The sequence below is a fragment of the Kitasatospora sp. NPDC017646 genome, assembly GCF_044329365.1.
Taxonomy (GTDB): Bacteria; Actinomycetota; Actinomycetes; order Streptomycetales; family Streptomycetaceae; genus Kitasatospora.
Genome location: NZ_JBIRJC010000022.1, coordinates 1 through 56,580 on the forward strand (window position 1 = coordinate 1; position 56,580 = coordinate 56,580).

Here is a 56,580-nt window from a genome sequence, read left to right on the forward strand (position 1 = left end):
ACAGGCACGTCACCATCAACGCTCCACGACCCGCTCCGGACACCGCCTCCGTGCCGAATCACCTCAACGAAGCACCTGCGAAAGACAGGACTAGGCTTGGGCCGTGGACAACTCGCCGTCGCAGGACGACCCGGGGCAGCCGCCGGTGCCGGCGCCCGTGCCCCTGACCAAGCCCGAACTCACGCCGCAGTCCCAGCCGGTGGCCGCGCCGCGGCCGTCGACCGCCCCGGTGGCGGACGCCGAGATGCGGGTCTCGGACGCCGACCGCGAGCGGATCGCGGAGCTGCTGCGGGACGCCTACGCGGAGGGGCGCCTGGACGCGGAGGAGCACGCGGAGCGGATCGGGGCCGCGTACGCCGCCAAGACCTTCGGCGACCTGGTCCCGCTGACCCGGGACCTTCCCGCCCACCGTTCGGTGTCCTTCGACAAGCCGCCGCTGGGCGCCGGGGAGCCCGCCACCGCGCCGGCCAGGCCGCTGCCGCCCGCGCGGCAGGAGGCCCCGTCCGTGGTGGCGATCTTCGGTGGCGCGGCCCGCAAGGGCCGCTGGCGGGTCGGCTCGCACCTGACGGCCTTCACGGCGTTCGGTGGGGTGGACATCGACCTCACGGACGCCGTGTTCGAGTCCCCGGAGGTGGAGATCACGGTGACCGCGATCTTCGGCGGGGTGGAGATCCGGGTGCCGGAGAACGTGAGCCTGCTCGGCTCGGGGGTCGGCATCTTCGGCGGCTTCGACGTCCGGGAGCAGACCGCGGCGGACCCGTACGCTCCGGTCGTGCGGGTCAAGGGCGTTGCCCTGTTCGGCGGTTGCAACGCCAAGCCGCGCCGGGGCAAGAAGCTCAAGGAGTGGGTGCGCAAGCAACTCGGCGCGGAATAGCCCTGATTGACCTGTCGAGTGCCCGGCCGGGGATCAACTCCCGGCCGGGCACTCGGCGTTGTGTCCGGTGCACTCCGTAGTCGATTGCGTGCAGTGTGCATGAATCGCGGCCGGGTGGGGTAGTTCCTTCCGCACATCGCTTCCCGTACGGCTGTGCACCGGAGGCGGCCCCGTGGCCGTCCCGGGCGTTGGACAGCGGGGGCTCGCAGCCGGGCGGGGGAGCGGGGTTCCCCCGTGTCCGAGAGCCTCGTCAGGAGTACGGCCGTGCTGCATCCGATCGAGTCCCGCACCACCTCGCCCGTCGCCGCCGCCCAGTTGCTGGAGCGTCGTCCGGCCGTCCGCCCCCAGCCGCAGCCCCCGGGCGGCACGGCGGGCACGGCCGCGGGTGAGGACAATCCGTGGCACACCGGTGCGGCCTGTCGGCGGGACGAGGCGGGGCTGTTCTTCGCGCCCTCGAAGGAGCCGACGGCGGCCCGGCTCTCCCGCGAGGAGCAGGCCAAGCAGGTGTGCGCCCGCTGCCCGGTGCTGCTGGAGTGCCGCGAGCACGCGCTGGCCCAGCCGGAGCCGTACGGGGTCTGGGGCGGGCTGACGGCCGCCGAGCGGCGGGTGGTGCTGGCCCGGCGGCGCCGCCGGGACGCGGAGCTGCGTGAGGCGGCCCGGGTGGCCACGGCCGGTCGTCGGATAGCCGGTTGACGGCGGGTCGAAGACCGGGCCGGGGGCGGGGCCGAAGGGCGACCCGGAGAACAGGCCGGCACGGCCCCGGCGGTCGGCCGGATACGCCTCGCGGCCTCGGCGGAGGGGGATTCCGCCGAGGCCGCGAGGTGAGCCGGTCGGGGCCGGGTCAGTTGGCGCGGTCGAAGTCGATCGCGCTGTAGGCCCGCAGCTTCGACAGCTTGTGGACGGAGTTGATCTCGCGGATCGTGCCGCTCTTGGAGCGCATCACCAGCGAGCTGGTGGTGGCGGTCTCCGAGCGGTAGTGCACGCCGCGCAGCAGCTCGCCGTCGGTGATGCCGGTGGCGACGAAGAACACGTTCTCGCCGCTGACCAGGTCGTCGGTGGTGAGCACCCGGTCCAGGTCGTGCCCGGCGTCGAGGGCCTTCTGCCGCTCGGCGTCGTCCTTGGGCCACAGTCGGCCCTGGATCACGCCGCCCATGCACTTCATCGCGCAGGCCGCGATGATGCCCTCCGGGGTGCCGCCGACGCCCATGAGCAGGTCGACACCGGTGCCCTCGCGGGCGGCCATGATGGCGCCGGCCACGTCGCCGTCGGAGATGAACTTGATCCGGGCGCCCGCCTCGCGGATCTCCCGGACCAGGCCGTCGTGGCGCGGGCGGTCGAGCACGACCACGGTGACGTCCTCGACGGCGCTGCCCTTGGCCTTGGCGACCCGGCGGATGTTGACGGCCGCAGGGGCGGTGATGTCGACGAACTCGGCGGCCTCCGGGCCCGCCACCAGCTTGTCCATGTAGAACACGGCGCTGGGGTCGAACATGGTGCCGCGGTCGGCCACGGCCAGCACGGCCACCGCGTTGTTCATGCCCTTGGCGGTCAGCGTGGTGCCGTCCACCGGGTCGACCGCGACGTCGCACTCGGCGCCGGTGCCGTCGCCGACCCGCTCGCCGTTGTAGAGCATCGGGGCTTCGTCCTTCTCGCCCTCGCCGATGACGACCACGCCGTTCATCGAGACGGTCGAGACGAGGGTGCGCATCGCCTTGACGGCGGCACCGTCGGCGCCGTTCTTGTCGCCCCGGCCGACCCACCGGCCGGCGGCCATCGCTGCCGCCTCGGTGACCCGGACGAGCTCGAGCGCGAGGTTCCGGTCCGGAGCCTCGGGCGCGACCTCCAGGGCACTGGGAAGGTGGTGCGGGTACTGCGTGGTCATCGTCGTTACCTCTCTGTACGCGACGGCCAGTGAGCGCCCGACTACTGCCTGGTCGAACGCCGTGGTGAGGGTGATGCGATCGTATCTGCCCACGAGATGACTGTCTGTGGCGCGGGTCGCCACCCTGTCGCGGAAACCACCGTTTCGTCCGGCTTCACCCGTACGTGCACACCCCGGGTGGTCCTGCCGGAACGTGGATGAGTCACCATGAGGGGGTGGCTGCAGAGAGCAAGGGCATGAGGGGTCGGCAGACCGTACGGGACATGGTCCTGTCGATGCTGGCGGTCGGTTTCGTGGTGTGGGTCGGTTACCTGTTCCTCCCGCACGACGCGAACAGCGACCCGGTGCACGTGGTCGAGTACAAGGTGGCGGCGGTCTCGGCGAAGCGCGCCGCGCCCTACCCGCTGCTGTCCCCGGACGGGCTGTCCGACAAGTGGCGGGCGACCTCGGTCAACTACACGCCGGCCGACCTCAACAACGGCAGGGGCAACGCCTGGCACCTGGGCTTCGTGACGCCCTCCGGCCAGTACGCGGCGGTCGAGCAGGCCGACGTCCCGCGCGACAAGCTGCTCGCCGACAAGGTCGCGGGCGCCCAGCCGGACGGCACCTCGGACGCCGCCGGGCACGCCTGGGAGCGGGTGCAGGGCGACAAGGCCCGCGCGCTGACCACCCAGAGCGGCTCGGCGACCACCCTGGTCACCGGCACCGCCTCCTACGAGGAGCTGGCCGAGCTGGCCCAGGCGCTCAAGTAGTCGCCCGTACGCGTGGAAGGGCCCGCACCGGACGAACCGGTGCGGGCCCTTCGTCGTCGCGGGGAGCGATCAGACCGTGGTGACGACCTGGTCGTACTCCAGGCGCGGGGAGCGCGGGAACCAGGCGTCGTCGCCAGGCTTGCCGATGTTGACCACGGCCAGCACCGAGTGGTCGCCGTCGCCGAAGAACTCCTTGTCGATGCCCTCGGCGTCGAAGCCGGTCATCGGGCCGGCGGCCAGGCCGGCGGCGCGCACGCCGATGATGAAGTAGGCGGCCTGGAGGGCGCCGTTCAGCTTGGCGGACTGCTCGCGGACGGCGCGCTCCGAGAAGAACACGTCCTTGGCCTGCGGGAAGTGCGGGAACTGGGTCGGCAGCTCCTCGTGGAACTCGTTGTCCGCGGCCAGGATGGCGACCAGCGGGGCGGCGGCGGTCTTGGCCTTGTTGCCGTCCGCCAGGTGCTGGACGAGGCGCTCGCGGCCCTCGGCGGAGCGGACCAGGACGACGCGCAGGGGCTGCTGGTTGAAGGCGGTCGGGCCGTACTTGACCAGGTCGTAGATGGCCTGGACCTGCTCCTCGGTGACCGGCTCGTCGGTGAAGGTGTTCGCGGTGCGGGCCTCGCGGAACAGCAGGTCCTGCGCGGCGGCGTCGAGTACCAGGGCGTCGGTGGTCATGCTTCTGCACCTCATGCGGGAGGGGGTTCGTCGGTGTGACCGGCGCGGCCGATCAGTCCCTCCAACATAGGTGAAGATTCAACGATTCCCCAAGGGAGTGTGACCCGCCTCACTCCCCGGCCGGGGGCGCGCCCTCCTCGGCGGCCAGCGCCGCGTCCAGCCGGGCCCGGGCGCCGTCCAGCCACCGCTGGCACACCTTCGCCAGCTGCTCGCCGCGCTCCCACAGCGCCAGCGACTCCTCGAGGGAGATCCCGCCGTTCTCCAGCTGCCGGACCACGTCCAGCAGCGCGTCCCGGGCGTGCTCGTAGCCCAGCGCGTCGTCCGGGGTCGGCGCCGTCGCGTCCTGCTGCTCCTGCTGTTCCTGCTGCTCTGCCATGCGAGCCAGCGTAGGGGCTGGTGCCGACAGGACGGCCCCCGCGCGACCCGTCATGCGGGTGCGCCCGGCGGACCGGCGGCGCTAGCCTCCGCCGCATGACCGAGGTCCGACCCGCCGTCCCCGCCGACGCCCCCGAACTCGTCCGGCTGCGCAACCTGATGTTCGAGGCGATGCCGAGCACGGCCGCCGTGGACGGCCCCGGACCCTGGCAGGACGCCGCCGAGCGGATGCTGCGCGAGCGCCTGGCCGTCCCGGCCGAGGAGCTGACCATGCCCTCCTTCGTCGTCGACGACCCGCGGCGGCCGGGCCGGCTCGCCGCCTGCGCCGTCGGCACCCTGGAGGAACGGCTGCCCTCGCCCGGCAACCCGGATGGCCTATTCGGCTTCGTCTTCAACATCTGCACCGACCCCGACCACCGGCTGCGCGGCTACGCCCGGGCCTGCACCGAGGCGCTGCTGCACTGGTTCGACGACCGCCGGGCGGGCCGGATCGACCTGCACGCCAGCAGCGGCGGCGAGGCGCTCTACCGCAGCCTCGGCTTCGGGGAGCACTCGATCGCGCTCTCCCGGCAGCGGTCCCACTGACTCGGGTCAGCCGCCCGCCACGGCCACGTCGAAGCCACCGCCCGCCACCCGGGCGTGCAACTCCTCCCCGGCCGCGACCTGCGCCGGGTCCGTCACCACCGTGCCGTCGCCCCGCTGAAGCACCGCGTAGCCGCGCTCCAGGGTGGCCGCCGGGGACAGCGCGACCACCCGGGCCAGGGTGTGTCCGAGGTCGCTCTGGGCGTGGTCCAGCCGGTGCCGCAGGGTGCGCCGGGCCCGCTCCAGCAGGCCCTCCACCTCCTGGCCGCGCCCGTCCAGCATCCGGTGCGGGGCGGCCAGCGCCGGGCGGCTGCGCAGCCCGTCCAGCCCGTGCTGCTCGCGCTCGACCCGGGCCTGCACGTGCCGGCGGGCGCGGTCGCGCAGTTGGCGTACCTTGGCCAGCTCCTCGCCGACGTCCGGAACCACCCGTTTGGCGGCATCGGTCGGGGTGGAGGCACGCAGGTCGGCGACGAAGTCCAGCAGCGGCTGGTCCGGCTCGTGTCCGATCGCGCTGACCACCGGCGTACGGGCGGCCGCGACCAGCCGCACCAGCCCCTCGTCCGAGAACGGCAGCAGGTCCTCCACGCTGCCGCCTCCCCGGGCCACGATGATCACGTCCACCTCGGGGTGCTCGTCCAGCTCACGGACGGCCGTGCTCACCCGCTCGACCGCGCTGACCCCCTGCACCGGGACGTTGCGCACCTCGAAGCGCACGGCCGGCCAGCGCCGCCGGGCGTTCTCCAGCACGTCGCGCTCGGCCGCCGAGCCGCGCCCGGTGACCAGCCCGACGCACTGCGGCAGGAAGGGCAGCCGCCGCTTGCGCTCGACCGCGAACAGGCCCTCCCCGGCGAGCCGCCGCTTCAGCTGCTCCAGCCGGGCCAGCAGCTCGCCCAGGCCCACCGGCCGGATCTCCGAGGCCCGCATCGACAGCTGCCCGCGGGCCGCGTACCACTCGGGCTTGGCGTGCACGACGACCCGCGCGCCCTCCTGCACCACGTCCGCGACGTCGTCGAACACCTTGCGGAAACAGGTCACCGTGAGCGACACGTCGGCCTGCGGGTCACGCAGGGTCAGGAACACCACGCCCGCCCCGGGGCGGCGGCTGAGCTGGGTGATCTGCCCCTCGACCCACACCGCGCCGAGCCGGTCGATCCAGCCGCCGATCAGCGCGGAGACCTTGCCGACCGGGAGCGGGGCTTCGGGGGAGCTGGTGTTGGCCATGCGTACGAGGCTAGCGGCGCCCGCCGACACCGTTCGCCGCGCCGCCCTGGACGCCGAGCACCACCAGGCCGACGGCCAGCCAGACCAGCCCGACCAGCTGCGCCGTCGTCGAGGCCTCGTAGACCACCGCACCGATCACCGCGATGCCCAGCACCGGGACGACCAGGTGGCGCAGCCGGTCCCGCGAGCCGTGCCGGACGGTGTACCAGCCGATCACCGAGGCGTGCAGCAGCGCGAAGGCGGTCAGCGCGCCCATGTTCACCACCGAGGTCAGTTGGTCCAGCCCGTCGTCCCGGTCGGCCGCCCACACGGCCGCCGCCATGGTGATCACCGCGGCGGTCAGCAGCGCCCGGCGCGGCACCGCGCTGCCCGGGTCGACCGCGCCGAGCACGCGCGGCAGCCGCCCGTCCCGGCCCATCGCGAAGACCAGCCGCCCGGCCGCCGCCTGCCCGGCCAGCGCCGCGAAGGCCGCGCCGATCGCCTTGCCGGCCGCCACCAGCACGTGCAGCCAGTGGCCGATGCCGCTCTCCACCGTGTCGTAGAAGGCCGAGCCCTGGGCGGCCGGATCGGCGGCCAGCTGCTGCGGGGCGGTCGGCTCCAGCACCGCCGCCAGGTAGGTCTGGGCGATGAACAGCGCCCCGGCCAGCGCCAGGCACCACAGCACCGCCCGGGCCACCGCGGCGGAGGCGCCGACCGCCTCCTCGACGAAGGTCGCGATCGCGTCGAAGCCCAGGTAGGAGAGCACCGCGACGGAGACCGCGGAGAGCACCGCGCTGAGCGAGAAGTCCCCGACGGCGGTGAACGGGGTCTCCCAGCCGCGCCGGGCGCCGTCCTGCGCCAGCACCACCACCGCCGCGGCCACGAACACCACCAGTACGGCGATCTCCAGCGCGAGCACCGCGAAGCCCACCGCGGCCGCCGTCCGCACCCCGATCAGGTTGAGCGCCGTGGTCACCACCACCGCGATCGCCGTCCACAGCCAGCGCGAGACCCCCGGCACCAGCGAGTGCAGCGCGATGCCGGAGAACAGGTAGGCCACCGCGGGGATCAGCAGGTAGTCCAGCATCGCCATCCACCCGGCGACGAACCCGGGCGCCTCGCCCAGCCCGGCCCGGGCGTAGGCGAACACCGAACCGGTCTGCGGCACCGCGCGCACCATCTGGGCGTACGAGAAGGCGGTGAAGCCCATCGCCACCGTCGCCATCAGGTAGACGGTGGCGACGGCGCCCTGGCTCTTGGCGTCCAGCACGCCGAACACGCCGACCGGGGCCATCGGGGCGATGAACAGCAGTCCGTAGACCATCAGATCGCGGACGCCCAGGGTGCGGCGAAGACCGCTCGGTGTCGGCTGATCGATCACAGCGCTCATAGAGACCACATTTGAGCATCGCGGTTCCATTGCGACCGGAAAGTGCCCACCATCGGCGCGGCTTCCTGCCGGGGGAGTCGGGGCTCCCGGTCGCCCGTACGATGGAGCCATGTCCAACACCGCGCAGCGCCGTGTCCTGCTCGCCGCCCCCCGGGGCTACTGCGCGGGTGTCGACCGCGCCGTGATCGCCGTGGAGAAGGCCCTGGAGCAGTACGGGGCGCCCATCTACGTCCGCAAGCAGATCGTCCACAACAAGTACGTGGTGCAGACCCTGGAGAAGAAGGGCGCGATCTTCGTCGACGAGACGGAGGAGGTGCCCGAGGGTTCGATCGTCGTGTTCTCCGCGCACGGTGTCGCCCCGGCCGTCCACGACGAGGCCCGGGCCGGCAAGCTCGCCACCGTCGACGCCACCTGCCCGCTGGTCACCAAGGTGCACAAGGAGGCCGTGCGCTTCGCCGACGAGGGCTACGACATCCTGCTGGTGGGCCACGAGGGCCACGAGGAGGTCATCGGCACCATGGGCGAGGCCCCGGACCGGATCCACCTGGTGGACGGGGCCGAGGACGTCGCCAACGTGCAGGTGCGGGACGAGTCCAAGATCGTCTGGCTGTCCCAGACCACGTTGTCGGTGGACGAGACCATGGCCACCGTCGGCGAGCTGAAGAAGCGCTTCCCGGCGCTGGTCAGCCCGCCCAGCGACGACATCTGCTACGCGACCCAGAACCGCCAGGTCGCGGTCAAGCAGCTGGCCCCGGAGACCGACCTGCTGATCGTGGTCGGCTCCAAGAACTCCTCCAACTCGGTCCGCCTGGTCGAGGTCGGCCTGGAGTACGGCGCCAAGGCGGCCCACCTGGTCGACTTCGCCGAGGAGATCCAGGAGTCCTGGCTGGAGGGCGTCACCACGGTCGGCCTGACCAGCGGCGCCTCGGTGCCGGAGGTCCTGGTCGACGGTGTGCTGGAGTTCCTGGCCGCCCGCGGCTACGACACGGTGGAGACGGTCAAGACCGCCGAGGAGCACCTGACCTTCTCGCTGCCCAAGGAACTGCGCCGCGACCTGCGCGCCGAGGCCGCGGGCAAGCTGTAGGCCGTCCGTGGAGGACCCGGCGCCCGGTGCGGGCGCCGGGTCCTCCTGCTGTGCGCCCCCGCCCGGGCTCTCGTAGCTTTGTGCCTTCAGGCTGCGTTTCATGCACAGGCTGTGGATGAACCGGTCCGCGGCCGGACGGCGGAGGGTGGAGCGATGACGGCGGTATTCGGCGTGGACATCGGCGGCTCGGGCATCAAGGGCGCCCCGGTCGACCTCGCCCGGGGCGTGCTGGCCCAGGAGCGGCACAAGGTGCTCACCCCGCAGCCGTCCGAACCCGAGGCCGTGGTCGCGGCCGTCCGCGAGGTGGTCCGGCACTTCGACCACCAGGGCCCGGTCGGGCTGACCTTCCCCGGCGTGGTGGTCGGCGGCCACACCAGGACCGCGGCCAACGTGGACAAGGGCTGGATCGGGCTGGACGCCGCGCGCCTGTTCCGCGAGGCGCTGGACCTGCCCGCGACCGTCCTCAACGACGCGGACGCGGCCGGCCTCGCCGAGACCGCGCACGGCGCGGGGCGGGGCGAGCCGGGCGTGGTGCTGGTGCTCACCTTCGGTACCGGCATCGGCAGCGCGCTCTTCGTCGACGGCACGCTGGTGCCCAACACCGAGCTGGGCCACCTGGAACTGCGCGGCAAGGACGCGGAGCGCCGGGCCTCCTCGGCGGCCAAGGAGCGGCACGACCTGAGCTGGGAGCAGTGGGCCGGGCGGGTCGACGAGTACCTGGACCTGGTGGAGATGCTGTTCTCGCCGCAGCTGGTGGTGATCGGCGGCGGGGTGAGCCGCAAGCACCAGAATTTCCTGCCGCTGCTGAAGGACCGCGAGGCGAGGGTGGTGCCGGCGGAGCTGCGCAACGACGCGGGGATCGTCGGGGCCGCCATGGCGGCGGCCCGGGCGGCGCGCTGACCGCTCGCGGTGCCCACGGCCCCGTGCCGGCGGCCCCGCGCCCGGACGGTCAGCGGGAGCGGTGGATCCGGCGCTGGGCGACGAAGCGGGCGAGCACGATCAGCGCGGCCAGCCCGGTTCCGGAGAACAGCCAGCCGGCCCGTAGCGCCAGCCCGGTGGCCAGCGCCACCACCTGGGCGGTGATGCCCGAGGAGCTGACCGGCGCGAGCAGCAGCAGGGCCAGCGCGAAGGCGATCGGCCCGCTGATCGGGGCGGCCAGCAGGTCGGCGTAGCGGACCCGGACGGCCAGCTGGAAGCAGACGGCCAGGTAGCCGAGGCCGAACAGCCAGCCGAGGTCGTCGGAGAGCAGCCGGTCCAGACCCGCCACCGCGAGCGTGGCCAGCACCGCGGCCACGCCGGTGCCGATCGCGGTCAGCCGGGTCGGCCGGCCGGTCCGGCGCCGCCCGTACACCCGCAGCCGCCGCTGTGCGGACGGGCGTGCCGCCGTGGGCCGGTCGGCCGTCGGGCGCAGCCGGATGGGGGGAGTGGCGGGGGCCCGGGTGCTCTCGGGAGCCCGGCCGGGACCGGGGACGGCGGCCGGGGCCGCGCCGGTCGGCGGACGGCGTCTGGGCCCTGGCGGCTGGGTACGGGTGCTCTGCTCCACCCGCCCAACGTACGGTCCGATCATCGCCACACTGTGTAATGGACCGTTCAGGCCTTGTCCCGTGTCTTCGGATGGCGTACTCCTGTGATCGTCACTCAAGACGCTGACCTGCGGCTGAGTGCGTGATCATCCGATGACCGCCCAGGGGGACTGGCATGACCGCCGACTTCACCTTCGAACGCCTCGACCACTTCCAGCTCGACATCCCGGCCGGCGCCGAGGACGAGTGCCGGGCCTTCTGGTCCGGCGTGCTCGGCATGACCGAACTCCAGAAGCCGCCGGTGCTGGCGGCCCGCGGTGGCTGCTGGTTCCGCGGCGGGGGCGTCGAGGTGCACCTCGGCGTCACCCCGGACTTCCGCCCGGCCCGCAAGGGGCACCCGGGCATCCTGGTCCGCTCGCTGGACGCCCTGGCCGAGCGGCTCACCGCGCACGGCCACGAGGTGACCTGGGACGACAACCACCCCGGCCACCGCCGCTTCTACTCCGCCGACAAGCTGGGCAACCGGCTGGAGTTCCTGGAGCCGCTGCCGGCCCCGACCGAGGCGTGAGGCGTACGGAGCGCTGCCCGTAGACTTGGGGGTCGGCCCGTACGGTGCCGACCCAACTCCTCCAAGCCCACGGGACTGCGCTTCATGTCGCTCACGATCGGAATCGTCGGCCTGCCGAACGTCGGCAAGTCGACCCTGTTCAACGCCCTGACCAAGAACGACGTGCTGGCGGCCAACTACCCGTTCGCCACCATCGAGCCGAACGTCGGCGTCGTCGGCGTCCCGGACGAGCGGCTGGCCAAGCTCGCCGAGATCTTCGGCTCGCAGCGCATCCTCCCGGCCACCGTCGACTTCGTCGACATCGCCGGCATCGTGCGCGGCGCCAGCGAGGGCGAGGGCCTGGGCAACAAGTTCCTCGCCAACATCCGCGAGTCGGACGCGATCTGCCAGGTCGTGCGCGCCTTCACCGACCCGGACGTGGTGCACGTGGACGGCAAGGTGTCGCCCAAGGACGACATCGAGACCATCCACACCGAGCTGATCCTGGCCGACCTCCAGACCATCGAGAAGGTCCTGCCGCGACTCCAGAAGGAGGCCCGCCTCAAGAAGGAGACCGCCTCCGTGCTGGCCGCCGCCGAGGCAGCGCAGGCGATCCTGGAGACCGGCAAGACCCTCTTCGAGGCCGGCTTCGACACCACCCCGATCCGCGAGCTGCACCTGCTGACCGCCAAGCCCTTCCTCTACGTCTTCAACGTGGACGAGGACGAGCTGGCCGACGAGGAGTTCAAGAACGCCCAGCGGGAGCTGGTCGCCCCGGCCGAGGCGATCTTCCTCAACGCCAAGATCGAGTCCGAGCTGATCGAGCTCGACGACGCCGAGGCCCTCGAACTGCTCCAGTCCATGGGCCAGGACGAGCCCGGCCTGGCCACCCTCGCCCGGGTCGGCTTCGACACCCTCGGCCTGCAGACCTACCTCACGGCCGGCCCCAAGGAAACCCGCGCCTGGACCATCAAGAAGGGCGCCACCGCCCCCGAGGCCGCCGGTGTCATCCACACCGACTTCCAGAAGGGCTTCATCAAGGCCGAGGTGATCGCCTTCGCCGACCTGGTCGAGGCCGGCTCCACCGCCGAGGCCCGCGCCAAGGGCAAGGCCCGCATCGAGGGCAAGGAGTACGTCATGCAGGACGGCGACGTGGTGGAGTTCCGCTTCAACGTCTGACCGGCAGTGCAACTCCCGTTCAAGGGGCCGGACTTCCGCTCGGAAGTCCGGCCCCTTCGGTGTTCGTGGTCAGGCTTCGACGGTGAGGGTCAGGGTGCCGTCGGTGGCGGGGATGACGGTGACGGCGTCGAGGGTGGGGGCGAGGGCGTCGGGGCGGTGGGCGGCGGCGCGGGGTCCGATGCCGATGACGCGCATGCCGGCCGCGCGGGCGGCGGCGATGCCGGCGCCGGAGTCCTCGAAGGCGAGGCAGTCGGCGGGGGCGAAGCCGAGGGCGGCGGCGCCCTTGAGGAAGCCCTCGGGGTCGGGCTTGCTGGCGCCGACGGACTCGGCGGTGACCAGGACGGGCGGCATCGGGAGGCCGGCGGCGTCCATCCGGATCCGGGCGAGCGGCAGGTCGGCGGAGGTGACCAGGGCGTGCGGCAGGCCGGCCAGCGAGGCGAGGAAGGCGTCGGCGCCGGGCACCTGGACGACGCCCTCGGTGTCGGCGCGCTCCTCGGCGAGCATCTGCTCGTTCTCGGCGAGATTGACCTCGACCGGGCGGTCCGGCAGCAGTTCGGCCATGGTCGCGTGGCCCTGGCGGCCGTGGACGACGGTGAGCGCCGCGACGGGGTCGAGGCCGTGCCGCTCGGCCCAGCGGCTCCAGCAGCGCTCGACCACGGCGTCGGAGTTGACCAGGGTGCCGTCCATGTCGAGAAGGAGGGCGCGGGCGGTGAACCGGGCGGGGGTGGCGGGCACGGGGCGGCTCCGGGGAGGGAGAATGGCGGCAGGCGTCGGCGAAGACGAGCCCTTTGTTTCTCAATGATACAAAAGATCATCCGAGCAGGTGGGCGTTGACCGCCCGGGCCTCCTCGGCCAGCTCCGGCAGCTCCACCACCTCGACCCCGGCCGCCTCCAGCAGCGCCGTGCCCTGGCAGTCCGTGACGAACAGGTCCGGCTCACGCCAGGCCACCACCACCCGGGGCACCCCCGCCGCGATGATCAGCCGGGCGCACGGCACCGGCCGGGAGGCGCGCTGCCCGCAGGGCTCCAAGCTGCTGTAGACGGTCGCCCCGCGCAGCCGGGGATCGCCGGCCGGGAGCTTGGCCAGGGCTGCCTCCTCGGCGTGGTCGTGCCCGTCCGTCTCCCGGCTGAAGCCCTCCGCCAGCACCCGGCCGTCGGCGCCGACGATCACCGCCCCGACCGAGAAGGCCGTCCCGGAGGGCGGGCAGCGACGGGACAGTTCGACGGCCCGTCGCAGGTGGTCGAGGTCGGCGTTCGCCGGGTCGTTCGTCACGGGGCGGTTCACGGCGCGGGCTCCTTCGGGGCGTACCTGAGCAGGACGACGTCGCCCACCGTACGTGCCTCCAGCAGCCGCATCCGCCGGGCCGGGCCGCCCGGGAACGCGGCCGGGCGGACGAACCTCGGCGCCCCGGCCTGGCCGACCAGCAGTGGGGCGACGGCCAGCTGGAGCTCGTCCGCCAGCCCCCGGGCGAGGAACTGGGTGTGCACCCCGCCGCCGCCCTCGACCATCAGCCGGCGCACTCCGCGCGCGCCCAGGTCGTCCAGCACCGCGCCGAGGTCCACCGAGTCGCCGAGCGCGACCACCTCGGCCAGCCCGTCGAGCCCGGGCCGCAGCACGGCCGCGCCGGCCTCCGTGGTGTAGGCGAGCTTCGCGCCGCCGGTGTGCCAGAACCGCAGCCCGGCGTCGAGGGCGCCGCTCGCGCTGAGCGTCACCTTCAGCGGGTACTCCGGTCGCCCGGCCGCCAGCCGGGCGGCCCGGCGCGCGGGGTCGTTGACCAGCAGCCGCGGATTGTCTGCGCGCAGGGTGTTGCCGCCGACCAGGATCGCGTCGGCCGCCGCGCGCTCCTCGTCGACCCGGTCGAAGTCGGCGGCGTTGGAGAGCAGCAGGCGGTCGGGGGAGGCGTCGTCGAGGTGGCCGTCGAGCGACACGGCGGCGCTCAGCAGGACGAAGGGGCGCTGGCCGGGGCCGGGCATGGGCGGGGACCGTTCTGTCGGGGCCGTTCGGTCGGGCGCCTCCACGGTACGGCGGCCGGGTGCGGCCGGTCCGTCCGATGGTCGCCATGTGAGACGGTTCTTCTCGCCATGCGGGATGCGGCGTAGCGTCGGGGGCGTCGCGGAAACGGATGACCGACCACGCCTCAGGGGGACCACATGCCCGCACCGCAGCCTGCCGCCGCCTACACCCACGGCCACCAGGAGGCGGTGCTGCGCTCGCACCGCTCCCGTACCGCGGCCGACTCGGCCGCCTACCTGCTGGACCGACTGCGGCCGGGGCAGGCACTGCTGGACGTGGGCTGCGGCCCCGGCACGATCACCGCCGACCTGGCCGAGCTGGTCGGCCCCGACGGCCGGGTGGTGGCCGTGGACACCTCCGCCGAGGTACTGGAGCAGGCCGCCGGGTACGCCGCCGGGCGCGGCCTGTCCAACGTGGTGTTCGAACTCGCGGACGTGCACCGACTGCCCTACCGGGACGGTGAGTTCGACGTGGTGCACGCCCACCAGGTGCTGCAGCACGTGGCCGACCCGGTGGCCGCGCTGCGCGAGATGCGCCGGGTGACGGCACCCGGCGGGGTGGTCGCGGCCCGGGACGTCGACTACGCCTCGATGACCTGGTTCCCGGAGGCGCCCGCGCTGGACCGCTGGCTGGAGCTGTACCGCCGGACCGCCCGCGCCAACGGCGGCGAGCCGGACGCCGGGCGGCGGCTGCTGTCCTGGGCCCGCGCGGCAGGCCTCACCGAGGTCACCGTGAGCGCCGGCACCTGGACCTTCGCGACGCCCGAGCGGCGCGACTGGTGGGGCGGCATGTGGGCGGACCGGGTGACCGGTACGGCCTTCGGCAGGACGGCGGTGGACCGGGGCTTCGCGGACCGGGGCGAGCTGGAACGGATCGCGGAGGGCTGGCGGGAGTGGAGCGCCGCCGAGGACGGATGGTTCTCGATGATCCACGGCGAGATCCTGGCCCGGGTCTGAGCGGGCGGACGGGGGCGCCGACACCCGGGCGGGCGTTCGGAAAGATCAGGTAAAGTCGCGCGACCGTTCGCATCGGGCCCGCCCGGCCCGGGCGGCGGCGCCGAAGCCGAAACGCCGAGTCGCGGCCCGCCCCGGGCGGGCAGGGGGAGTCCACGTGTCCGAGCCTGAGTCCGAGCTGCCCCCCGCTCCGGGGCCGGACCCGCGGGTGGACTTCCGCAAGGAGCCGGACGCCGAGGACCTGGAGGCCGGGGACCCGAAGGCCGAGAGCGCCGGTTCGAAGGACACGGAGCCCTCGGAGGCTCCGGCGCCGAAGGAGCTCGCCGACCCGTGGGCCCCGCCGGCCGAGCGACCCGCGCAGGCCGCCCCGGGTTCGTCGCAGGCCCCGCCCCAGCCGCCGCCCCCACCGCTGCCCGCCGGCGGGTGGGCCTCGGTGTCGCCCCCCGCCGGGTCCGGCCTCCGGCCCGGCCACCCGTACGCCAACCCCAACCCCGACGCCGACCCGAACCCGTACCCGTACCCGCCGTACGCCCAGAGCCCGTACCACCCGTACGACCCGCAGCCGGAGCCGCGTACCAACGGCTTCGCCGTCGGCTCCCTGGCGACCGGCCTGAGCCTGCTCTCGCCGGTGGCCCTGGTGTTCGGGATCGTCGCGCTGGTCCAGATCAACCGCCGCGGGCAGCGCGGCCGCGGCATGGCGGTGACCGGTCTGGTGCTCGGGGTGGTGGGCACGCTGCTGCTGTCGCTCGCCCTGGGCGCGGGGGACTTCAGCTCCGCGCGGGACGGGCGCGGCGGCGGGTACGCCCAGAAGCCCCCGGCCGGGTCGGTCCGCTGGTCCGCGCTGAAGGCTGGGGACTGCTACAACTCACCCGGGGTGAGCGGCAAGACGGACGAGAACGGCGACGAGACGGTCTACTGGGTGCGCCGGGTGGCCTGCTCGGACCCGCACCACGGCGAGGTGGCCGGCACCGCCGGGATCGCCGACAGCGGCGGCCCGTACCCGGGCGCGACCGTCGTGCGCGAGCGCGCCGCCACGCTGTGCCGCACGGTGCTCGACGACTACGCGGTGGACCAGTGGGCCGTTCCGGACGGCATGGACGACGTCTACCTCTACCCGAGCGCGGGCAACTGGGCGGCCGGCGAACGGTACGTCACCTGCGCCTTCGAGGACCGCGACGACCAGCACCTGGGGACGGTCCGCACCGACCGCCGCGCCCTGACCTCCGTTCAGCTGGCCTACCTGGACGCCGTCCGGGGCTTCGGCGCGGTCTACGCGGACGAGCCGAAGAAGGACGTGGCCGTCGCCGAGGCCGAGTACCGGTCCTGGGCCCGGCGGATGGCCGCCGCCTCGCGGGCGGAGGCCGCCGCGCTGCGCAAGTCGACCGCCGAGTGGCCGACCGACATCCAGCCGAAGGTCGACAAGCTGGCCGCGGCCCAGACCCAGGCGGCCGCCGGCTGGGACGCCGTGGCCTCCGGCGACGACGTGTCGGGCGACCTGCGCCGGGTCCGGGCGCTGATCGCCAAGACCGTGCCGGTCAACGTGGAGATCCGGCGCTCGCTCGGCCTGTCCACCGGCGAGCAGGTGCCCGACCTCCGGGCCTGAGCCGGTCCGCCGGTCCGCTGTCCCGACGGTCCGCAGGTTCCACCGCCGGTCCGTCGGTTACGCAGCGTTAACACCGCCCGTACCTGCCGGTAGCGTGCGACCCGTAGGGTCAGCGGGTGTCCCCGGCCCGACCCCCACGCCGGCCGGGGACAGCCGGGGACGCCGGCCGGGGCGGCCCGGTACCCTCCCCGCATGGGCACCTTCCGGGTGATGCGGCAGGACGACAACGGCAACCGCTTCCTGGTCGCCAAGGGCCTGGCCGAGGCCGAGGCGCGGCGCGTGGCGGACGAGTTCGAGGCGCGCGGCCACAAGCAGATGTACTGGGTCGAGTCCGAGTCCGCCGACCCCGCCCCGTAGGGTCGCGGCATGGAACAGACCGGCCCCACCCCCGACGCCACCCCGCTGCGGATCGTCGTCGGCGGCGCGCTGATCCGCGACGGCCGGGTGCTCGCCGCCCGGCGCAGCGCGCCCGCCCCGGTGGCCGGGCGCTGGGAGTTCCCCGGCGGCAAGGCCGAGCCCGGGGAGACCGAGGCGCAGACGCTGGAGCGCGAACTGCTGGAGGAGCTGGGCGTACGGGCGCGCGCACTGCGGCGGCTGCCCGGCGCGTGGAGCGTGCGCCCGGGGCTGGAGCTGAGGTTCTGGGCCGCCGAGCTGCTGGCCGGCGAGCCCAGCCCCCTCGCGGACCACGACGAGCTGCGCTGGCTGGGACCGGCGGAGCTGGACTCGGTGGACTGGATCGACCACGACCGCGAGGTGCTCCCGCACGTCGCCGGACTGCTCGCGCCGACGGACGACGCGCAAGCCGCCAGATAGGTCAATCGGACAAGACGACCCTGCGGCCGGGATAGCCTGGGTCCTGCTGGGTATGTCACTTTTCGGCACTATTCGTCACCATCGGTGACGCCGCCCCAGCCGGCGCCGCCGATCCCGACCAGAGCCGGAGGCCCCGTCGGTGTCGACAACCGGGAACGGCGGCGGGGGAGCGCGGCGGGCAGGCACTGCGGGAGGCGCCGCCGCCCGCGCCCGACTGCGCCGCGTCGCCCCTGCGGCCGCCCCGCAGCCGCCGTCCGGCCGTCGGCGCGGCGGACAGGCCGCCCCCGGGACCGGGCAGCCCGTCCAGCCGGCGCCGACCCTCGCCGTTCCCGAGTCCGGCGTCCAGCCGGGTCTGCGCAGCCGTCCCAGCCGTCCCTTCCCCGGCGGGCCGGCCGACGCCGGTCCCGGCCTCGGCGCGCCGCCCGGGGGCAGCCTGCTGGACATGCTCAAGGTCGCCATCGCGATCCTGGACACCTCGGGCCGGGTGGTGCTGTGGAGCCCGGCCGCCGAGGAACTGCTCGGCTGGCCGAGCGAGCTGCTGGTCGGCCGCCGGATCGACGAGCTGATCCCGGACCAGGAGCAGGTCGCCCGGATCCGGGCCGCGATCCAGGACACCCTGCGCAACGGCCGCTGGGCGGGTCACGCCGACCTGCGCGACCGGGACGGCCGGCCGGTCGCCGTGGACGCCCGGATCTCCCTCCTGGCGGACGGCGACGGCACCCCGTTCCTCCAGGTCAACCTGGCGGAGGCGGCCGCCGTCCGGGCCGTCGAGCGGGACCTCGCGGTGCGCGACGCGCTGTTCGAGCAGTCCCCGCTCGGCATCGCCATCCTGGACGGCGACCTGCGCTACACCGCCGTCAACCAGACCCTGGCCGAGATGAACGGCGTCGCCCTGGAGGACCACGTCGGCCGCACCACCGGCGAGACCCTGCCCGAGCGGGCCGCCGACGAGATCACCGCGATCCAGCGCCAGGTGCTGGCCACCGGCGAGCCGGTCATCGACGTCACCCTCGCCTCCCCGGTCACCACCCGGCCCGGCTACCGCTCGATCTCGTACAGCCGGATGACCGACCGCTCCGGCCGGGTGCTCGGCATCTCCGGCACGGTGATGGACGTGACCGAGCGTTACCGGGCGGTGGCCAAGGTCGAGCACGCCCGCCGCCGACTCTCGCTGCTCAACGAGTTCGGCTCCCGGGTCGGCGACCTGCTGGACGCCGCCCGGATCGCCCAGGAACTCGCCGGCTCCGTCGTCCCCCGGCTCACCGACCACTCCGCGGTGATCCTGCTCCAGGCCGTCGCCCACGGCGACGACCTGCCCCGGCACGGCCACGACCGGCGCACCTCGCTGCTCCAGCTCGGCACCGCCTCCGTCCAGGACGGCCCCGAGGTGGAGGTGATGCTCCGGCGCGGTGCCCGGATCACCTTCGCCGAGGACTCCGCCTGCGGCCGGGTGCTGCGCACCGGCGTGCCCGAGGTGCTCTCCGGCGCCGACCAGCTGGACGACGTCACCTACCCCGGCGACCCCAAGATGCAGGCCGCCCACGACCTGGGCGTGCACTCGATGCTGGTCGTCCCGCTGCGTGCCCGCGGCATCGTGATCGGCCTGCTGCTGGTCAGCCGGGCCGGCTACCGCGAGGGCTTCGACCGCGACGACCTCGCCTTCACCGTCGAACTCGCCGACCGGGCCGGCAGCTCGCTGGACAACGCCCGGCTGTACGCGCGCGAGCGCACCGCCGCGCTCACCCTCCAGCGCACCCTGCTCCCGCAGCAGGTCCCCCAGCCCACCGGCGTCGAGGTCGCCTACCGCTACGTGCCCGGCAGCAGCGGCACCGAGGTCGGCGGCGACTGGTTCGACGTGATCCCACTGCCCGGCGACCGTACGGCGCTGGTGGTCGGCGACGTGATGGGCCACGGCCTGCGGGCCGCCGCCACCATGGGCCGGCTGCGCACCGCCGTACGGGTCCTGGCCGCCCTCGACCTGCCGCCCGACGTCCTGCTGCGGCACGTCCACGAGCTGGCCGACGACCTCGCCCAGGGCCCGGACGAGGCGCTGCTCGCCACCTGCGTCTACGCCGTCTTCGACCCGGGCACGGCGAAGCTGACGGTGGCCAAGGCCGGGCACATCCCGCCGGTGCTGGTGGCGCCGGGCGAGGAGACAGGGGAACCGACCCGCACCGGAGGCCCGCTGCCCGGCGGCACCGGCCGGATCCTCGACCTGCCCTCCGGTGCCCCGCTCGGCGTGGGCGGAGTTCCGTTCGAATCCGTCGAACTGAAGATCCCCGAGGGCAGCCTGCTCGCGCTGTGCACCGACGGCCTGGTGGAGTCCCGGGACAAGGACCTCGACGTCGGCCTCGGCCGGCTGATCACCGTGCTCCAGGAGCCGCACGCCTCGATCCAGGCCGCCTGTGAGGCGGTGCTCGACACCATGGAACAGGGCCGCGAGCCGGACGACGTCGCCCTGCTGCTGGCCCGGCTCGGGCACGGTCAAGCCGGCACCCCGACGGCCGGCTGGACGCTGCCCGCCGAGCCCACCGCCGTCTCCCGGGCCCGCCGGCTGGTCCGCTCGGCGCTCACCGAGTGGGGCGTCGAGGACCTCACCGACACCGCCGAGCTGCTGGTCAGCGAGCTGGTCACGAACGCCGTCCGGTACGCCAGCGCCCCGATCGGGGTCCGGCTGACGCTCGGTGAGACGCTGCTGGCCGAGATCTCCGACCCGCTGCCGGACCCGCCCCGGGAGCGCCACGCGGCCGAGGCCGACGAGGGCGGCCGGGGCCTGGAGCTGGTCCACCGGCTGGCACTGCACTGGGGCGCCCGGGCCGAGGGGATCGGCAAGGTGGTCTGGTTCGAGCTCACGCTGCCGGGTAGCGAGTAGCGACGCGAGTAGAGCCGCAGGAGAACCGTGCCGCATATGCCATCCGGCGCTCAGGGGGAGCGCGCGCTCCGGAAGGGGGCGCGGGCGTGGCATTGTGGTTGCGCGAGCGGTAGGACAAAAACCTTCGCCCGATCTGATGTTGTGATGTTGAGGGCGTGTGAACGTACCCCTCGATGATGAATACTCGGTCTTCTCGACATCCGGACGGTCGCGGGTTGGAGGGGTCGGTCCGTTGAACAGCACACCGGCGCGGAACGCGCCGAGCAGCAGCGGTCATGCCGCTGTACCCGGGCAGGCCGGTTCCCCGCACCTGCCCGCACCGGCGGCCGCGCCGGGCACCGGGCCCGCGGGGCCGGCCCGCGGTGCCCACCCCGACGCGGGGGCCAGGCCGTGGGGCGCCGGGGACCCGGGCTCGATCTACGACTACATCCGGGTCGCCACCTTCGCGATCGGCCCCGACGGGCGGATCAGCCAGTGGAGCGAGCGGGCCGCCGAGTTCTTCGGCGTACCCGCCGCGGAGGCCGTCGGCGCCGACCCGATCACCACCTTCGTCCCCCGCGAACTCTGGCAGCGCGGCCGCACCCGGCTGGAGCGCACCCTGGCCGGCGAGGAGTGGGTCGGCACCACCCCCTACCGGGACGCCGGCGGCGGCGAGGGCCTCGCCGAGCTCTACCTGATGCCCGACAGCGCCCTGCCCACCGCGGGCGCCACCTGCCTGGCGGTCGACCTCGGCCGACTGCGCCGGATCGAGACCGACCTCGCCGCCTCCGAGGCCGTCTTCGGACAGACGCCCACCGGCTTCGTGCTCTTCGACGACCGGCTGCGGCTCCAGCGGGTCAACGACTCCTTCGCCTCCGGCATGGGACTCGTCCCCACCGACCTGGAGGGCCTCACCCCGCACGACCTCTTCCCGCCGTCCGAGGCCGACCGGCTCACCGCCGCCCTGCGCAAGGTCCTCGCCACCGGCGAACCCGTCTTCGACCTGCGCTTCCACGGCGTCGTCCCGACCCGTGAGGGCAACCGGCTGTGGGCCGTCTCGCTGTACCGGCTCAACGGCACGGCCGGGCAGCCGATGGGCGTGGCCGGGCAGGTCTCCGACGTCACCAGCCGGCACGTCGCCGAGCGCGAGGCCGACGGCGTGCGCCGCAACCTCGCCCTGCTCAACGAGGCCAGCGCCCACATCGGCTCCACCCTCGACCTGGAGACCACCGCCAAGGAACTGCTCGACGTCGTCGTCCCGCCGTTCTGCGACCTCGCCACCGTCGACCTGTACACCGCGCTGCTCTCCGGCGAGACCGTCCCCAGCGCCGGCCGGCTCGGCGACACCGTGCTCACCGACGGCAGCGGCGAACTGCGCCGGGTCGCCGTCTCCAGCGTGATCGGCGGCGCCTCCTCGGTGCTCGGCTCGGTCACCGGCCTGCCGATCGCCGAGGCCGGCGGCACCCTCTGTTACCCGCGCCGCTCGCCGCACGCCCGGGCGCTGCGCACCGGCCGCAGCGTCGTCCCCGAGCCCGGCCGCGACCCGCTGCTGCGCTCCACCCTGATCGTCCCGCTGGTCGCCCGCGACCAGGTGCTCGGCCTGGTCCAGCTCTCCCGGGCGATCGGCAGCGAGCCCTTCGACGCCCGCGACGTGGCGATCGCCGAGGAACTGGTGGCCCGCGCCGCCGTCTGCATCGACAACGCCCGGCTCTACCGCCGCGAGCACGAGCGGGCGCTGATCCTCCAGCGCAGCCTGCTGCCCCCCGGCAACCCGGCCGCCAGCGGCCTGGAGATCGCCTGCCGCTACCTGCCCAGCAACAACAACACCGAGGTCGGCGGCGACTGGTTCGACGTCATCCCGCTGCCCGGCAACCGCACCGCGCTGGTCATCGGCGACGTGATGGGCCGCGGTCTGCGCGCCGCCGTCGCCATGGGCCAGCTGCGCACCGCGGTACGGACCCTGGCGATGCTCGACCTCGACCCGGCCGAGGTGCTCGGCGCGCTGGACGAGATCGCCCGCGGCCTCGGCGACGACTCCGTCCCGGCCGGCCCGCCCACCCCGTACGGCCGGCTCACCTCGACGGCCGACGAGGAGGCCCGCGAGGTCTACCTGGCCACCTGCGTCTACGCCGTCTACGACGCCGTCACCCGCCGCTGCGTGTTCGCCAACGCCGGCCACCTGCCGCCCGTCCTGCTCAGCCCGGGCGAGCCCGCCCGGATGCTCGACGTGCCGCCCGGCCTGCCGCTCGGCGTCGGCGGCGAGCCCTTCGAGGAGGTCGAGCTGACCCTCCCGGACGGCGCCGTGCTCGGCCTCTACACCGACGGCCTGGTGGAGAGCCGCAAGCACCAGCTCGACGAGGGCCTGCGGGCCTTCCGGGCCGCGCTCGCCGACCGCGGCAAGGGGCTGGAGGACCTCTGCGACCACGTCCTCGGCGAGCTGGACCCGCACCACGGCGAGGACGACATCGCGCTGCTGATGGCCAAGGTGCACGCGTTCCCCGAGGACGCCGTCGGCAACTGGTTCCTGCCGCCCGAGCCCACCTCCGTCGCCAAGGCGCGTGAGCTGGCCTGCAGCTGGCTGCTCGCCCGGGGCCTGGAGGAGCTGGTCGACACCACCGAGCTGCTGGTCAGCGAGCTGGTCACGAACGCGCTCAAGCACGGGCGGGGCGAGATCCGGCTGCGGCTGCTGCGCGAGCGCAGCATGGTCTGCGAGGTCTGGGACGACGGCTACGCCCAGCCCCGGCAGCGGCGCGCCCAGGAGACCGACGAGGGCGGGCGCGGCCTGCAGCTGGTCAGCCTGCTGGCCGAGCGCTGGGGCAGCCGGCGCACGCCCAAGGGCAAGATCGTCTGGTTCGAGCTGGCGCTGTAGCCCGCGATCGCGACCTGGGCCGTCCGGGTGCAGTAGCCCGGTGGCCCGCCGTGTCGGCGGAGCCCCGGTCGGGCGGGCGGCTTCCATGGCCGCCATGCGCGTTCGCCAGCTCATCGCCGCAGCCGTCGCGCTGCTGCTCGCCGCCGGTCTCGGCGGCTGCTCCGACGGCCCGGACCCGGTCCGCGGTCCCGAGCCAGCCCCGGCCCCAGCCGACCCCACCGTCACCACCGGGGACCTCCGGCCTTCCGACCGGGACGCCGTCCAGAACGGCGGCACGCTGCGCTGGGCGCTGGACGGCGTCCCGGCCACGCTGAACGTCTACCAGCGCGGGGCGAGCGCCGACTCGACGCTGCTCGCGCACGCGCTGTACCCCTCGCTGTTCCGGCCCGACGGGCACGGCCGGCTCGTCCCCGACCCGGACTACCTGGCCGGCGCCGAGTCCACCCCACCCGGGCAGCAGCCCCAGGTGGTCACCTACCGGCTGAACCCGCGCGCGGTGTGGAGCGACGGCACCCCGCTGTCGGCCGCCGACCTGGCCGCCCAGCAGGCCGCCCTGTCCGGGCTGGACCCGGCCTACCAGGGCAGCCGGGTGGTCGGCTACGACGCCATCGAGACGATCACCCAGGGCGCCGACCCGCACGAGGTCAAGGTGACCTTCCGGCGGCCGTACGGCGAGTGGCGCGCGCTGTTCGGGCCGCTCTACCCGGCCGCCGAGACGGCCGGGCCGACCGCCTTCAACCGGATGCTGACCGGCACCGGCCACCTGAGCGCCGGGCCGTACGCCGTCACCCGGTACGACGCCGCCGGCGGGCGGGTCACCCTGGAAGCCAACCCGCTCTGGTGGGGGGACCTGCCGAAGAGCGATCGGATCGACTTCCTGGCCACGCCGCCCGAGCGGCGGCTGGACGCGCTGGACCAGAACCGGCTGGACGTCGCCCCGATCACCGTGGCGGTGGACCGGGCGGTGCCGCCCGCGCCCACGGCCAGTGCCTCGGCGGCCGCCGCCCCTCAGGCCGCGCCGCCAACCGCGCAGCCGGCCGCGCCGCCCGCCGCCGCGCCCGAGGCCGCCGCGCTGGCGCTGCGGCGGGCCGAGTCGCTGCCCGGGATCACCGTGCGCCGGGCGGCGGCCGCCTCGCTCACCCAGCTCACCCTCAACGCCACCCGCGGCCCGCTCACCGACCCGGCGGTCCGGCGGGCCGTGGCCCGGGCGGTCGACCGGCGCCGGATCGCCGACGCCGCGCTCGGCCCGCTCGGGCTGCCCGGGGCCCCGCTCGGCAGCCACCTGCTCGCCGGGGACCAGGAGGGCTACCGCGACGACAGCGGCTCCGTCGGACCGGCTGACGCCGCGCAGCTGCTGGACCAGGCCGGCTGGAAGCGGTCGGGCGGCGGCACCCGGACCAAGAAGGGCGAGGAGCTTGCCCTCACCCTGTTCGTCCCGGCCGGCTCGGCGACCGCCCAGCGCACCGCCGACGCGCTCACCGCCGACCTCGCCGAGTCCGGCATCGCGGTGAAGCCGCGGACCGCGCCCGCGGAGACCTTCGTCCAGGACCACCTGGCCGTCGGGGACTACGACCTCGCGCTGTTCTCCTGGCCGGTCGGCCCCAGCCCGGCCGCCGAGCAGCGCGCCGCGTACGCCAAGCCCCGGCCGGATGCCGACGGCACGCTCGCCGCGGACGGCAACTACGGCCGCAGCGGCACCGATGAGATCGACCGGCTGTTCGACCGGGCGGCCGCCGAACTCGACCCGGCGGCCCGGCTGGACCTGCTCCAGGAGGCGGACGTGCGGATCTGGCAGCTCGGCCACTCCGTCCCGCTGTACCAGCGGCCGGAGCTGGTCGCGGTGCGGACCGGAGTGGCCGGGGCCGGGCCGGTCGGGTTCGGGTGGCCGCGCTTCCAGGACGTGGGTTGGACCCTCCGGGAACCCGTCACGGAGTGAAACGGGCGTGACCCGGCTGTGATCTTGGTCCCGCCCGACCTGCTCGTTTCCGCCCCCTTGGGCGCTTCCCCGTACCATAGGGAAAAGCCGAGGCATGTCCAGATGCCCGGCGGGTGGACCGGTAGTAGCAGGCGGAACGGGTGACGGCGGCCGAGGGCCGCAAGTGCGCGTCTCGCGGCCGGGCCCGCCGTAACCCACGATTCCGGGAGAATCCGCTAGGCATGCCCACGCGCAACGACATCCGTAACGTCGCCATCGTCGCCCACGTCGACCACGGCAAGACCACGCTGGTCGACGCCATGCTGAAGCAGGCCGGCGCCTTCGCCGCCCACCAGCACCTCGACGACCGCATGATGGACTCGAACGACCTGGAGCGCGAGAAGGGCATCACCATTCTCGCGAAGAACACCGCGGTCAAGTACCACCCGAAGGACGGTGGCGCGCCGATCACCATCAACATCATCGACACCCCGGGCCACGCCGACTTCGGTGGCGAGGTCGAGCGCGGTCTGTCGATGGTGGACGCGGTCGTCCTGCTGGTCGACGCCTCCGAGGGCCCACTGCCGCAGACCCGCTTCGTGCTGCGCAAGGCGCTCTCCGCCCGGCTGCCCGTCATCCTGTGCATCAACAAGACCGACCGTCCGGACTCCCGGATCGACGAGGTCATCAACGAGACCTACGACCTGTTCCTCGACCTGGACGCGGACGAGGACCAGATCGAGTTCCCGATCGTCTACGCCTGCGCCCGTGACGGCGTCGCCTCGCTGACCAAGCCGGAGAACGGCACCGTTCCCGCGGACAGCACCAACCTGGAGCCGTTCTTCTCCACCCTGCTGGAGCACGTCCCGGCTCCCAGCTACGACGAGGACGCGCCGCTCCAGGCCCACGTCACCAACCTGGACGCCGACAACTTCCTCGGCCGCATCGCGCTGCTGCGCGTCGAGCAGGGCGAGCTGCGCAAGGGCCAGACCGTGGCCTGGATCAAGCGCGACGGCTCGATCCAGAACGTCCGCATCTCCGAGCTGCTGATGACCGAGGCGCTCACCCGCAAGCCGGCCGAGGTGGCGGGCCCCGGTGACATCTGCGCCGTCGCCGGCATCTCCGACATCATGATCGGCGAGACCCTGGCCGACCCGGAGAACCCGGTCGCGCTGCCGCTGATCACGGTGGACGAGCCGGCCATCTCGATGACCATCGGCACCAACACCTCCCCGCTGGTCGGCCGCGGCGGCAGCGGCAAGGGCGCGGACGCCAAGTCCGGCGCCAAGGTGGACCGCAAGGTCACCGCCCGCCAGGTGAAGGACCGCCTGGACCGCGAGCTGATCGGCAACGTCTCGCTGCGCGTGCTGGACACCGAGCGCCCGGACGCCTGGGAGGTGCAGGGCCGCGGTGAGCTGGCGCTGGCCATCCTGATCGAGACCATGCGCCGCGAGGGCTTCGAGCTGACCGTCGGCAAGCCGCAGGTGGTCACCAAGGAGGTCAACGGCAAGACCCACGAGCCGGTCGAGCGCCTCACCGTGGACGTGCCGGAGGAGCACATGGGTGCCGTCACCCAGCTCATGGGCGTCCGCAAGGGCCGGATGGACAACATGTCCAACCACGGCTCGGGCTGGGTCCGGATGGAGTTCGTCGTGCCGTCCCGCGGCCTGATCGGCTTCCGCACCGAGTTCCTCACCAGCACCCGCGGCACCGGCATCGCCCACTCGATCCACGAGGGCCACGAGCCGTGGTTCGGCACCCTGACCACCCGCAACAACGGCTCGCTGGTCGCCGACCGGGCCGGCGTGGTCACCGCCTTCGCGATGACCAACCTCCAGGAGCGCGGCGTGCTCTTCTGCGAGCCGGGCACCGAGGTGTACGAGGGCATGATCGTCGGTGAGAACTCGCGCTCCGACGACATGGACGTGAACATCACCAAGGAGAAGAAGCTCACCAACATGCGGTCCTCGACCGCAGACGTCGCCGAGTCGATCGTCCCGCCGCGCAAGCTCTCGCTGGAGCAGTCGCTGGAGTTCTGCCGCGAGGACGAGTGCATCGAGGTGACCCCGGAGACGGTTCGCATCCGTAAGGTCGTGCTGGACCAGAAGGACCGCGGACGCACCGCCTCGCGCGCCAAGAAGGCGTGATCCGGACGGCTTGATCGGCCTTTGGCCGGAATGCTTCGCCCCCCTTTCCGATGGAGAGGGGGGCGAACTTTTTCAACTACTCCAAGTTGTCGGGGCCGCTATTAACGGAATAGCGCTCATCACATCGGGGTGTCCGCTGAGCGGACGTGACAGTTCGTCATCCGTGACGACTGTCCGTTTGGTGCCTGTCTGGCTATGTCTCAAATGTCCGGTTTTCGAAACTTACCGACTGTTCATGTGACCTAATTGAGATCGTCACTGGTCACTTTCGTGTCCGTGCGTGACGGATAGTGGAGCCAGTCAGGCTCGGGTCAAGGGTGAACGCGCAGGGGTGCGCGCCGAAACCACGAGCGCGGACGGCATTGCGGGCCCGGTGACAACCGTTCCGTGGTGCCCTCCTCGTCGTAACGTCGAATTCAGGAGGCACACCGATGCGTGGTGTGAGCCAGGCCAAGTGGGTTGTCGCAGCTGTCGCTGTCGCGCTCGCCGCGACTGCTTGTAGCAGTGGTGGCAGCAGCGACTCCTCCGGCGGGAGCTCGAACAGCGCCGCGGTCGACCCGAGCGGCACCTTCAGCTTCCAGAGCGCCGAGCCGCAGCGTCCGCTGCAGCCCGCCAACGCGATGGAGAACCAGGGCGGCCGCATCGTCAAGCAGCTCTTCACGGGCCTGGTCGACTACGACCCCGCGACCGGTGCGCTGCGCAACCAGGTGGCCGACAAGATCGAGACCACCGACGCCAAGAACTACACCGTCACGCTGAAGTCCGGCTGGACCTTCCACGACGGCACCCCGGTCACCTCCAAGTCCTTCGTGGACTCCTGGAACTGGTCCGCCAACCCGGCCAACAACCAGATCAACTCCGACTGGTTCTCGGACATCGTCGGTTACGACGCCGTCCACCCGGACAAGGGCGACCCGACCGCCAAGGAGATGTCCGGCCTCAAGGTCGTCGACGACACCCACTTCACCATCGAACTGACGCAGCCCGTCTCGTACTTCACGTACAAGCTCGGCTACTCGGCCTTCTTCCCGCTCCCCACCGGGTTCTTCGCGGACCCGAAGGGCTACGGCGAGAAGCCGGTCGGCAACGGCCCCTACCAGTTCGTCTCGTGGGAGCACAACAAGGCCATCACCCTGAAGGCCTACGACAAGTACCAGGGCACCAACAAGGCGAAGAACGGCGGAATCGTCTTCCGCGCCTACACCTCGCCCGAGGCCGCGTACAAGGACCTGATGTCCGACACCCTGGACGTCCTGGACCAGGTCGACTCGACCGACCTGCCGAAGTACAAGGACGACCTGGGCAGCCGCGCGATCGACCAGGCCCAGGGCGCCATCCAGAACATCTCCTTCGCGCTGTACAACGCGGAGTGGAGCGGCCAGGACAAGGCCAAGGTCCGTCAGGGCCTGTCGATGGCGATCGACCGCGACACCATCACCAAGACGGTGCTGAACAACAGCCGTCAGCCCGCCGACTCGTTCGTGGCGCCGGGCGTCATGGGCTACAAGGCCGGCACCTGCGGCGACGCCTGCAAGTACGACCCGGCCAAGGCCAAGCAGCTCATCACCGACGGTGGCGGCGTTCCGGGCAACAAGATCACCATCCTCTACAACTCCGACGGCGGTCACAAGGAGTGGGTGGACGCGGTCTGCAACTCGATCCGCCAGGCCACCGGCGTCGAGTGCCTCGGCGACCCGAAGCCGGACTTCAAGACCTCGCGTGACATCGTCACCAAGAAGCAGGTCCCGAGCATGATGCGTACCGGCTGGGTGCAGGACTACCCGCTGAACGCCAACTTCCTGCGTGACGTCTACGGCACCGGTGCCGCCGCGAACGACGCCGGCTACTCCAGCCCCGAGTTCGACAACCTGGCCAAGCAGGCGGACGCCGCCACCACGGTCGAGAAGACCGCGGAGCTCTACCAGCAGGCCGAGGCCGTTCTGGCCAAGGACATGCCGGCGATCCCGCTCTGGTACTACAAGACCAACTCCGGCTACTCCAAGAACGTCCAGAACGTGAAGTTCAACTCCTTCGGCGACCCGGTCTACACCGACGTCGAGGTCAAGAAGAAGTAATCGGTCGGCACCGCCTGACCCGGTGACAGCGGCCGGTGCCCGTCCATCCCCACAAGGGCGAGGACTGGCACCGGCCGTTGGCACGCCGACTTATCTCTTGCCGGGTTGACGGGCCCGGCAGAGCCATACATGGAGGCACGATGGGGCGCTTTGTCGCAAGGCGACTGCTCCAGATGATCCCGGTGTTCCTCGGAACGACCGCACTCATCTTTTTCATGGTGCACTTGCTGCCCGGTGACCCGCTGGCAGCGCTGTGGGGCGACAAGGCGCCGGACCCGGTGCAGCTCGCCGCGCTGAAGCACCAGCAGCACCTGGACGAGCCGCTGGTCAAGCAGTACCTCGACTACATGGGGGGCCTGCTCACCGGCGACTTCGGCAAGGCACTGGACGGACGTCCGGTGCTCGACAAGATCACCGAGGCCCTGCCGGTGACGGTCCGGCTGGCGCTGTTCGCGTTCGCCATCGAGATCGTGCTCGGCATCGGCATCGGCCTGTTCGCCGGTCTGCGCCGCGGCAAGATCTTCGACAAGGGTGCGCTGATCTTCACCCTGCTGCTGATCTCGATCCCGGTCCCGGTGCTCGGCTTCATCTTCCAGACGGTCTTCGGGCAGAACCTGAAGTGGGTCACCCCGACCGTCCAGGACAGCAACGACATCACCCAGCTGGTGCTGCCGGCGCTCGTGCTCGGCTCGCTGTCGCTGGCTTACGTCGCGCGCCTCACCCGTACCTCCATCGCCGAGAACATCAAGGCCGACTACGTCCGCACCGCGGTGGCCAAGGGCCTGCCGCGCCGGAAGGTCATCGGCACCCACCTGCTGCGCAACTCGCTGATCCCGGTGGTCACCTTCCTCGGCACCGACCTCGGGGCCCTGATGGGCGGCGCGATCGTCACCGAGGGCATCTTCAACGTCCAGGGTGTCGGCCACGCGCTCTACCAAGCGATCAACATGAAGGAGGGCGCGACCGTCTCCGGCTTCGTCGCCTTCCTCGTGATCGTCTACCTGGCCGCCGGCCTGATCGTCGACCTGCTTTACGCGGTCCTGGACCCGAGGATCCGTTATGCCTGACCTGACCAAGACCGCCGAGGAACTCCCGGCCCAGGCCGCCGTCGCGGCAGCCGCCAAGCCCGAGAAGGCCCGCAGCCTCGGCTCGGACGCCTGGCACGACCTGCGCCGCAAGCCGATCTTCGTGATCTCGGCGCTGCTCATCGTGCTGCTGATCGTCATCGCGATCGCCCCGGGCCTGTTCACCTCGGTGGACCCGCGGGCCGGCGACCTTCGCCTGCACTACCTGTCGAAGCCGAACTACAGCCACTTCTTCGAGCCGGACTGGTTCGGTTACGACCTCCAGGGCCGCAGCATCTACGCCCGGACCGTCTACGGCGCCCGCGCCTCGGTCGTGGTCGGCATCTGCGTCACCCTCGGCGTGACCATCCTCGGCGGCATCGCCGGCATGGTCGCCGGCTACTTCGGCGGCTGGGTCGACACGATCATCTCCCGCATCACCGACATCTTCTTCGGCATCCCGCTGCTGCTCGGCTCGCTGGTGATCCTCAACGCCTTCACCTCGCGCACCGTCTGGAGCGTGGTCTTCGCCCTGGTCGCCCTGGGCTGGACCCAGATGACCCGTGTCATGCGCGGCTCGGTGATCACGGTCAAGCAGTCCGACTTCGTGACCGCGGCCAAGGCGCTCGGTGCCGGCACCAGCCGGATCATGTTCAAGCACATCCTGCCGAACGCGATCGCCCCGGTGATCGTCGTCGCCACCATCGCCCTGGGCGGCTACATCGCCACCGAGGCGACGCTGAGCTTCCTCGGCATCGGTCTGCAGGACCCGACCATCTCCTGGGGCATCGACATCAACTCGGCCCAGAAGGTGATCCGCACGGCGCCGTTCGCGCTGTTCTTCCCGGCAGGCATGCTGAGCATCACCGTGCTGGCCTTCATCATGCTCGGCGACGCGGTGCGCGACGCCCTCGACCCGAAGCTCCGCTGAGAGAAGAGGTGACGACCCGATGACCACCGTGATCGAGAACAACAACCAGAAGACCGACCGTCTCGAAGTCGGAACCCCGCTCCTGGAGGTCAAGGACCTCCACGTGGAGTTCCACACCCGGGACGGCGTCGCCAAGGCCGTGAACGGCGTCAACTACTCCGTCGCGGCCGGCGAGACCCTCGCCGTGCTCGGCGAGTCCGGCTCCGGCAAGTCCGTGACGGCCCAGACCATCATGGGCATCCTGGACATGCCCCCGGGCAAGGTGACCCAGGGCGAGATCCTGTACCGCGGCCAGGACATGCTCAAGATGAGCAACGAGGAGCGGCGGAAGATCCGCGGCCGGAAGATCGCGATGATCTTCCAGGACGCGCTGTCCGCCCTCAACCCGGTGCTCAGCGTGGGCTACCAGCTCGGCGAGATGTTCCGGGTGCACCAGGGCGCCTCCAAGGCCGAGGCGAAGGCCAAGGCCATCGAGCTGATGGACCGGGTGCGCATCCCGGCCGCCAAGGAGCGGGTGAACGACTACCCGCACCAGTTCTCCGGCGGCATGCGCCAGCGCATCATGATCGCCATGGCGCTCTCCCTGGAGCCCGACCTGATCATCGCCGACGAGCCCACCACCGCCCTGGACGTGACCGTCCAGGCCCAGGTGATGGACCTGCTGGCCGAGCTCCAGGCCGAGTACAACATGGGCCTGATCCTCATCACCCACGACCTCGGTGTGGTCGCCGACGTCGCGGACAAGATCGCCGTGATGTACGCGGGCCGGATCGTCGAGACCGCCCCGGTGCACGAGCTGTACGCGAACCCCGCGCACCCGTACACCAAGGGCCTGCTGCGCTCGATCCCGCGCCTGGACCAGAAGGGCCAGGAGCTGTACGCGATCAAGGGCCTGCCCCCGAACCTGCTGAAGGTTCCGGCCGGCTGCGCGTTCAACCCCCGCTGCGATGTCGCCACCGACCTGTGCCGCACGCAGATCCCGGAGCTGCACCACGTGACGGACAAGGACGGCAAGGAGCTCACCGGCCGCCGCAGCGCGTGCCACCTCTGGAAGGAGACCCTCCATGGCTGAGACCATCCTGGAGGTCAAGGACCTGGTCAAGCACTACCCGCTGACCCAGGGCATCCTGTTCAAGAAGCAGGTCGGCGCCGTCAAGGCCGTCGACGGCATCTCCTTCGACCTGAAGAAGGGTGAGACCCTCGGCATCGTCGGCGAGTCCGGCTGTGGCAAGTCCACGCTGGCCAAGGTGCTGATGAACCTGGAGCGGGCCACCTCCGGCCAGGTGCTGTTCAAGGGCGAGGACATCTCCCAGCTGTCCGGGAGCGCGCTCAAGGCCGTCCGGCGCAACATCCAGATGGTGTTCCAGGACCCGTACACCTCGCTGAACCCGCGCATGACGGTCGGCGACATCATCGGGGAGCCCTTCGAGATCCACCCCGAGGTGGCGCCCAAGGGCGACCGCCGCAAGGCCGTCCAGGACCTGCTGGACGTGGTCGGGCTCAACCCGGAGTACATCAACCGGTACCCGCACCAGTTCTCCGGCGGTCAGCGCCAGCGCATCGGCATCGCCCGCGGCCTCGCGCTCAAGCCCGAGATCATCATCTGCGACGAGCCGGTCTCCGCCCTGGACGTGTCCGTCCAGGCGCAGGTGATCAACCTGCTGGAGCAGCTGCAGGGCGAGTTCGGCCTGTCGTACATGTTCATCGCGCACGACCTCTCCATCGTCCGGCACATCTCCGACCGCGTCGGCGTCATGTACCTGGGCAAGATGGTCGAGATCGGCTCCGACGAGCAGATCTACGACAACGCCACCCACCCGTACACCCAGGCGCTGCTGTCCGCGGTGCCGGTGCCGGACCCGACGGCGCGCGAGTCCCGCGAGCGGATCATCCTCAGCGGGGACATCCCCTCGCCGGCCAACCCGCCGTCCGGCTGCCGCTTCCGCACCCGCTGCTGGAAGGCGCAGGAGCGCTGCGCCGAGGAGATCCCGCTGCTGGCGATCCCGACCACGCTGGAGGGCCCGGCCGCGCACGAGTCGGCCTGCCACTTCGCCGAGGTCCGGGAGTCGGCCGCGGCCTGACGTCCCGTTCGCACCCGGAAGGGCCCGTGGCTCGTGCCACCGGCCCTTCCGGCGTTCCGGACACCCGGCACCACGTCAACTCGGCAGCGCGTTACGGCACCCGTCCGGGTGCTCCCGACTCGCGCCGTCGGCGGGTCGCGCTTCTCATGGGGTGTGATGCGACACACACCCCTGAGGAGGGACCTCCATGCCCGTAGCCGCCCGCGCCCGTCTGGTCCTCGCCGCTGCGACGTCCGTGGTCCTGGTGGCCACCGGGTGCAGCAGCAGCGGCGGAGGAGGCGGCAGTAGCTCGGCGGACGCCAGCAAGGCGTTCAGCTACCAGAGCAGTGAGCCGCAGAACCCGCTGCAGCCCGCCAACGCGAACGAGGTCGGCGGCGGTCGCATCATCCAGAACCTCTTCAAGGGGCTGGTGGACTACGACCCGGCCACCGCCAAGATCCGGATGCAGGTCGCGGACAAGATCGACACCAGTGACTCGCAGACCTTCAACGTCACGCTGAAGGACGGCTGGAAGTTCCACGACGGCACCCCGGTACACGCCAGGAACTTCGTGGACGCCTGGAACTGGGGCGCCAACCCGGCCAACGGGCAGATCAACAGCTCCTGGTTCTCCGACATCGAGGGCTACCAGGACGTCCACCCGGCCACCGGGAAGCCCACCACGGACAAGATGTCCGGACTGACGGTCACCGACGACCTGCACTTCACGGTCAAGCTGAGCCACAAGGTCTCGTACTTCGAGTACAAGCTCGGCTACATCGCCTTCTCGCCGCTGCCGGACGGCTTCTTCAAGGACCCGGCGGGGTACGGGCAGAAGCCGGTGGGCAACGGCCCGTACCAGTTCGTCAGTTGGTCGCACAACACCGAGGTGGTCACCAAGACCTTCCCGGACTACCAGGGCGTGGACAAGCCGAAGAACGGCGGCATCGTCTTCAAGATGTACACCACGTCCGAGGCCGCCTACGCGGACCTCCAGTCCAGCAACCTGGACGTGATGGACCAGGTGCCGCCGTCCGCGCTGGCGACGTACAAGAACGACCTGGGCGACCGGGCCATCGACGCCCCGCAGGGCGCGATCCAGAACATCGGCTTCACGCTCTACCAGGGCGACTGGTCCTCGCCGGACAAGGCCAAGGTGCGCCAGGGCCTGTCGATGGCGATCGACCGCGACATCATCACCAAGACCGTGCTGCAGGGCTCCCGAAAGCCGGCCACCGCCTGGGTCGCCGAGGGCGTCGAGGGCTACAAGGACGGCGCCTGCGGCGACTTCTGCAAGTTCGACCCGGCCAAGGCCAAGCAGCTGATCCAGGACGGCGGCGGCGTCCCCGGCAACAAGCTGACGATCACCTACAACGCGGACGGCGGCCACAAGGAGTGGGTCGACGCGGTCTGCAACTCGATCCGGCAGAACACCGGCGTCGACTGCCTGGGCGACCCGAAGCCCGACTTCAAGACCGCCCGCGCGGCGATCACCACGCACCAGCTCAACGGCGCCTTCCGCACCGGCTGGGTGCAGGACTACCCGCTGAACGCCAACTTCCTGTCCGACGTGTACCGCACCGGCGCGGCCTCCAACGACTTCGGCTACAGCAACCCGCAGTTCGACGACGCGGCCACCAAGGCCGACGAGGCCGCCAGCGTCGCCGACACGGTGAGCGGCTACCAGCAGGCCGAGGCCGTGCTGCCGAGCGGCATGCCGGCCATCCCGCTCTGGTACTACCGCACCAACTCGGGCTACTCGAACAAGGTGCAGAACGTGAAGTTCGACTCCTTCGGCAACCCGGCCTGGACCCAGGTCGAGGTCAAGGGCTGATGCCCTCCTTGCCCGCCATCGGGCAGGAGGGGCCCAGCCCCCCCACACCGGCCCCGCCCTCCCCGCACGGAGGGCGGGGCCCGGTCCTCTCGGCCGGCCGGCCCCGGTCGGTCACGCCCTGGAAGGAGGCTCGGATGGGCAGTTACGTGCTGCGGCGGGTGCTGCAGATGATCCCGGTGTTCTTCGGTACCACGCTGCTGATCTTCGTGATGGTCTACACGCTGCCGGGCGACCCGGTGACGGCGCTGTTCGGCGAGAAGGCGGCCGACCCGGCGGTGGTGGCCAGCATCAAGCACAAGTACTTCCTGGACCAGCCGCTCTGGAAGCAGTACCTGCACTACATGGGGAACCTGTTCCAGGGCGACTTCGGCACCAGCTTCACCGGCCGGCCGGTCTCGGACATCATGGCCGACGCCTTCCCGGTCACCATCCGGCTCGCACTGCTGGCCTTCGTCTTCGAGATGGTGCTGGGCCTGGCGTTCGGGGTGCTCTCCGGGCTGAAGCGCGGCAGCATGTCGGACACCCTGGTGCTGGTCCTCACCCTGGTGGTGATCTCGATCCCGGTCTTCGTGCTGGCCTACATCGCGCAGACCGTGTTCGCCACCAACCTGGGCTGGGTCACACCGACGGTGCAGGACAGCTACGACCTCTCCCAGCTGATCCTGCCGGCGGTCGTCCTGGGCTCGCTCTCGCTCGCGTACGTCGCCCGGCTCACCCGCACCTCCATCGGCGAGAACCTCCGGGCCGACTACATCCGTACCGCGACCGCCAAGGGACTGCCCCGGCGGACCATCATCTCCCGCCACCTGCTGCGCAACTCGCTGATCCCGGTGGTCACCTTCCTCGGCACCGACCTGGGCGCACTGATGGGCGGCGCGATCGTCACCGAGGGCATCTTCAACGTGCAGGGCGTCGGCAACGTCCTGTACCGGGCGATCAACACCAAGGAAGGACCCACCGTGGTCGGCATCGTGACCGTCCTGGTGATCATCTACCTGGTCGCCAGCCTGCTCGTCGACCTGCTCTACGCGGTCCTGGACCCGAGGATCCGCTATGCCTGACATCCACGACGAGGACTCGTTCGAGCCCCGCCCCAAGCCGGGAGTCTCGCGCCTCGACTACGCGGGCGAGCAGGGTATGGCGGTCGAGCAGGAGACTTTGGTCGAACCCGACGTCGGGAAGCGGGAGGAGGCTCGCAGTCTCTGGGGCGACGCCTGGCGGGACCTGCGCCGACGGCCGATCTTCCTGCTCTCGATCGTGCTGATCGTGCTGCTGGTGGTCATGGCGATCTTCCCCTGGGCCTTCACCGACGCCAACCCGCGCAAGGCCGACCTGCTGCACGACTACCTCAAGCGGCCGGACTGGACGGACTTCTTCGGCGCGGGCTGGTTCGGCTACGACGCCCAGGGCCGGTCCATCTACGCCCGCGTCGTCTACGGCGCCCGCGCCTCGATCACCGTCGGCATCTTCGTGACCGCCGCGGTCACCGTGCTCGGCGGGCTGACCGGCATGGTCGCCGGGTACTACGGCGGGGCCGTCGACGCGGTGATCTCCCGGATCGTCGACATCTTCTTCGGCATCCCGCTGTTGCTCGGCGCCCTGGTGCTGCTGAACGCCTTCACCGTCCGCACCGTGTGGACCGTGGTGCTGGCGTTGGCCGTCCTCGGCTGGACCCAGATCGCCCGCGTCATGAGAGGTGCGGTGCTGACCGTCAAGCAGTCGGACTACGTGGTGGCCGGCCGGGCCCTCGGTGCCGGGACGGGACGGCTGATGTTCCGGCACATCCTGCCCAACGCGATCGCCCCGGTGATCGTCGTCGCCACCATCGCCCTGGGCGGCTACATCGCCACCGAGGCGACGCTGAGCTTCCTGGGCATCGGACTGCAGGACCCGACCATCTCCTGGGGCATCGACATCTCCTCGGCCCAGAAGGTGATCCGCACGGCACCGTACGTGCTGTTCTTCCCGGCCGCGGCGCTCTCCGTCACCGTACTGGCCTTCATCATGATGGGCGACGCGGTGCGCGACGCCCTCGACCCGAAGCTTCGCTGAGCGAGGGGAGCGCATCGTGACTACCGTTGTGGGCAGTGCCGGGCGCGAGGCGCAGGCGCCGTACCAGGGGCCGCTGCTCGACGTACGGGACCTGCACGTCGAGTTCGTCACCCGGGACGGCGTCGCCCGGGCCGTCAACGGGGTCGACTACAGCGTCCGGGCGGGCGAGACGCTGGCGGTGCTGGGCGAGTCCGGCTCCGGCAAGTCGGTGACCGCGCAGGCGATCATGGGGATCCTGGACATGCCGCCGGCCCGGATCCCGCGCGGGGAGATCCGCTTCCGCGGCCGGGACGTGCTGAGGATGGGCAAGGACGAGCGACGGAGGATCCGCGGCCGGAAGATCGCGATGATCTTCCAGGACGCGCTGTCCGCGCTCAACCCGGTGCTCAGCGTCGGCTTCCAGCTCGGCGAGATGTACCGGGCCCACCACGGGGCCTCCCGCGCGGAGGCGAAGGCCAGGGCCGTCGAGCTGATGGACCGGGTGCGCATCCCGGCGGCCAAGGAGCGGGTGAACGACTACCCGCACCAGTTCTCCGGCGGCATGCGCCAGCGCATCATGATCGCCATGGCGCTGGCCCTGGAGCCGGACCTGATCATCGCCGACGAGCCGACCACCGCGCTGGACGTGACCGTCCAGGCCCAGGTGATGGACCTGCTGGCGGAGCTCCAGGCCGAGTACAACATGGGCCTGATCCTGATCACCCACGACCTGGGTGTGGTCGCCGACGTCGCTGACAAGATCGCGGTGATGTACGCGGGCCGGATCGTCGAGACCGCCCCGGTGCACGAGCTGTACGCGCGGCCCGCGCACCCGTACACCAAGGGCCTGCTGGACTCGATCCCGCGACTGGACCAGAAGGGCCAGGAGCTCTACGCCATCAAGGGCCTGCCGCCCAACCTGCTGCGGATCCCCAAGGGCTGCGCGTTCAACCCGCGCTGCCCCCGGGCGCAGGACGTCTGCCGGGCCGAGGTGCCGGAGCTGTTCCAGGTCGCCGAGGACGACGGCACGCCGTTGGAGGGGCGCGGCAGCGCCTGCTTCTTCTGGAAGGAGACCCTCCATGACCGCTGACGGGGCCGGCGCGACGGGCGCCGCTGTGCCGGAGGAGGCCGCCTTCGACCAGGAGGTGCCGCGCGGTGAGCCGATCCTGGAGGTCCGGGGCCTGGTCAAGCACTTCCCGCTCACCCGGGGCGTGCTGTTCAGGAAGCAGGTCGGCGCGGTCAAGGCGGTGGACGGGGTCAGCTTCGACCTGATGCAGGGCGAGACGCTCGGCATCGTCGGCGAGTCCGGCTGTGGCAAGTCCACGCTGGCCAAGGTGCTGATGAACCTGGAACCGGCCACCGGGGGGTCCGTCCGGTACAAGGGGGAGGAGATCTCCAGGCTGTCCGGGAGCGCGCTCAAGGCCGTCCGGCGCAACATCCAGATGGTGTTCCAGGACCCGTACACCTCGCTGAACCCGCGCATGACGGTCGGCGACATCATCGGGGAGCCCTTCGAGATCCACCCCGAGGTGGCGCCCAGGGGCGACCGCCGCAGGGCCGTCCAGGACCTGCTGGACGTGGTCGGGCTCAACCCGGAGTACATCAACCGGTACCCGCACCAGTTCTCCGGCGGTCAGCGCCAGCGCATCGGCATCGCCCGGGGTCTGGCGCTCAAGCCGGAGATCATCATCTGCGACGAGCCGGTCTCGGCGCTGGACGTGTCCGTCCAGGCACAGGTGATCAACCTGCTGGAGCAGCTGCAGGGCGAGTTCAACCTGTCGTACATGTTCATCGCCCACGACCTCTCCATCGTCCGGCACATCTCCGACCGGGTGGGGGTGATGTACCTGGGGAAGCTGGTCGAGATCGGCAGTGACACCAAGATCTACGACCACGCGACCCACCCGTACACCCAGGCGCTGCTGTCCGCGGTGCCGGTGCCGGACCCGACGGCGCGCGAGTCGCGGGACCGGATCGTGCTCACCGGGGACGTGCCCTCGCCGGCCAACCCGCCCTCGGGGTGCCGGTTCCGCACCCGGTGCTGGAAGGCGCAGGAGCAGTGCGTGGTGGAGGTGCCGCTGCTGGCCTCGCCGAGCTGGCTGAGCGGGGAGGCGTTCCACGATTCGGCGTGTCACTTCGCGGCGGAGCGCGAGATCGGGCAGAGCGCGGCGGAGCGCGAGATCGGGCAGAGCGCGGCGGAGCGCGAGGACGGACAGGGCGGCAGCGGCCAGTCGTAGCGGTCGGTGCCGCACCCGGGGCGCGTCCTCACAGCGAGGGCGCGCCCCTTCGCCGTGATGGAACCGAGATCTCCTGCGGACTCCCCAAGTGCACGCCGTTCCTTGATAGTTGCACTGCGCCCATCGATGCTCGCCGCTGTGCCGAGGAGGCTGCCCGGATGGACATGGTGGAGGTGACCGGCGGCGGTCGGGAGAACCTGGTGCCCGGGACCCCGCTGCTTGAAGTCGACGACCTGCACATCGAGTTCCACACCCAGGACGGCGTCGCCAAGGCCGTCAACGGGGTGAGCTACTCGGTGGCGGCGGGGGAGACGCTGGCGGTGCTGGGCGAGTCCGGCTCCGGCAAGTCGGTGACCGCGCAGGCGGTCATGGGCATCCTGGACATGCCGCCCGGGAAGATCACCGCCGGGCGGATCCTGTTCCGGGGCGAGGACCTGCTCGCCATGAGCCCCAAGCTCCGTCGGACGGTCCGCGGCCGGAAGATCGCGATGATCTTCCAGGACGCGCTGTCCGCCCTCAACCCGGTGCTCAGCGTGGGCTACCAGCTCGGTGAGATGTTCCGGGTGCACCAGGGGCTCTCCCGCACCGAGGCCCGGGCGAAGGCCGTCGAGCTGATGGACCGGGTGCGCATCCCGGCGGCCAGGCAGCGCGTCGGCGACTTCCCGCACCAGTTCTCCGGCGGCATGCGCCAGCGCATCATGATCGCCATGGCGCTGGCCCTGGAGCCCGACCTGATCATCGCCGACGAGCCGACCACCGCGCTGGACGTGACCGTCCAGGCCCAGGTGATGGACCTGCTGGCGGAGCTCCAGGCCGAGTTCAACATGGGCCTGATCCTGATCACCCACGACCTCGGTGTGGTCGCCGACGTGGCCGACAAGATCGCGGTGATGTACGCGGGCCGGATCGTCGAGGCCGCCCCGGTGCACGAGCTGTACGCGCGCCCGGCGCACCCGTACACCAAGGGCCTGCTGGACTCCATCCCGCGACTGGACCAGAAGGGCCAGGACCTGCACGCCATCAAGGGCCTGCCGCCCAGCCTGCTGCGCGTCCCGCAGGGCTGCGCCTTCAACCCCCGCTGCGACCGGGTGCGGGACGTCTGCCTGACCGAACTCCCGCCGCTGGTGCCGGTGGCGGACGAGGACGGGGCCGAGCTGCCGGGCCGCCGCAGCGCCTGCCACTACTGGCGCGAGACCCTGCACGGCTGAGCCCGCGGCCCCGGGCCCTACTTGGTGAAGCCGACGTTCTCCCAGACGATGTCGGACAGGCCCTGGGCACCGATGTTGGCCAGGTCGGCGCGGGCGCCGTACAGCTGGGGGCGCTGGTAGAGCGGCAGCACGCCGGCCACCTTCCAGAGCTCGCCGTCGGCCTGGTTGATCGCCTCGGAGGCGGTGTTGGCGTCGGGTGCGGCGCCCGCCCGGTCGAGTGCGGCGTCCACCGCCGCGCTGCCCGCGCCCGCCCGGTTGGTGGCGCTGTTCTGGGCGTAGGAGGCACGGCTGCCGCTGGCCGGGAACGGGGTGCCGAGCAGGGCGTAGACGGCGATGTCGAAGTCGTTGCGGTTGATGTACTTGTCGAAGAACTCGTTGGGGGCGGCCGTCACCGGGGTGACCTTGATGCCGACGTCCTTGAGCATCCTGGAGACGGCCGCGGTCTCGCCCTGGGCCACGGTGACCCCGGCCGGGACGACCATCCGCAGGTTCAGCTCGTGACCGTCCTTCTTCCGCACGTCGCCGTCGAGCTTCCAACCGGCCGAGTCCAGCTTGCGGGCGGCCTCGGCGGGGTCGAAGCGGGACAGGCCGAGGGAGTTGTCGCGGTAGCCGTTCTGGTTGGCGACCAGCAGGTGGTTGTTGAGCGGTACGGCGGGCCAGTCCAGGCCGTTGAGGTCGGCGCGGATCAGCGTGTCCCGGTTGATCGCCTGGAACACGGCCTGTCGCACGGTCGCGTCGGTGAGCAGCGGGCTGCGGGCGTTCAGGGTGAGCTGGCGGAAGTCCGGGCCGCCGGCCCGGCGGACGGCCGCGCCCTTGGTGTTCTTGATGACCTGGTAGCCGGCCAGGTCCGGGCCGTTGTTGAAGAGGTCGATCTGGCCCTTGGCGAAGGCGGCGCCCATCGCGTCGGGCAGCATGGCGTGGAAGACGATCCGGTCCAGCATGGGCTTGTCGCCCCACCAGGTCGGATCGGCGACCAGGGTGACGGTCTGTGCGGCCGGGTCCAGCCGCTCGACCTTGAAGGGGCCGGCGGTGAGCGGGATCGCGTCCAGGTAGGCCGTGTTGAACAGCTCCGGGGTGGAGACCTTGCTCGCGGGCAGCAGCGGGGCGTTGGCGGCGCCGTTGAACATCGACTGCCACTCGGAGAACGGCCGGTCGAAGGTCATCACGGCCTGGAAGTCGTCCTTGCCCCGCTCGACCGAGGTGACCAGCTCGAAACCGGAGGTGCTGGACGGCCGGTAGGCCGGGTCCTTGCCGTTCATGGCGCGCCAGTTGGCCTCGATGTCGCGCCAGGTGATCGGGGTGCCGTCGGACCAGTGCGCCTTCGGGTTGAGCGTCCAGGTGACCACCTGGTGGCCGTCCTTGACCTCGGCGTGGGCCTCCTGGAGGTAGGCCGGGTTGACGGTCTGGGTGCCGGCCGCGTCCGAGCGGAAGAAGGTCGGCAGCAGCGGCTTGCTGACCGCGACGGTCGAGGACTCGGTGCCGTCGGTGTGGATCGGCGACCACTGGTGGGAGAACTGGGTGATCGCCAGGTTCAGGGTGCCGCCCTGGCGCAGCTGGCCTCGGTCGTGGGCGTTGATGTCGACCGAGGTCAGCTTGGGCACCCCGGCGGCGCTCGGCAGTGCGTCCGCGGCGGCGCCGTCCTGGGCGGAGGAGCAGGAGCAGAGCGCGAGCGAGAGCGTCAGGACGGTGAGACCGGCGAGCAGCGCCGTCCGGTGGTGCTGGAGGCGGCGGCCCATCGGCGTGGCTCCCGGGGTGACTGTGACGGATGGTGTGGCGTCACATCTTGCTGACCGGAAGGGGGAGTTGTCGAGGGGCGGGACCGCCGCATCCGTGCGGTGCGGGGCCCCGCCCCGTCGTTCGTGTCCGGTTCGTCAGGCGACGGTGAACTTGTAGGTGCGTTCCTTGTCGCCGGTCTTGTCGAACAGCGAGCTGACGGCGTCCGCGACGTCCTGCGGGGTGATCGTGGCGGTCTGGCCGTTCTTCTTGACCTTCACCTTGTCGAACAGGCCGTTCAGCTGGGAGCTCAGCACGTCGAGGTCCCACTTGGGTGCGATCTTGCCGGAGGCGTCCGGGGTCAGGGTGAGCGCCTTGGCGGCGGTCTTCGGGCCGAAGTCCCAGGACTTGGCGCCGGCCACGATGTGGATCTTCCCGCTGGTCACCTGCTTGCCGAGGCTGTCCGCGGCGGCCTGGAGGGCCTGGGTGGAGACCTTCGGCTGGGCGGCCGTGACGGCGAGCGCGATCGGCTGGTCGGGCTTGCCCGCGGCGCGGTCGCGGTAGGCCTGCTCGACCACGTCCAGGGCGGCGGTGGAGTCCACCGCCTGGCCGGCCTTGCCGGGGACGACGACCGGGTCGCCGTTGTCGGCGAACTTGACGTAGCCCTCCTGGAGGCCCTGGCCCGAGCCGGCCGCCAGTGAGTCCAGCGCGGCCTTGAGCTTGGCGCGGTCGACCCGGACCTCCGGGGCGACGGCCTTGGTGCCGCCCTGGATCGACTTGATCACGTCGACCGGGTTGTAGTCGTGCGCGGCGAGGCCGTCCACGGTGGCCGTGGTGTCGAAGGTCAGCCCGGCGACCGTCGGGTCGAGGTCGACCGCCTGGTCGCCGATCTTCAGCTTCAGCGGCTGCTGCCCGGCCTTGCCGACCGACGCGTCCAGCGCGTGGATCGCCTGGTCGCGGCTGTTGCCGCCGATGTCCGTGCCGAGCACCACGGTGCCCTTGGGGACGTCGGACTGGTTGAGCATCAGGCCGGTGCCGTACGCGGCGGCGCCGAGGAACAGCACGCCGCCGAAGGCGTAGACGCCGAGCTTGACGAGCTTCTTCGCGCCGCCGCGCTTGACCTTGGCGGGGGCGGACGGCTCGGTCTTGGCCTTAGCGGAGGGCGGACCGGGCGCGGGCACGGGGCCGGACCCGGGTGCGGAGCCGGGGACGGGCTGGGCGGCGGGTCCGCCCGGGACGCCCGGGACGCCCGGAGCGCCCGGGCCGGCCTGGGGGCCGGAGCCGGGGCCGGGGGCCGGGGTCGGCAGCGGGGTGACCTCGGTGGCCTCGGGGTCGCGGCGGCCGGCCTGCCGGGGCCGGGGCCCGCCGGCGGCGGGCTGCGGGGCGGGCTGGGGCGCGCCCGGGAAGAGCCCGCCGGGGCCCGCCGGGGTGGCGAAGGGGTCCTGGCCCGGGGTGGCCGGGCGCTGGGTGGCGAACGGGTCGGCGCCGGTCGGGGCCGAGGCGAACAGCCCCGGCTGGGGACGGTCGTCGGCGCCGCGCGGGGCGCCGTTCCGGGGCGGGCCGGGTATGGCGGCCGGCGACGGGGTGTTCTCGCGGATCGGCGCGAAGCCGTCCACCGAGGTGTCCTCCGCGCCCGGCCCGGTCAGCGGGTCGGCCTGCGGCGTCCCGCCCTGCTGCGGGCCGTTCGGGCGGGCGCCGTTCGCCCGGGGCGCGCCCTGCTGCGGCGCCTGCCGCTGCGGACGGTTGCCGCGCGGGCCGCGGGCACCGGCGTCGGGACCGGTCGAGGCGAAGGGATCGGCGGCCGGTGCGAACGGCTCGGCGGTCGGTGCGAAGCGGTCGGAGACCGGCGCGAAGGGATCGGCGGCCTCGTACACCCCGGGCTCCTCGCCCGGAGCCCCGGCGCCGTACGGCGAGGCGGGGGCGACGGGGGAGGGCGCGGCACCCGGGCCGGGCGCCTTGCCCTGGGCGGGCACCGGACGGCCGTTCGCACGGGCAGCGCCGGCGGCCGGAGCCGGGCGGGCGCCGTTCGGGGCGGCGGCCCGGGGACGCGCCTCGGCGCCGGCGCCGGGCACGGCCGGGGCCTCCGGCGCGCTCGCGGCGCCGGCCGGCACCGCGGCCGGGGCGGGCTCGGCGGCCGGGGCCTTCTTCTGCCGGGGCCGGAACCAGGCACCGGTGGACTCGGACTCCGAGGTGGCCGGCGGGATCGGCGGGATCTGCCACTCCGGCGGCAGGTTCGGCGGGGTGGCCGAGCGGCCGCCCTCCATCACGCCGAGGACGGGCGAGGCGGGCGCGGAACGGTGCCGGGGGCTGCCCGGCTCGGCGGCGGGCGCCTGCTCGGCCGGGCCCTCGTCGTTGTTCTTGGCGGTCTCGTTCTTGACGGTGCTGCGGACGACGACCGGCGGGATCGGGCGCGAGCCGGGGATGTTGATCCGGACCCGCGTGGTCAGGGTGGTCTCGGTCTTCGGACCGTCGTCCTCGCCGCCCGACCCGGCGTCGGTGCCGGCCGCGGCCCGGTCGCCGCCGGGGAGGCCCGGGGTGCCGTAGGGCGGCGTGCCCGACGGGTAGGCGTCCGGACCCGTGCGCCGGGGCGTCGGGTTGGCGTTGTCAGATTCGCGGCTGCTCAATGCTGCTCTGCTCCGGGTTCGCGGGCGGGCCGTGCGGCGCGACCGCGGTTCGTGGTCGCCGGGCCTGGGGCAAACGGCGGTCGGGTACGACGTACTGCGGGACCACCATACTGGGAAGAACTGAGCGGTGAACGGCTTCGGACAGATCCTGATACGTCCGGTTCCTCCGGTATGAGAGTACGGCGGAGTGGTCCTGACTGCGCGTTGTGTGCGCTACCGTACGCGGCTGCCCACCGGGGTCAGCGAGGGGGGTTGGGCACCCCGGGGAACCAGCTGGTGCGCGTGGGCAGGGTGGCGCAGATCACGCCCAGGATCGAGCCGACGAACAGCCAGGCCAGCGAGGTGGCGTTGGACCACAGCACGTTGTCGCCCTCCGGCCGGGGCACCATCAGCAGCAGCATCGCCAGGAACCAGCCGGCCGCGGGCACCGCTGCGCCCAGCCTGGTGCCGGTGACCCGCAGGCCCGCGTAGAAGGTCGCGGCGGTGGCGGCGAGCGACAGCAGAACTCCCGCGGGCGGCCACAGGGCCTGCACAAAGGATCCGCAGACGGACACCGCGATGCCGAGCAGGAAGAACAGGACATACGCCGCGATCCGGGCGGGGCGCGGGGGTTGGGGCTCGGCCAGCCGCTCCTCGCGGGTGCCGACGGCGGCCACCGCGATCGAACGGCGCTTCGGCTTGGCGGCGGGCGCGCTCATCGGACGTTCTCCTCGCTGGGAGTCGGGTCGGTGGTACCGAGGCCCGCGAACAGGTCGCGTTCGGGCCGCTCCGGCCCGGCCTGGCCGTGCACCAGTTGGTAGTACTCGGTGGCGAACAGCGGCTGACCGAGGTGGTTGGAGAGCGCGAAGGAGGAGCCGTCCACGGTGATCTGGGTGGCGTGCGCGGCCATCGCGGCGGCCTTGCGCCCGGTGTGCGCGGTGCCGTCCAGCACGGTGGTGACCACCTCGTCGGCCACCACTCCCGGCACGTCGGAGGGTTGGGCGGTGCCGGGGAAGGCGGCCTCGGCGGCGGTCGCGGCGAGCCCGGCCTCCAGCACCGAGCGGGGCATCCGGTTCCAGTACACCTTGGCGATCCGCCAGGCGGCGCCCAGCTCCGGGCGGTGCGCCGGATCGGCGGCCAGCTCGTACGCGCGCATCGCGACCCGGTGCGCCTGGATGTGGTCCGGGTGCCCGTAGCCGCCGTTCTCGTCGTACGTGACCAGCACCTGCGGCCGCACCTCGCGGACCACCGCGACCAGGTGGTCCGCCGCCTCGTCCACGTCGGCCCGCCAGAAGCAGCCCGGGGCGTCGTTGTCGGGCACGCCCATCATCCCGGAGTCGCGGTAGCGCCCCGGACCGCCGAGGAAGCGGAAGTCGGTGACGCCGAGGGCGCGCATCGCCTCGGTCAGCTCGCCGATCCGGTGCGCGCCGAGGGTGTCGTCCCGATCGGCCGTCAGGTGGGCCAGCTCCGGTGGGATCACCTCGCCGCCCTCGCCGAGGGTGCAGGTCACCAGGGTCACCCGGGCGCCCTCGGCGGCGTACCGGGCCATGGTGGCGCCGTTGCCGATCGACTCGTCGTCGGGGTGGGCGTGCACCAGGAGGAGGCGGCGGCCGGTAGTCGCGGTCATGGGAGGAAGCCTATGGCCTGCCGCCGGACTCGCGTCGTTCGCCCGTGGGCGGGGGTTCGGCGGCAGGCCCTGGTCCACCGGCTCGCGGGGCTCAGAGCTTCAGGCCGTTGATCATCCCGGCGAGGTTGGTGGTGACCTGGCTGATCGACGGGGCGATCGAACTGGAAGCCAGGTAGAAGCCGAGCAGCGCGCAGACGATGGCGTGCGCCGGCTTGAGGCTTGAGCGGCGGATCAGCACCACCACGATGACGAGCATCAGCACGGCTGCGGAGACGTTCATGGCCATGTCGGCTCATACCCCTTCTCGGGCGCCGACCCCTGGGGAGGGCGGCGGTGGGACCGTACGGGAACCGGGGTCGGGTGACCGGGGGCCCGGGACGGGGCCCGACGATCACTCGCCCGACCAGTCATACCCGATGGGTAAGGGGAGCATTACATTCAGTGAGTCCGCGCGCGCCGGGGCAGCGGGGCGCCGGAGGGGCGCACAGGCCGGTCGGAGGGGGTTTGGACCCCTTTGGGGTGTACCCGGGGAGGATGCTCCGAACGAGTGATCGTCAGTCACCGATCAGTCGTAGCCCGCCGTCATAGGGTCTGGTGCCATGACCCTCCACACCCCTGCGGACACCTTCCCCCGGCAGTACGCGCGGACCCTGCGCTACACCGTCGGCGCCCCCCGCTCCTTCTCCGTCGCACCGGACGGCTCGCGGGTCGTCTTCCTCCGCTCGCGTTCCGGCAGCGACCGGGCCAACCTGCTCTGGACCCTCGACACCGCCACCGGAGAGGAGCGGATCGCCGCCGACCCGGCCGTCCTGCTCGGCGGCGGCGAGGAGGACCTCTCCCCGGCCGAGAGGGCCCGGCGCGAACGCAGCCGGGAGGGCTCGGCCGGCATCGTCGGCTACGCCCTGGACGCGGAGGGCCGGCAGGCCGCTTTCGCGCTGTCCGGCCGGCTGTTCACCGCCGACCTGATCACCGGCGCCACCAACGAACTGCCCGCCCACGGCCCGCTGCTGGACCCGCGGCTCTCCCCGGACGGCGCCCACGTCGCCTACGCCAACACCGCCGGCGAACTGCGGCTGACCCGTACCGACGGCACCGGCGACCGGGCGCTCGCCGAGCCGGACGGCCCCAACGTCACCTGGGGGCAGGCCGAGTTCATCGCCCAGGAGGAGATCGACCGCGACCGCGGCTTCTGGTGGTCCCCGGACGGCGAGCGGCTGCTGGTGGAGCGCGCCGACGACACCCCGGTGCGCCGCTGGTGGATCGCCGACCCGGCCAACCCGCACCGCGAGCCCGCCGAAGTCGCCTACCCGGCGGCCGGCACCGCCAACGCCGAGGTCGGACTCTGGCTGATCGACCTGCACGGCGGCCGCACCGAGGTGTCCTGGGACCACGAGGCCTTCCCGTACCTGGCCCGGGTGCACTGGTCCAACGGCGGCGTTCCACTGCTGCTGGTCCAGTCCCGCGACCAGCGCGCCCAGCAGGTGCTCGGCCTGGACGTGGCCACCGGCGGCACCGAGGTGCTGTTCGAGGAGCGCGACGAGGCCTGGCTGGAGGCCTTCCCGGGCGTGCCGGCCTGGACCCCGGACGGCAGGCTGGTGCGGATCTCCGACGAGGGGGGAGCGCGGGCACTGGTGGTCGGCGACCAGGCCGTCACCGGGGCCGACCTGCACGTCCGTTCGGTCGTCGCGGTCACCGAGCGGGAGGTGTTCTTCAGCGCCTCCGGCGGCGCCGGGGAGACCGACCCCGAGCCGGGCTGGATCGCCGTCGGCCGGATCAGCCACGACGGCAAGCAGCTGGCCTGGGAGTCCGCCAACGGCCGTCCGTTCACCTCCGTCACCACCGCGGTCCACGCGGGCGGGATCACCGTCCGGGCCACCGCCGAGCCCGACCTGCCCGGCACCCTGGTGCAGGTCGCCCGCGACCTGCCGGAGGGCGTGGTCGTCGACGACGTCGCCACCGTCGCCTCGTACGCCGAGACCCCGGTCATCACCGCCCGCCCGGTCTTCCGCTTCGCCGGCGAGCGCCGCATCCCCTCCGCCGTCTTCCTGCCCACCGGCTACGACCGCGAGCGCGACGGCCTGCTGCCCGTCCTGATGGACCCGTACGGCGGTCCGCACGGCCAGCGCGTCGTCCAGGCGCACAACCCGCACCTCAACTCGCAGTGGTTCGCCGACCAGGGCTTCGCGGTGGTCGTCGCCGACGGGCGCGGCACCCCCGGGCGCGGTCCGGCCTGGGAGAAGTCGATCGCCTTCGACTTCGCCGGGGCCACCCTGGACGACCAGGTGGAGGCGCTGCGGGCGCTCGCCGAGGAGTTCCCGCTGGACCTCGACCGGGTCGCCATCCGCGGCTGGTCGTACGGCGGCTACCTCTCCGCGCTCGCCGTGCTGCGCCGCCCCGACGTGTTCCACGCGGCGGTGGCCGGGGCGCCGGTGACCGACTGGGAGCTGTACGACACCCACTACACCGAGCGCTACCTGGGCCACCCGGCCGAGCGGCCCGAGGTGTACGCGTCCAACTCGCTGACCGGCTACGCGGCCGGGCTGGAGCGCCCGCTGATGATCATCCACGGCCTCGCGGACGACAACGTGGTGGCCGCCCACACCCTGCGGCTCTCCTCGGCGCTGCTGGCCGCCGGACGCCCCCACACCGTGCTGCCGCTGTCCGGCGTCACCCACATGACCCCGCAGGAGGAGGTCGCGGAGAACCTGCTGCTGCTCCAGGTCGACTTCGTCAAGCGCTCGCTGGGGCTGTAGGAGCCTCCTCACCGGCGCGGTCGGCGGCCGGCACCCCGTTCGGGCCCCGGCCCGGGCGGGTGCCGGCCGCCGGCATGACATCCGTCATACCGAAGGCACGACGGCCGACACTGCCGCCGGCCCCGCCCTCGCGGGACTCTGAGGTGGTGCGGACAGGACCGCACGCGACACCCCTCAGGGGAGAGGAGCCGGGCGATGGTTACCGAGGTGGCCGCCTTCCGCGGCGTTGGCAAGAGCTACGGGCGGGTGCGCGCCGTGGACGGCCTGGACCTGGTGCTGCGGCCGGGCGAGACCGTCGCCCTGCTCGGCCCGAACGGCGCCGGGAAGTCCACCAGCCTGGACCTGCTGCTCGGCCTGCGCGAGCCCGACCAGGGCAGCGTCACGCTGTTCGGCGGCACCCCGCGGGCGGCGATCGCGGACGGGCGGGTCGGCGCGATGCTGCAGAGCGGCGGGCTGATGACCGACGTCAAGGTCCGCGAACTGGTCGAGCTCGCCTGCAAGGTGCACCCGCGCGGTCGGTCGGTCACGGGGGTGCTGACCGACGCCGGGATCACCGAGATCGCCGAACGCCGGGTGGACAAGCTGTCCGGCGGCCAGGAGCAGCGGGTCCGCTTCGCCCTGGCGATCGCCGGCGACAGCGACCTGGTCGTGCTGGACGAGCCCACCACCGGCATGGACGTCAGCGTCCGGCAGGCGTTCTGGGCGAGCATGCGCGCGCAGGCCGACGCCGGGCGCACGGTCCTGTTCGCCACCCACTACCTGGAGGAGGCCGACTCGATCGCCGACCGCGTCCTGGTGCTGCACCGGGGCAGGCTGATCGCCGACGGCAGCTCCGCGGAGATCAAGGCGCGGGCCGGGGCCCGCCGGATCGCCTTCGAACTCCACGACGTCGACCTGTCCTCGGCCGCCGTACCGTTCGACGAGGCCGTGCTGCGCGCCCTGCCGGGCGTGCGGTCGCTGGACGTCACCGCCCGCGTCCCGGGGGTGCGGACGGTGCGGATCCGGACTTCGGACGCCGACGGCAGCGTGGCCGGGATCTACCGGGCGGGCCTGTACCCGCGCGGCCTGGAGGTCACCGGCGTCGGCCTGGAGCAGGCCTTCCTGACCATCACGGGCGAGCTGGACCGCGAGGCCGACGCCGAGCGCGTCGCGAAGGAGAGCGTGCGATGACCACCCTGATCAAGCTGGAGATCCTGCGGACCCTCCGCAACCGGCGCTACCTGTTCTTCACCGTCCTCTACCCGGCGCTGATGTACGTCTTCTTCATCAACGCCTACGGCTCCGGCAACCAGGCCGGCGGCCTGCCCGTGAAGACCTACTTCATGGTCTCGATGGCCACCTTCGGCGCGGTCGGCGCGGTGCTCACCGGCAGCGCCCAGCGGATCTCGCTGGAGCGCAAGAGCGGCTGGACGCGCCAGCTGCGGCTGACCGCGCTGCCGGGCCGGGCGTACACCGTCGGCAAGATCGCGGCGACCGCGGTGACCACGCTGCCGGCGATCCTGGTGGTCTTCGCGGTCGGCGCCGTCCAGGGCGTCTCGCTGAGCGCCGTGCAGTGGGGCGGGCTGGTGGCCGCGCTGTGGCTGGGCAGCTTCGTCTTCGCCGCGCTCGGGGTGGCGCTCGGCTACGCGGCGGCGCCGGACGCGGTGCAGCCGATCGTGATGATCACCTACATGGCGATGGCGCTGCTCGGCGGCACCTGGTTCCCGGTGAGCGGCTCGCTGGAGAAGTTCGCCCGGTTCAACCCGGTGTTCCTGTACAACAAGCTGGCCACCTTCACCCAGCCCGGGCACTCCCTGGACCTGGTCGCGGTCGCCGGTCTGGCCGCCTTCTTCGCGCTGTTCGCCGCCGCCGCAGCAGCGCTGTACCGGCGTGACACCCGGCAGGCATGATGATCGACATGAGTGACGCGCTCCAGACCCACCGTTCCGACGAGCAGCCGGAGGCGGGTGCGGCGCGCGCCGGGTTCATGACCGCCCCCGGCTCCCCGGTGGAGACCAGGCGCCAGATGCTGGTCAAGGTCGCCTGGATGCTGCTGTGGATGACCTACCTGGCCTACCCGGCGGGCAACCTGGTCAACGGCGGCCACAGCCCGGCCGGCCAGGTGTTCGGCTGGGCCTGCCTGGCGGTCTTCGTGGTCTCCTACGTGCTGCTGGTGATCTTCCGTTCGCAGGCGGGGATGAGGCCGCGGGCCTGCCAGGTGATCGTCGGCACGATGATCGTGCTCGCCGTGGTCTCCTCCTTCGCGCTCGGCGGCGCCTTCCTGACCATGTTCATCTACGCCTCGGTGTGCCTGGCGGTCATCACCCCGCCGAACCTCGCGCTGCGCGCACTGATCGGCATGGCCGCGCTGACCGCGGCGACCGGTCTGGTGATCCACGCCGGGAACGACAACATCTCCACCTTCGTCCTCACCGCCTTCCTCTCCGGCGTCGCGATGGCCGGCCTGCAGCGACTGGTCGCCACCATGAAGGAGCTGCGCGAGGCCCGGGCCGCGGTGGCCCACCTGGCCGCCTCCGAGGAGCGGCTGCGGCTCGCCCGCGACCTGCACGACCTGCTCGGGCACTCGCTCTCGCTGATCACCCTGAAGAGCGAGCTGGCGGGGCGGTTCATGGACGCCGGCAAGGACGAGGCGGCGCGGGCGCAGGTCGCCGACATCGAGCAGGTCGCCCGGCAGTCGCTGATCGACGTGCGGGAGGCCGTGACCGGCTTCCGCCGCCCGACCCTGCCGGTCGAACTCGCCGCCGCCCGGACCGCCCTGTCCGCCGCGCAGGTCCGGCTGGAGGCCGCGCCGGAACTGGTGGACGCCTGGCCGTCGCTGGCCAACGAGGAGGCGGGCGCGTTGGCCTGGGCGCTGCGCGAGGCCGTCACCAACATCGTCCGGCACGGCGAGGGCGCCACCGTCTGCACGGTCACGGCGGACGAGACCTGGGAGTGCGACGGCGAGCGGAACGCCGTCCTCGAGATCACCGACAACGGGCGCGGCCCGGGCAAGTCCCAGCCGGGCAACGGGCTCTCCGGGCTGGAGGAGCGCCTCGCACTCGTCGGCGGACGGCTGGAGACCGGCCCGGGCGAGCGGGGCAAGGGCTTCCGACTACGGGCCTCGGTGCCCCTGCGGACGGCACCGTCTCCGTCCGGGGCGTCCAAGGTCCCGTAGCCGCTCAACTTCCGTCCAGGTCACGGTGGTAGCGGACGGCCGGGCGGCCGTCCAGCAGGAACTCCCCGGTGACGGTGAACCCGTTGTGGGCGAGGACGGCCATCGAGGCGGGGTTGTCGAGCGTGGTGGCGGCGGTCAGGGACCGCAGGCCGTAGCTGTGGGCGGCGAGCCGGCGGACCCGGGCGACGGCCGCCTTGGCGACGCCGCGGCCGGCCGCCGACTCGGCGATCCGGTAGCCGAGTTCGGCGCTGCCGTCCACCAGGTCCATCAGGTTGACGCGACCGACCATCGTGCCGTCCGCGTCCAGGACGACGTGGAACCGGCAGACGCCCTCGGCCTGTTCGGCGAGCAGCGCGGCGTGGCGGGCGGCGAACCCGGTGAAGTAGGCGTCGCCGCGGTCGGGCACGGTACGGGCGAACCAGGCTCGGTTGGCGAGTTCGAAGGCGAGCACGGCGTCGGCGTGGTCGGGGCGCAGCGGCTCCAGGATCAGCATCCGGCCAGTCTGGCGCGCAGGGCCTCGGTGAACCAGTCGAATACCTCGCGCAGGCCCTCCTGGACGGGCCAGCCGTTGATGACGGCCAGCAGCTGCCAGTAGCGCTCGGCGCGCGGGTCGTCGGCGGTGCCGAGACGGGCGAGCAGCCAGTGCCGCAAGGCGGTGTCGTCGGGGCGCTGGAAGGCCTCGGCGTAGGCGGCGGTGAGGGTGGCCAGGACGGGGGCCGCGGCGGAGGAGGCCGGTGGGGTGCCGTCGGCCAGGGCCGCGCCGACCACCGTCCGTACGGTCTCGGTCAGGGCCACGTGCAACCCGCCCCGGTCGCCGTCGGCCCGTTCGGCGGCCTGGTGCTCGGCCATCTTCCGCACCGCCGCCCGGAAGTCCCCGTCCTGGACGAGTTCGCCCAGCTCGACCCAGGCCTCGACCTGTTCGGGCCGCGGCGACCTCGTGCAGCGGGGCCTCGCGCTCCAGCACCCGGCGGATCGAGGACAGGTCGAGCCCGAGGTCGCGCAGGGTCCGGACGAGGTCCAGCCGGGCGAGGGCGTGGACGTCGTAGCGGCGGTAGCCGGCGGCGGTGCGGCCGGTGGGCGGCACCAGGCCGGTGTCGACGTAGAAGCGGATGGTCTTGACCGTCAGTCCGGGGCGCCGGGAGAGGTCGCCGATCGAGTACCTGGTGTCGTCCACGGGCACCACTGTGCGGTCTCCCCCGGCGGGAGACTCAAGCCCGTCGCGGGAAGTGACAGGCCCTAAGGTCGTGGCCATGGGTAACGCAGAGAACAGCCGCTCGATCCGTGTGCTGCTCGCCGAGGACCAGGGGATGGTCCGGGAGGCGCTGGCGGCGCTGCTCGGGCTGGAGGGGGACATCGACGTCGTCGCGCAGGTGGGCCGCGGGGACGAGGTGGTGGCGGCGGTGCTGGCGAACGAGGTGCAGGTCGCCGTGCTGGACATCGAGATGCCGGGCATGACGGGCATCGAGGCGGCCGCCGAGCTGCGCCGGCAGGCGCCCGGGACGAGGGTGGTCATCGCGACGACCTTCGGGCGTCCCGGCTACCTGCGCCGGGCGATGGAGTCCGGGGCGGACGCCTTCCTGGTGAAGGACGCGCCCGCCTCCGAGCTGGCCGAGGCGATCCGCCGGGTGCTGCGCGGAGAGCGGGTGATCGACCCGGCGCTGGCGGCGGCCGCGCTGGCCGAGGGCGCCAATCCGCTGACCGCCCGCGAGCGGGACGTGCTGGGCGCGGCCGCGGACGGCGCGGTGAACGCGGACATCGCCGGGCGGCTGCACCTGTCGGAGGGGACGGTCCGCAACTACCTCTCGATGGCGATCCAGAAGACCGAGGCGCGCAACCGCACCGAGGCGGTCCGGATCGCCCGCGAGAAGGGCTGGCTCTGACGGACGGCCCTCAGTTGAGCCGGTGGCGGGCTGCCCTGGCCTCCTGGCGGACCTTCGCGGCGGTGTCCGGGTCGAAGGCGTCGAGGATCCGCGCGTAGTCGTCCATCTCCGCCGAGCCGCCGAGGAAGTCGCCCATCCGCACGAGGAGCTCCGCCCGTTCCAGGCGGAGCTGGGCGGGGTGGCGGGGGAGCAGCAGGGCGAGTTCGGTGGCCCACAGTTGGGTGCGGGCGTGCTCGGGCCGGTCGGAGGCCCAGACCCGGATGTTGCCGAGCACCCGCAGCACGATGTCCAGCGGCTGGGCCGGGGTGAGCAGGGCGGTGGTGAAGTCGTGTCCGGCGGCGGCGACCAGGTGTTCGACGTCGGCCGGGTCGAGCAGCCGCCCGCCGTGGAAGGGGTCGGCGAGGACGTACTCCTCGCCGCCGGCCGGGCCGCCCACCGCGACGATGAAGTGGCCGGGCAGCGCGATGCCGTGGACGGTGAGCCCGGCGCGCCGCCCGACCTCCATCCACACCAGCGAGAGCATGATCGGTAGCCCGCGCCGCCGGCGCAGCACGTCGGGCAGCAGCGAGGACTCCAGCCGCCGGTAGTCGGACTGCCGTCCGTGGAACCGCTCCCGCCCGCCGAGCACCGCGGCGAGCAGGGCGGCGGTCTCCTCCGGCCCGGACGGCGAGCGTTCGGCGACGGCGACCCGCACGGCCGCCGCGTGCCGGTCGAAGGCGGCCGCGCAGGCGGCGAGCAGGGTCTCCACGCCGGGCGGTTCGCCCGGATCGCCCGGGTCGAGGACGGGGTCGTGCTCGGCGGCGGCGAGCAGGCAGAGCAGCACCGGGTCGGGCTGCTCGGCGCGGGCGGCGGTCCGGAAGCGGTCTCTGCTCTGCTCGGTCACGGTGACGGCGGCGGCCTTCGTACGACGGACGGACAAGCGGACATACCAGGGCGGAACGGTCGGGCGGCTACTCCTGGGGAAGGAGCGCGTAGTGGTAAGTGTGACTGGTCGTGAAGCCGAGTCCGTCATAGAGCGCGATCGCACCGTCGTTCTCCGCCTCGACCTGGAGGTACGCGCCGCTCGCCCCCTCCTCCGCCGCGCGGGCGGCGAGCACCGCCATGACCGTCGTCGCCAGCCCGGCCCGCCGGGCGTACGGCTGCACCTCGATCGCACCGAAGCAGGCCCACGGGCCGTCGATCACGCAGCGTCCGATCGCCAGCGGGGGCTGTCCGGGGGCGCCGGGCACGGAGGCGAACCAGACCGACGGGCCGCCGTGCAGCACCTGCCGGGCCGCCGCCTCCACGGCCGGGTCCGCGCTCATCCGGCGGTACAGCGACATCCAGTCGGCGTCCGCCGCGCGGGAGAGCCGTACCCTCCCGTGCCCGGAGCCCGCCCGGGCGACCGCGGCCAGCGGGGCGGTGCGCACCAGGGTGGGCGCGTACCCGGCGCCGAGCCGGTCGAGTTCGGCGCGCAGGTCCTCGGGCGAGCCGGGGGTGATCACCTCGACGTACGCGGGCAGTCCGCGCGCCGCGTACCAGGCCCGCAGGGCGGCCAGCGCCCTCGGCAGCGGCAGTCCCGGGTCGCCGAGCGCCTGGGCGGAGTTGGCCCGCCGGGTGAATCCGGCCGCGGCGCGCAGGGTCCACTCGCCGAGCGGCTCCTGCTCGACGGCCGGCCAGCCCCGCCCGGCGATCCGCTGCAGCTCGACCGCAGTGGCGGCGGGCAGCGGCGCCCGCCGGGCCGGGAACGGCGGCACGACCTTGCCCGCGACCAGCAGTTTCTCCGGGAAGGCGACCGGCCCGCCCGAGCGCGGCTCGACCACCAGTCCTCGATCGTCCCACGATGTGAGCACGCCGATCACATCACGGAACACCGGGCGGTCGTCCACGAACTCCGAGAGTCGTCGCACGGACACGCGAAGTCCCACGTCAGAGCGATCTATCCGGACTTCCGGACGGCTCTCCAGCGGGTCTCGGGTCATGATCCGGCCACCTCCTGTGCATTTGCGGTCCCCGACCCGCGATACTAGGGGCGGGCATCGACGACGCCGCGCTCACCGCGCACGCGAGCAGAACAGAACGGGCCGCCAGGCCCTTCCGAGGAGGAACGACAGCGTGACCTACGTCATCGCGCAGCCTTGTGTCGACGTGAAGGACAAGGCGTGCATCGAAGAGTGCCCGGTTGACTGCATCTACGAGGGCCAGC

Annotated in this window: 49 protein-coding genes and 2 pseudogenes (1 of these 51 only partly in view); 33 read left to right on the forward strand and 18 right to left on the reverse strand. The window is 72.5% G+C overall.

Going from position 1 to position 56,580, the window contains the following annotated elements; translation table 11 throughout:
* Positions 1-103 precede the first annotated feature (103 nt).
* Entirely contained in the window at positions 104-874 is a 771-nt protein-coding gene (locus tag ACH4J0_RS28450; RefSeq protein ID WP_396243464.1) for a DUF1707 domain-containing protein, read from the forward strand.
* 315 nt (positions 875-1,189) lie between these two features.
* On the forward strand, positions 1,190-1,567 hold the full coding sequence (locus ACH4J0_RS28455) for a WhiB family transcriptional regulator (RefSeq protein ID WP_396243567.1): 378 nt from the start codon (positions 1,190-1,192) through the stop codon (positions 1,565-1,567).
* A 148-nt stretch (positions 1,568-1,715) separates the two neighbouring features.
* Here ACH4J0_RS28455 and glpX read toward each other — a convergent pair whose 3' ends face one another.
* Positions 1,716-2,756 (reverse strand): class II fructose-bisphosphatase, encoded by a 1,041-nt coding sequence (glpX, locus tag ACH4J0_RS28460; protein WP_355670922.1) that lies wholly within the window; start codon positions 2,754-2,756, stop codon positions 1,716-1,718.
* Positions 2,757-2,971: 215 nt separating this feature from the next.
* Between glpX and ACH4J0_RS28465 the strand changes: the two genes are divergently transcribed.
* On the forward strand, positions 2,972-3,508 hold the full coding sequence (locus ACH4J0_RS28465; protein WP_396243465.1) for a DUF4245 domain-containing protein: 537 nt from the start codon (positions 2,972-2,974) through the stop codon (positions 3,506-3,508).
* Between the two features lie 69 nt (positions 3,509-3,577).
* On the opposite strand, the gene ACH4J0_RS28470 is transcribed toward ACH4J0_RS28465, so the two are convergent.
* Both ACH4J0_RS28470 and ACH4J0_RS28475 read right to left on the reverse strand, forming a co-directional pair.
* A complete protein-coding gene (locus ACH4J0_RS28470) occupies positions 3,578-4,180 on the reverse strand; it encodes a malonic semialdehyde reductase (RefSeq protein WP_396243467.1) in 603 nt (200 codons plus the stop codon).
* A 109-nt stretch (positions 4,181-4,289) separates the two neighbouring features.
* Positions 4,290-4,556, reverse strand: coding sequence for an exodeoxyribonuclease VII small subunit (locus ACH4J0_RS28475; protein WP_396243468.1), 267 nt, complete (start codon positions 4,554-4,556; stop codon positions 4,290-4,292).
* A gap of 95 nt (positions 4,557-4,651) precedes the next feature.
* Here ACH4J0_RS28475 and ACH4J0_RS28480 point away from each other — a divergent pair, with 95 nt between their 5' ends.
* Complete coding sequence (locus tag ACH4J0_RS28480) at positions 4,652-5,140, forward strand: GNAT family N-acetyltransferase (protein ID WP_396243469.1); 489 nt, start codon at positions 4,652-4,654, stop codon at positions 5,138-5,140.
* A gap of 6 nt (positions 5,141-5,146) precedes the next feature.
* Here ACH4J0_RS28480 and xseA read toward each other — a convergent pair whose 3' ends face one another.
* Both xseA and ACH4J0_RS28490 read right to left on the reverse strand, forming a co-directional pair.
* Positions 5,147-6,358 carry an exodeoxyribonuclease VII large subunit gene (gene xseA, locus ACH4J0_RS28485; protein ID WP_396243471.1) on the reverse strand — a complete coding sequence of 404 codons (1,212 nt, stop codon included), beginning with the start codon at positions 6,356-6,358 and terminating at the stop codon, positions 5,147-5,149.
* 10 nt (positions 6,359-6,368) lie between these two features.
* Positions 6,369-7,727, reverse strand: a complete 1,359-nt coding sequence (locus ACH4J0_RS28490) for an APC family permease (RefSeq protein WP_396243473.1) — start codon at positions 7,725-7,727, stop codon at positions 6,369-6,371.
* A gap of 109 nt (positions 7,728-7,836) precedes the next feature.
* Here ACH4J0_RS28490 and ACH4J0_RS28495 point away from each other — a divergent pair, with 109 nt between their 5' ends.
* Positions 7,837-8,811, forward strand: a complete 975-nt coding sequence (locus ACH4J0_RS28495; protein ID WP_396243474.1) for a 4-hydroxy-3-methylbut-2-enyl diphosphate reductase — start codon at positions 7,837-7,839, stop codon at positions 8,809-8,811.
* A gap of 153 nt (positions 8,812-8,964) precedes the next feature.
* Complete coding sequence (gene ppgK, locus ACH4J0_RS28500) at positions 8,965-9,711, forward strand: polyphosphate--glucose phosphotransferase (RefSeq protein ID WP_396243476.1); 747 nt, start codon at positions 8,965-8,967, stop codon at positions 9,709-9,711.
* Positions 9,712-9,760: 49 nt separating this feature from the next.
* Here ppgK and ACH4J0_RS28505 read toward each other — a convergent pair whose 3' ends face one another.
* Positions 9,761-10,378, reverse strand: coding sequence for a DUF6542 domain-containing protein (locus ACH4J0_RS28505; RefSeq protein WP_396243477.1), 618 nt, complete (start codon positions 10,376-10,378; stop codon positions 9,761-9,763).
* A 131-nt stretch (positions 10,379-10,509) separates the two neighbouring features.
* Here ACH4J0_RS28505 and ACH4J0_RS28510 point away from each other — a divergent pair, with 131 nt between their 5' ends.
* Together ACH4J0_RS28510 and ychF are read left to right on the forward strand one after the other, a co-directional pair.
* A complete protein-coding gene (locus tag ACH4J0_RS28510) occupies positions 10,510-10,902 on the forward strand; it encodes a VOC family protein (RefSeq protein WP_396243478.1) in 393 nt (130 codons plus the stop codon).
* Positions 10,903-10,986: 84 nt separating this feature from the next.
* A complete protein-coding gene (gene ychF / locus ACH4J0_RS28515; protein WP_396243480.1) occupies positions 10,987-12,060 on the forward strand; it encodes a redox-regulated ATPase YchF in 1,074 nt (357 codons plus the stop codon).
* 69 nt (positions 12,061-12,129) lie between these two features.
* Here ychF and ACH4J0_RS28520 read toward each other — a convergent pair whose 3' ends face one another.
* Entirely contained in the window at positions 12,130-12,747 is a 618-nt protein-coding gene (locus ACH4J0_RS28520; protein WP_396243568.1) for an HAD-IA family hydrolase, read from the reverse strand.
* 124 nt (positions 12,748-12,871) lie between these two features.
* Positions 12,872-14,034 (reverse strand): annotated as a pseudogene (locus ACH4J0_RS28525) (dihydrofolate reductase family protein).
* 177 nt (positions 14,035-14,211) lie between these two features.
* Here ACH4J0_RS28525 and ACH4J0_RS28530 point away from each other — a divergent pair.
* The 19 genes from ACH4J0_RS28530 to ACH4J0_RS28620 all read left to right on the forward strand — a co-directional run bounded on the left by ACH4J0_RS28530 (position 14,212) and on the right by ACH4J0_RS28620 (position 40,665).
* Positions 14,212-15,030, forward strand: coding sequence for a methyltransferase domain-containing protein (locus ACH4J0_RS28530; RefSeq protein WP_396243481.1), 819 nt, complete (start codon positions 14,212-14,214; stop codon positions 15,028-15,030).
* 154 nt (positions 15,031-15,184) lie between these two features.
* Positions 15,185-16,630, forward strand: a complete 1,446-nt coding sequence (locus ACH4J0_RS28535) for a DUF4190 domain-containing protein (protein WP_396243482.1) — start codon at positions 15,185-15,187, stop codon at positions 16,628-16,630.
* A 192-nt stretch (positions 16,631-16,822) separates the two neighbouring features.
* Complete coding sequence (locus ACH4J0_RS28540; protein ID WP_396243484.1) at positions 16,823-16,987, forward strand: SPOR domain-containing protein; 165 nt, start codon at positions 16,823-16,825, stop codon at positions 16,985-16,987.
* A gap of 9 nt (positions 16,988-16,996) precedes the next feature.
* Positions 16,997-17,443: an NUDIX domain-containing protein gene (locus ACH4J0_RS28545; protein ID WP_396243485.1), complete on the forward strand. Its 447-nt coding sequence runs from the start codon at positions 16,997-16,999 to the stop codon at positions 17,441-17,443.
* A gap of 139 nt (positions 17,444-17,582) precedes the next feature.
* Positions 17,583-20,315 (forward strand): SpoIIE family protein phosphatase, encoded by a 2,733-nt coding sequence (locus ACH4J0_RS28550; RefSeq protein WP_396243486.1) that lies wholly within the window; start codon positions 17,583-17,585, stop codon positions 20,313-20,315.
* 232 nt (positions 20,316-20,547) lie between these two features.
* Positions 20,548-23,163 (forward strand): SpoIIE family protein phosphatase, encoded by a 2,616-nt coding sequence (locus ACH4J0_RS28555; protein ID WP_396243488.1) that lies wholly within the window; start codon positions 20,548-20,550, stop codon positions 23,161-23,163.
* Between the two features lie 94 nt (positions 23,164-23,257).
* On the forward strand, positions 23,258-25,099 hold the full coding sequence (locus ACH4J0_RS28560; RefSeq protein ID WP_396243489.1) for an ABC transporter family substrate-binding protein: 1,842 nt from the start codon (positions 23,258-23,260) through the stop codon (positions 25,097-25,099).
* 221 nt (positions 25,100-25,320) lie between these two features.
* Complete coding sequence (gene typA / locus ACH4J0_RS28565; protein ID WP_396243490.1) at positions 25,321-27,225, forward strand: translational GTPase TypA; 1,905 nt, start codon at positions 25,321-25,323, stop codon at positions 27,223-27,225.
* 431 nt (positions 27,226-27,656) lie between these two features.
* On the forward strand, positions 27,657-29,300 hold the full coding sequence (locus ACH4J0_RS28570) for an ABC transporter substrate-binding protein (protein ID WP_396243492.1): 1,644 nt from the start codon (positions 27,657-27,659) through the stop codon (positions 29,298-29,300).
* Positions 29,301-29,440: 140 nt separating this feature from the next.
* On the forward strand, positions 29,441-30,367 hold the full coding sequence (locus ACH4J0_RS28575) for an ABC transporter permease (protein ID WP_396243494.1): 927 nt from the start codon (positions 29,441-29,443) through the stop codon (positions 30,365-30,367).
* Complete coding sequence (locus ACH4J0_RS28580; RefSeq protein ID WP_396243495.1) at positions 30,360-31,295, forward strand: ABC transporter permease; 936 nt, start codon at positions 30,360-30,362, stop codon at positions 31,293-31,295. Before ACH4J0_RS28575 ends, ACH4J0_RS28580 begins: the two co-directional genes overlap by 8 nt.
* Before the next feature lie 19 nt (positions 31,296-31,314).
* Positions 31,315-32,367, forward strand: a complete 1,053-nt coding sequence (locus ACH4J0_RS28585; protein ID WP_396243496.1) for an ABC transporter ATP-binding protein — start codon at positions 31,315-31,317, stop codon at positions 32,365-32,367.
* A complete protein-coding gene (locus ACH4J0_RS28590; RefSeq protein WP_396243498.1) occupies positions 32,360-33,376 on the forward strand; it encodes an ABC transporter ATP-binding protein in 1,017 nt (338 codons plus the stop codon). The genes ACH4J0_RS28585 and ACH4J0_RS28590 overlap by 8 nt, the downstream gene beginning before the upstream one ends.
* Positions 33,377-33,563: 187 nt before the next feature.
* Positions 33,564-35,189 carry an ABC transporter substrate-binding protein gene (locus ACH4J0_RS28595; RefSeq protein WP_396243499.1) on the forward strand — a complete coding sequence of 542 codons (1,626 nt, stop codon included), beginning with the start codon at positions 33,564-33,566 and terminating at the stop codon, positions 35,187-35,189.
* 134 nt (positions 35,190-35,323) lie between these two features.
* Positions 35,324-36,250, forward strand: coding sequence for an ABC transporter permease (locus ACH4J0_RS28600; protein ID WP_396243500.1), 927 nt, complete (start codon positions 35,324-35,326; stop codon positions 36,248-36,250).
* Between the two features lie 76 nt (positions 36,251-36,326).
* The gene (locus ACH4J0_RS28605; protein WP_396243569.1) at positions 36,327-37,241 is read left to right on the forward strand and encodes an ABC transporter permease; all 915 of its coding nucleotides are present in this window, start codon (positions 36,327-36,329) and stop codon (positions 37,239-37,241) included.
* A gap of 16 nt (positions 37,242-37,257) precedes the next feature.
* The gene (locus tag ACH4J0_RS28610) at positions 37,258-38,310 is read left to right on the forward strand and encodes an ABC transporter ATP-binding protein (RefSeq protein ID WP_396243501.1); all 1,053 of its coding nucleotides are present in this window, start codon (positions 37,258-37,260) and stop codon (positions 38,308-38,310) included.
* Complete coding sequence (locus ACH4J0_RS28615; RefSeq protein WP_396243502.1) at positions 38,300-39,457, forward strand: ABC transporter ATP-binding protein; 1,158 nt, start codon at positions 38,300-38,302, stop codon at positions 39,455-39,457. Before ACH4J0_RS28610 ends, ACH4J0_RS28615 begins: the two co-directional genes overlap by 11 nt.
* A 158-nt stretch (positions 39,458-39,615) precedes the next feature.
* A complete protein-coding gene (locus ACH4J0_RS28620; RefSeq protein WP_396243503.1) occupies positions 39,616-40,665 on the forward strand; it encodes an ABC transporter ATP-binding protein in 1,050 nt (349 codons plus the stop codon).
* Between the two features lie 17 nt (positions 40,666-40,682).
* Here ACH4J0_RS28620 and ACH4J0_RS28625 read toward each other — a convergent pair whose 3' ends face one another.
* The 5 genes from ACH4J0_RS28625 to ACH4J0_RS28645 form a co-directional block, all read right to left on the reverse strand.
* A complete protein-coding gene (locus ACH4J0_RS28625; RefSeq protein WP_396243504.1) occupies positions 40,683-42,401 on the reverse strand; it encodes an ABC transporter family substrate-binding protein in 1,719 nt (572 codons plus the stop codon).
* Positions 42,402-42,536: 135 nt separating this feature from the next.
* Entirely contained in the window at positions 42,537-45,002 is a 2,466-nt protein-coding gene (locus tag ACH4J0_RS28630) for a peptidoglycan binding domain-containing protein (RefSeq protein ID WP_396243505.1), read from the reverse strand.
* A 239-nt stretch (positions 45,003-45,241) separates the two neighbouring features.
* The gene (locus tag ACH4J0_RS28635; RefSeq protein ID WP_396243506.1) at positions 45,242-45,700 is read right to left on the reverse strand and encodes a DUF6113 family protein; all 459 of its coding nucleotides are present in this window, start codon (positions 45,698-45,700) and stop codon (positions 45,242-45,244) included.
* Positions 45,697-46,608 carry an N-acetyl-1-D-myo-inositol-2-amino-2-deoxy-alpha-D-glucopyranoside deacetylase gene (gene mshB, locus ACH4J0_RS28640; RefSeq protein ID WP_396243507.1) on the reverse strand — a complete coding sequence of 304 codons (912 nt, stop codon included), beginning with the start codon at positions 46,606-46,608 and terminating at the stop codon, positions 45,697-45,699. Before mshB ends, ACH4J0_RS28635 begins: the two co-directional genes overlap by 4 nt.
* Before the next feature lie 91 nt (positions 46,609-46,699).
* Positions 46,700-46,894, reverse strand: a complete 195-nt coding sequence (locus ACH4J0_RS28645) for a DUF2304 domain-containing protein (protein WP_396243509.1) — start codon at positions 46,892-46,894, stop codon at positions 46,700-46,702.
* A 313-nt stretch (positions 46,895-47,207) separates the two neighbouring features.
* Here ACH4J0_RS28645 and ACH4J0_RS28650 point away from each other — a divergent pair, with 313 nt between their 5' ends.
* The 4 genes from ACH4J0_RS28650 (at position 47,208) to ACH4J0_RS28665 (ending at position 52,515) form a co-directional block, all read left to right on the forward strand.
* Positions 47,208-49,361, forward strand: a complete 2,154-nt coding sequence (locus tag ACH4J0_RS28650) for a prolyl oligopeptidase family serine peptidase (RefSeq protein WP_396243510.1) — start codon at positions 47,208-47,210, stop codon at positions 49,359-49,361.
* Positions 49,362-49,556: 195 nt separating this feature from the next.
* Entirely contained in the window at positions 49,557-50,531 is a 975-nt protein-coding gene (locus ACH4J0_RS28655; protein ID WP_396243512.1) for an ABC transporter ATP-binding protein, read from the forward strand.
* Positions 50,528-51,250 (forward strand): ABC transporter permease, encoded by a 723-nt coding sequence (locus tag ACH4J0_RS28660; protein WP_396243513.1) that lies wholly within the window; start codon positions 50,528-50,530, stop codon positions 51,248-51,250. The genes ACH4J0_RS28655 and ACH4J0_RS28660 overlap by 4 nt, the downstream gene beginning before the upstream one ends.
* A gap of 8 nt (positions 51,251-51,258) precedes the next feature.
* On the forward strand, positions 51,259-52,515 hold the full coding sequence (locus tag ACH4J0_RS28665; protein WP_396243514.1) for a sensor histidine kinase: 1,257 nt from the start codon (positions 51,259-51,261) through the stop codon (positions 52,513-52,515).
* A 4-nt stretch (positions 52,516-52,519) separates the two neighbouring features.
* Here the strand turns inward: ACH4J0_RS28665 and ACH4J0_RS28670 are convergent, their stop codons facing one another.
* The 3 genes and pseudogenes from ACH4J0_RS28670 to ACH4J0_RS28680 form a co-directional block, all read right to left on the reverse strand.
* Positions 52,520-53,008 carry a GNAT family N-acetyltransferase gene (locus tag ACH4J0_RS28670; RefSeq protein ID WP_396243570.1) on the reverse strand — a complete coding sequence of 163 codons (489 nt, stop codon included), beginning with the start codon at positions 53,006-53,008 and terminating at the stop codon, positions 52,520-52,522.
* On the reverse strand, positions 53,002-53,364 hold the full coding sequence (locus tag ACH4J0_RS28675; protein ID WP_396243573.1) for a hypothetical protein: 363 nt from the start codon (positions 53,362-53,364) through the stop codon (positions 53,002-53,004). The genes ACH4J0_RS28670 and ACH4J0_RS28675 overlap by 7 nt, the downstream gene beginning before the upstream one ends.
* 163 nt (positions 53,365-53,527) lie before the next feature.
* Positions 53,528-53,869: pseudogene (locus ACH4J0_RS28680) on the reverse strand (MerR family transcriptional regulator); the annotation flags it as partial.
* On the opposite strand from ACH4J0_RS28680, the gene ACH4J0_RS28685 reads away from it, so the two are divergent.
* Complete coding sequence (locus ACH4J0_RS28685; RefSeq protein WP_396243515.1) at positions 53,766-54,395, forward strand: response regulator; 630 nt, start codon at positions 53,766-53,768, stop codon at positions 54,393-54,395. The pseudogene ACH4J0_RS28680 and the gene ACH4J0_RS28685 overlap by 104 nt on opposite strands.
* Before the next feature lie 10 nt (positions 54,396-54,405).
* Here ACH4J0_RS28685 and ACH4J0_RS28690 read toward each other — a convergent pair whose 3' ends face one another.
* Together ACH4J0_RS28690 and ACH4J0_RS28695 are read right to left on the reverse strand one after the other, a co-directional pair.
* Positions 54,406-55,314 (reverse strand): transglutaminase family protein, encoded by a 909-nt coding sequence (locus tag ACH4J0_RS28690; RefSeq protein WP_396243516.1) that lies wholly within the window; start codon positions 55,312-55,314, stop codon positions 54,406-54,408.
* 31 nt (positions 55,315-55,345) lie between these two features.
* Positions 55,346-56,356, reverse strand: a complete 1,011-nt coding sequence (locus tag ACH4J0_RS28695; RefSeq protein WP_396243518.1) for a GNAT family N-acetyltransferase — start codon at positions 56,354-56,356, stop codon at positions 55,346-55,348.
* A gap of 133 nt (positions 56,357-56,489) precedes the next feature.
* Here ACH4J0_RS28695 and fdxA point away from each other — a divergent pair, with 133 nt between their 5' ends.
* On the forward strand, positions 56,490-56,580 hold the 5' end (the start) of the coding sequence (gene fdxA / locus ACH4J0_RS28700) for a ferredoxin (RefSeq protein ID WP_030287402.1). Its footprint extends 236 nt past the window's final position; 91 of the gene's 327 nt are visible here — the first part of the coding sequence; its start codon is at positions 56,490-56,492; its stop codon lies beyond the right edge, outside the window.

Bases quoted from the DNA above. Each gene is read 5' to 3' on its own strand.
- glpX (WP_355670922.1), bottom strand. From the start codon at position 2,756: ATGACCACGCAGTACCCGCACCACCTTCCCAGTGCCCTGGAGGTCGCG.
- ACH4J0_RS28470 (WP_396243467.1), bottom strand. From the start codon at position 4,180: ATGACCACCGACGCCCTGGTACTCGACGCCGCCGCGCAGGACCTGCTG.
- ACH4J0_RS28475 (WP_396243468.1), bottom strand. From the start codon at position 4,556: ATGGCAGAGCAGCAGGAACAGCAGGAGCAGCAGGACGCGACGGCGCCG.
- ACH4J0_RS28480 (WP_396243469.1), top strand. From the start codon at position 4,652: ATGACCGAGGTCCGACCCGCCGTCCCCGCCGACGCCCCCGAACTCGTC.
- xseA (WP_396243471.1), bottom strand. From the start codon at position 6,358: ATGGCCAACACCAGCTCCCCCGAAGCCCCGCTCCCGGTCGGCAAGGTC.
- ACH4J0_RS28490 (WP_396243473.1), bottom strand. From the start codon at position 7,727: ATGAGCGCTGTGATCGATCAGCCGACACCGAGCGGTCTTCGCCGCACC.
- ACH4J0_RS28495 (WP_396243474.1), top strand. From the start codon at position 7,837: ATGTCCAACACCGCGCAGCGCCGTGTCCTGCTCGCCGCCCCCCGGGGC.
- ppgK (WP_396243476.1), top strand. From the start codon at position 8,965: ATGACGGCGGTATTCGGCGTGGACATCGGCGGCTCGGGCATCAAGGGC.
- ACH4J0_RS28505 (WP_396243477.1), bottom strand. From the start codon at position 10,378: ATGATCGGACCGTACGTTGGGCGGGTGGAGCAGAGCACCCGTACCCAG.
- ACH4J0_RS28510 (WP_396243478.1), top strand. From the start codon at position 10,510: ATGACCGCCGACTTCACCTTCGAACGCCTCGACCACTTCCAGCTCGAC.
- ychF (WP_396243480.1), top strand. From the start codon at position 10,987: ATGTCGCTCACGATCGGAATCGTCGGCCTGCCGAACGTCGGCAAGTCG.
- ACH4J0_RS28520 (WP_396243568.1), bottom strand. From the start codon at position 12,747: ATGGACGGCACCCTGGTCAACTCCGACGCCGTGGTCGAGCGCTGCTGG.
- ACH4J0_RS28530 (WP_396243481.1), top strand. From the start codon at position 14,212: ATGCCCGCACCGCAGCCTGCCGCCGCCTACACCCACGGCCACCAGGAG.
- ACH4J0_RS28540 (WP_396243484.1), top strand. From the start codon at position 16,823: ATGGGCACCTTCCGGGTGATGCGGCAGGACGACAACGGCAACCGCTTC.
- ACH4J0_RS28545 (WP_396243485.1), top strand. From the start codon at position 16,997: ATGGAACAGACCGGCCCCACCCCCGACGCCACCCCGCTGCGGATCGTC.
- ACH4J0_RS28560 (WP_396243489.1), top strand. From the start codon at position 23,258: ATGCGCGTTCGCCAGCTCATCGCCGCAGCCGTCGCGCTGCTGCTCGCC.
- typA (WP_396243490.1), top strand. From the start codon at position 25,321: ATGCCCACGCGCAACGACATCCGTAACGTCGCCATCGTCGCCCACGTC.
- ACH4J0_RS28570 (WP_396243492.1), top strand. From the start codon at position 27,657: ATGCGTGGTGTGAGCCAGGCCAAGTGGGTTGTCGCAGCTGTCGCTGTC.
- ACH4J0_RS28575 (WP_396243494.1), top strand. From the start codon at position 29,441: ATGGGGCGCTTTGTCGCAAGGCGACTGCTCCAGATGATCCCGGTGTTC.
- ACH4J0_RS28580 (WP_396243495.1), top strand. From the start codon at position 30,360: ATGCCTGACCTGACCAAGACCGCCGAGGAACTCCCGGCCCAGGCCGCC.
- ACH4J0_RS28585 (WP_396243496.1), top strand. From the start codon at position 31,315: ATGACCACCGTGATCGAGAACAACAACCAGAAGACCGACCGTCTCGAA.
- ACH4J0_RS28590 (WP_396243498.1), top strand. From the start codon at position 32,360: ATGGCTGAGACCATCCTGGAGGTCAAGGACCTGGTCAAGCACTACCCG.
- ACH4J0_RS28595 (WP_396243499.1), top strand. From the start codon at position 33,564: ATGCCCGTAGCCGCCCGCGCCCGTCTGGTCCTCGCCGCTGCGACGTCC.
- ACH4J0_RS28600 (WP_396243500.1), top strand. From the start codon at position 35,324: ATGGGCAGTTACGTGCTGCGGCGGGTGCTGCAGATGATCCCGGTGTTC.
- ACH4J0_RS28605 (WP_396243569.1), top strand. From the start codon at position 36,327: ATGGCGGTCGAGCAGGAGACTTTGGTCGAACCCGACGTCGGGAAGCGG.
- ACH4J0_RS28615 (WP_396243502.1), top strand. From the start codon at position 38,300: ATGACCGCTGACGGGGCCGGCGCGACGGGCGCCGCTGTGCCGGAGGAG.
- ACH4J0_RS28620 (WP_396243503.1), top strand. From the start codon at position 39,616: ATGGACATGGTGGAGGTGACCGGCGGCGGTCGGGAGAACCTGGTGCCC.
- ACH4J0_RS28625 (WP_396243504.1), bottom strand. From the start codon at position 42,401: ATGGGCCGCCGCCTCCAGCACCACCGGACGGCGCTGCTCGCCGGTCTC.
- ACH4J0_RS28635 (WP_396243506.1), bottom strand. From the start codon at position 45,700: ATGAGCGCGCCCGCCGCCAAGCCGAAGCGCCGTTCGATCGCGGTGGCC.
- mshB (WP_396243507.1), bottom strand. From the start codon at position 46,608: ATGACCGCGACTACCGGCCGCCGCCTCCTCCTGGTGCACGCCCACCCC.
- ACH4J0_RS28645 (WP_396243509.1), bottom strand. From the start codon at position 46,894: ATGGCCATGAACGTCTCCGCAGCCGTGCTGATGCTCGTCATCGTGGTG.
- ACH4J0_RS28650 (WP_396243510.1), top strand. From the start codon at position 47,208: ATGACCCTCCACACCCCTGCGGACACCTTCCCCCGGCAGTACGCGCGG.
- ACH4J0_RS28655 (WP_396243512.1), top strand. From the start codon at position 49,557: ATGGTTACCGAGGTGGCCGCCTTCCGCGGCGTTGGCAAGAGCTACGGG.
- ACH4J0_RS28660 (WP_396243513.1), top strand. From the start codon at position 50,528: ATGACCACCCTGATCAAGCTGGAGATCCTGCGGACCCTCCGCAACCGG.
- ACH4J0_RS28665 (WP_396243514.1), top strand. From the start codon at position 51,259: ATGAGTGACGCGCTCCAGACCCACCGTTCCGACGAGCAGCCGGAGGCG.
- ACH4J0_RS28670 (WP_396243570.1), bottom strand. From the start codon at position 53,008: ATGCTGATCCTGGAGCCGCTGCGCCCCGACCACGCCGACGCCGTGCTC.
- ACH4J0_RS28675 (WP_396243573.1), bottom strand. From the start codon at position 53,364: ATGGCCGAGCACCAGGCCGCCGAACGGGCCGACGGCGACCGGGGCGGG.
- ACH4J0_RS28685 (WP_396243515.1), top strand. From the start codon at position 53,766: ATGGGTAACGCAGAGAACAGCCGCTCGATCCGTGTGCTGCTCGCCGAG.
- ACH4J0_RS28695 (WP_396243518.1), bottom strand. From the start codon at position 56,356: ATGACCCGAGACCCGCTGGAGAGCCGTCCGGAAGTCCGGATAGATCGC.